The sequence below is a fragment of the Streptomyces sp. NPDC127106 genome, from assembly GCF_042677605.1.
GTDB lineage: Bacteria > Actinomycetota > Actinomycetes > Streptomycetales > Streptomycetaceae > Streptomyces.
The window spans coordinates 1478-57794 of the sequence record NZ_JBHXTC010000013.1 but is presented as its reverse complement, the minus strand read 5'-3'; the positions used below and the strand labels follow the sequence as shown (position 1 = coordinate 57794).

Sequence of the window (56317 nt, the reverse complement as noted above, 5' to 3'; positions counted from 1 at the left end):
GGTGGTCGGCGGAGCCGTCCTAGCCCTCGTAGCCCTGCGCCGCCTACTCGGCCGGCCCCGGCTCACCCTCGGCTCCTCGGGCGTCCTCGGAGCCATCACGATCTTCACCGGTCTGCCCTTCTTCCGCGGCGCCCTACGCACCCTGCGCGGCCGCAGCAGCCCCGGAACGGACACCCTGGTCACCGCCGCCACCGTCATCTCGCTCGTGCTGCGCGAGAACGTGGTCGCCCTGACCGTCCTGTGGCTGCTGAACATCGGCGAATTCCTGCAGACCCTCACCCTGCGCCGCACCCGCCGCGCCATCGAGGACCTGCTCACCATCGGCGAGGAGCGGGTCTGGCTCGTGCGCGAGGGAGTGGAGGTCGAGGTGGCGCTGGAGGACCTGGAGCCCGGCGACGTGGTCGCCGTGTACGAACACCACCGCATCCCCGTCGACGGGCACGTGCTCTCGGGCGAGGCGCTGGTGGACCAGGCGGCCGTCACCGGCGAGGCCCTGCCCGTCTACGCCCGCGAAGGCGCCCACGTCTACGCCGGCACCATCGTCACCTCCGGATCGCTCACCGTCCGCGCGGACTCCGTCGGCGGGGACACCACGGTCGGCCGGATCATCAGCCGGGTCGAGGAGGCCCAGTCGGACCGGGCCCCGATCCAAACCGTGGCCACCCGCTTCACCAGACGCTTCGTCCCGGTCTCCTTCGCGCTGGCCGGTCTGACGTACCTGGTCACGCGGGATGCCCGCCGGGCGATGACCATGCTGCTGATCGCCTGCCCGTGCGCCGCCGGGCTGGCCACACCCACCGCCATCAGCGCCGCCATCGGCAACGGCGCCCGCCGCGGCACCCTCATCAAGGGCGGAACCCACCTGGAGGGCATCGGCCGGGTCACCGCCGTGGTCTTCGACAAGACCGGCACGCTCACCTTCGGCAAGCCCCTGGTCACCAGCGTCGTCACCCTCAGCGAGGACGTCACGGCCGACGAGGTGCTCAGCCTGGCCGCCTCTGGCGAACTCCACGCCCGCCACCCGCTCGCCCAGGCCATCGTGGCCCGCACCGAGGAACAGCACCTGCACATCCCCATCCACCAGGCGTGCGAGGTCGTCCTCGGCATGGGCATGCGCGCGGAACTCGACGGCACCCAGCTGCTCGTCGGCAGCCCCGCCCTGCTGCGCCAGCACGGCGTCGGACTGACCGAGGAGGCCCAGGGCTGGACCGACCGCCTGCGGGCCGGCGGCGAAACCGTCATCTGCCTCGCCCACGACCAGGACCTGATCGGCATGCTCGGCGTGTCCGACGCCGTACGGGCCGGAGCCGAAACCGTCGTCCAACAGCTGCGCGGCCTCGGCGTGTCCCGCCTCATCCTCCTCACGGGCGACGCGCCGGAAACCGCCCAGGTCGTCGCCGACGCCCTGGGCATCACCGAAGTGCACGCGCACGCCCTGCCGGAAGCCAAACTCCAGCTGATCCGCGACCTCCAGACCGAAGGCCACACCGTCGCCATGGTCGGCGACGGCACCAACGACGCACCCGCGCTCGCCCTCGCCGACGTCGGCATCACCATGGGCGAACACTCCTCCCACGTCGCCCTCGAAACCGCCGACATCGCCCTCGCAGGCAACGACCTGCGCCAGGTCGCCGCCGTCGTCGAACTCAGCCGCCACACCCTGCGCGTCGTACGTCAGAACTACGGCCTCGCCATCGGCGTCAACCTGCTCGGCCTGGTAGCCGGCGCCGGCGGCTCCATGAACCCCGTCCTCGCGGCCCTCCTCCACAACACCAGCAGCATCGCGGTCGTCGGCAACTCGGCCCGCCTGGTCAACCACACCCCGCACCTGCCGCGCGTCGGCGACGCGATACTCCGGCGGGCACCAATGGAGGAACACCGGGTCCGTTGACGCCCGGCCCCGCACCAGACTGCCAAGGAGCGGATCGGGGACGGCCGTCCAGCCGTCTCAAGCAACGAGAACTCCTCGTCTGAGCTTCGACAGCCGCAGGCCCTGGCGGAAGCGGCGGTCGTCGCGGACTGCGAGTTCTTCGGACAGGAAGAGGTCGATGAAGTCGAGGTAGCCCGTCGTGGCCTCGTCGGCCCGCTGAGCCTACTGAGTCGGGGCCTCGGCCAGGTGGGGCAGGCCCAGCTTGGCAGCGTGCTGCGGATGCGGGTGGAGACTAGCTCGCTCAAGACGATTCCATGCCGGATTGCCGGTTCCGGCAGACGGTCTTGGCCGCATTCCTGCCGGTGTCGCACTGCGCCTTGCCCGCGCCGTAGTGGTGGCTCTTGCCTTTCGTGGACCCACTCGGTCATGCGCAGGCCGTGCGAGCGTCAGACTGTGTGCGACGCCGCAAGGAGGTGGGAGAGGGCCTCGGGCCATGTACCAGCGTGCACTGGCAGGGCGCCGATCGCAGTTGCCAGCGAACTCACGGCGTCGGCGCGAACAGGGCGACGAATCCAGTTGACGACTTCTGCGAGCAACTGCGGTCGTGTCAGGACTCCTCCGGCCTGCGGCAGGTGCGTCAGGATGCCGCTGACGGGGATGCCCGCGCGCGGGCCGAGGGGGGAGCCGGTCAAGAGCGGCTGCTGCCCGTTCGACGGACGCAATGTGGCATACGGCCGTGGGCAGATGCGCCAACCTGCGCGCTCCAAGCGTGTGGAGTGCGTGACAAGATCCGTCATCCAATTCCGGGGCAGTAAGACCGCGTGTCCTGCCCGGTGTAGAGCCGTGGCGCACAAGAGTGTCATCTCACCGTATCCGGAAGTGCCGTATCCGGTGAGTACATCGGCAAGGGTGTGTTGCAACGCGGCTGAGGTTCGCGTTCGGGCGAGCAGTTCGCCGCCCCGGTAGAGCAGAAACAGCGAGCCCGGCCGCTCCGCGGTGAGAGTGACGGGAGCGTAGACACCGCGCAGCCCCTCGCCCGTCGCCGAGCGAACCGCATCCAACACGTCGGCGCCACGGACGGCTACGCCGACGGTGTGGCCGTTGTCGGCGGTTGCCGCCACCAGGGTGTCCACACCTTCACCAGCAACCTTGAGGGAACAGGTAGTGGGGGCCTCGACCACCGTGGCCGTGGCGTCTCCACCACTCAGCTGGACCAGTTCGGCGCTGACCTCGGGATATCCCACCACAGTCCGGGACGGATGATCGAGTGTAAGGAGTGCGCCGCTGGGGGTGCCGAGCCGTGACAACAGCTGGCCGACCCCGGTGAGCTGCTCCCGGACCCGACGGGTGAGGGGCAAGCCCAAGACGTCGCCTTGCGCGCCGTTCACCAAGAGGACGGAAGCATCCAGACCGGAGATCACGGATGTGTTCGCAGCCAGGTCCGCAGAAAGCTGGGCGCAGAATCCGCATTCCGTAGCCATGGCCACTACCAGGACCGGATGCGGCACCGCGATCCGGTCAGCCCGCGCCCTGATGGCCGCGAGTACAGGGTCGGGAATGGGAGGGGCGCTGCCGTCGGGACTGACGAGCCCGGCAGCGCGCCACTTGTCCACGCACCGGCGGTACGCGAGATCCTCCTCGGCAGTCGGCCGCTGGCCGCGCAGCCAGCCGAGGGCCACTGGATTGACGAAGGCTGCCACGGGCCGGGCCGTGTCCAACAGGACGCCACCACTGCGGAGTTCGGTTAATACGACCCCGGTGGGCACCTTCATTTCTGAGTGCAGCGGAACCATGAACAGATCATGCCCGGGCAGCACTCGGAATCGAGCCAGCAGGCTCCTCCCGCGTCCACGCAGGCCGTCGGGGCGAGGAAGACCTCCGTGAACTGCCGTTCGAAGTCTGCGATCGTCTCAGCCTCGATCTGATGAGTCGTGAGGTCGTCCGTGAACGTCACCATCACCATGCGCCTTCCACTACGAGGAACTACAGACCGTCGCCTTCTGTTGACGAACGCGCAAGCCGCCTGGTCCGCGGAAACCTGCATCTGGGCACAGGCGCAGACGCTGAACGCCAACTCCAGCCTGCAGTTGGCCGGTTGCTCAGCATAGTGGATCGTCTCGCGCTCATGGGATGGAATGGATCTGTTCGCACTGGGCCTTTCCGTGGCCCATGCTGCCCTTCGGTGGCACCTGTGCATCGGACACCTTTGGGCTCGGTCAGATGTTCACGGCTCGCCTACGGTGACGACTTCACAGCACACCGCCCGCAGGACCCAGGTCCCCTCCGAGGCCGTCAGTTCGGCGGCCGCCCCGCCCGTGCCGTCCGGCAGCAACATCACCGGCTTGGCGTCGGCGAGCGGCCCGGGCGGAGGGGAGGGACAGGCAGGCCGGAAGCGTCCGTTCGGTGACCGTCGGCCCGGTCGCGCGGACGGTGAACGGTACATCCGCCACAGCGGGTTCGGGCACCTCGATGCCGACGGCGGTGTCCCCATCGAGCATCTGGCGGGCGGGCCTGCTGCGCGGATCCCTCCGAGCTGATGCCGCAGGGACTCGGCACCGGCCATGCCGGCGTGGCGTTCGCCGCTCCACAGCGCGTCGTCCTCGCGCTCCAGCGCCCAGGAGGCCGTGGCGGATCCACCGGGTGCCGTGCCGTCGCCGCTCCAGTCCCGGGTGGGTCACGTGCTGCGCTGGTCGTGGGTGTCCTGCCGGAGCTGGTTGGTGTGCCGGGTCATGGCGTCGATGTCTTCGGCAAGTGCGGCGTCCTCGGGCCTCAGGTGGGGCCGGGTGTCGCTCAGGGGACGCACGAGGCGGGCGGCGTCGTTGTCGCCGAGGGCTGCGTTCAGGTCCTCGACGGCACTCCGGGCGCTGGCGGGCAGGCCGGTGAGGGCAGTGATCTGGCCGGCGAGGCGACGCAGGTCGGCCGCATTGTCGCGGGCCCAGGCGGTCACGGTGCGGTCGGCGGCGCGCATGTCGCGAGTGGCCTGCACGCGCTGCTCGCCCGTGGTCCCGGCCGCGCCCGGGCGCAGGCGCAGGTAGCGGCGTTCGGCGGCCTGGCGGCTGGCGACTCCGAGGGGACCGGCGAGATCGGCCCAGCTGGCTCCTTGTCCGCGGGCGGTTTCGATCAGGCCGCTCTCCCAGCCGGCGAGTTGCTCGCGGACCTCGCGCAGCATCAGGAGCGCGGCCAGAGCCGGGTGCGGGCCGGCCTGCGGCGCGGCCGCCGGCGTCCCCGCGGCGGGGTGCTGGGCGTCCTGGACGGCCTGGGTGATGGTCTCCAGCGCCGCGGCGGCGGCGAGGAAGGTGACGGGCGGGGTCGGCTGGGGGGCCTCGGTCATGAGGGTCTCCGTGATCTGTCATCCTCCAGATGACGTCTTGCTTGTCATCGCTTCGATGACATGTTACAACGGGAGCACGTTGAAGCGCATTGGCAGTTCCTGCCCGAACCAACTGGAGGTGTTTCGCGATGTTGATGCGCACTGACCCGTTCCGCGAGATGGACCGGATCATTCAGCAGCTGTCCGGCGCGTCGGGCACGTGGTCGAAGCCGTCCGTGATGCCGATGGACGCCTACCGCGACGGCGACGTGTACGTGATCGCCTTCGACCTCCCCGGCGTGAGCACTGAGGCGATCGAGATCGACGTCGAGCGGAACATGCTCACCGTCAAGGCTGAGCGCCGGCCCACGGGCAAGTCCGACGGTGTGCAGATGGAGCTCTCCGAGCGGCCGCTGGGTGTCTTCTCCCGCCAGGTCGTGCTGGCCGACACCCTCGACACCGAGCACATCGAAGCCGACTACGACGCGGGTGTCCTGACCCTGCGCATCCCGATCGCCGAGCGCGCCAAGCCCCGCAAGATCGCCATCGCCAGTGGGTCCGGCCGCAAGCAGATCTCCGGCTGAACAGGCCACACCAGCCGCGGAGGACGGGACCGATTCCCTCCGGCACCCGTCCTCCGTACCCCCGTCGACGCCTCCCCACCGCCTTGGAGGTGACGTGATGCCGATGCGCCAGGAGGCGTTCTTGGACCACATCCAGGAACGCGGCGAGTACCCAACGCGGGAGGAAGCCGCACGGGTGGCCCGCGTCGTCCTGGCCCTGCTGGGCGCACACCTGGTCGGCACCGTGCGCGCCCAGCTCGCTGCCCGCCTCCCCGAGACCTACGCCCTGATCCTCCTCAACCCGTTGCAGGCCGCCGAACCGCTCTCCCCCGAACGCTTCGTCCGCGCGACCGCGGCCTGGATCGAAGGCGCCACCGAGAAGACAGCCCTGTGGGACGTCGGCGCCGTCCTGTCCACGGTCGCCGCCGCAGCAGGAGACGCCCTCCTGAGCGAGGTCCTGCTCCAGCTCCCGCCCGGCTTCGACCTCCTCTTCGGCCACCCCCAGCCCACCTGACCGTCCGCCCGAGCGCCGGGCCCTTCACGAGAAAGCCGCAGCACCATGTACGACCAGCCTCGACCGGACCAGGCCCGTCCCGCCATGACGTTCGAGCAGATGCTGGAACGCGTGCGCTACGAAGGCGCCTACCCCACCCGCGAACGCGCCGAGGCAGCCGTCCGCACCGTTCTCGCCGCCCTCGGCCGGCAGCTCGTCGGAGACGAACGCGTCGACCTCGCCCGCTGCCTGCCCGTCGAGGCCGCCCTCGTCCTGACCGCCCAGATCCCCGACACCGAACACCTCACCGGCTGGGGCTTCATCAAGGACCTGGCCGCCCGCACCGGCGCCACCCCCGCCATCGCCCGCTGGGACACCGGAGCAGTCCTTTCCGTCGTCTCACGCCTGGCAGGCCCCGGCCTCCTCGCCCGGATCCTGCGCCACCTCCCCGGCGGCTACGCCCTCCTCTTCGGCCAGGCAGAGCTGCGCCAGCTCCAGAAGGTCGCCTGACCTGGCCCATGGGCAGGCGGCCCGGGAGCGGCCTGCGTACGGTCCCGTTTCGGCGAGCTGGTCGTGGGTCATGCTGGAGCGTCCTTTGACGCCCGCCTTGGTGGCCTTCTCCAACGGCTCGGCCTTGGTCAGCGACCGCAGCGAAGAAGCGCCCGAGCTCCCCGTGCGCTTCTTCGCGGCTGGCTTCTTCCCGCGCCCCGTGGTGGTGGAGGCGCTGGCCTTCTCACCGGGTCCTTCGGGCTGCGGGCCCGCTCGACGCTCGCGCGCAGGACCTCCACGGGGTCGACGACACCGGTGGGCCGGGCGGGCCGGCTCGGCCTTCTCCACGCTCTCGCCGGCGGCCTTGGCCTCGATCAGGGCCTTGACCTTCTCCTGGAAGGGTCGTGGAAGGTGTCGTGGAAGGCTTGCGGGTCCCAGTCGGTGGTGAGGGCGTCGATGAGCTGGTGGGCCATCTTCACCTCGGCCGCGGTCGGCTCCGCATTGTCCGGCAGGTCGGGGACCTCGGTGTGGAGGTCGCGGATCTCGTCGGCCCAGTGCAGGGTGTGCAGGTTGTGCAGGGTCAGCAGGTCGTCCTCGGGCTTCAGGGCGATGAGGTACTCGCGCCCGCGCATCACGAAGGTCCCGGCGCGATGTCGTCGAGGTCGACTTCGTCGCCGGTGCGCTCGTTGACGCGCCGGTTGCGGATCCGGTCCGCGGTGCCGCGCTGGAGCTGGTGGAAGCGGATCGTGTGGCTGTCGGTCGCGGTGCACAGCGCGACCGGAGGTGAGACCAGGCCGAAGGAGACGGCTCCGGTCCGGTCCTCCAGACCGGGCTGGCCATGTTGATCACACCTTGACCTGCGTCGTCGTGCCGTCTGGCCATCTACGCTGCCCGTCGCCTGATCGCCCCTGCCGGGCAGGCCGCGGCGTGGGGAGCCCCAGCAGGACCGGCCCGTCGGCTGCCGCCGAGTCGATGTGGCCGATCTTGGATCCGGCGCCGGCGAGGCTGACGCGGAGCCCTCCGGTCTCGCCGTGCCAGCCTTCGCGCTCGGCACCGGCGATCCGGTCGAGGAGGTTGTGCGGATCTCCACGAGCCGGCCGCACTGGGCGGGGTCGGGGCGTAGGAGGGAGCAGCGGACGCAGGCGTGCTCGTGGATGCAGGCGGTGCCGTAGGCGCGGGCGCAGGTGCCGCGGGAGACCTTGCGGCGCTCCTTGGCGCGGCGGGTTGGCACCTGGCAGGACCAGCCGTTGCGGACCAAGAGCTTGCGCACGCCCTGGATCGTGTAGGTCCGGTGGAAACGCCGGCCGATCACCGTCTTCACACGGCTCAGAGTCCGGCGTCGCTCCTCCCAGCCGTACGCGGCCGGCCCCTTGGCCAGCTCTGCCTCGAACTGTGCGAACTGCTTCTGACTCGGTCGCGGCAGCGCCGCAGGTCCCTGCGGCCACAGAGCTCTGGGCCTCGATGATCCGCTACTGGATGACCTCGTAGATCTCCTTGTAGCCGGATGTCGCGTAGCTGTTCAACGTGTTGATCAGCGACAACGCGTTCTCGTCCGGATTCTCGAAGAACCCTCGCTCCATGGTGAAGTACTGGTCGAGGCTGTCGAATTCCCATTGGCAGACGACCGTGTCCATGGGGCCGGCGTAGTCGACGTAGATGCGCCGGTTCGTGTATCCGGCTTCTTCAAACACCGCGGTGAGGGTCTTGAACGCCGCCACGATCTCCGGCGCTTTCCCTCGTTCGGCTCTCAACACCTCGCGCATCATGTACACGACGCGATCGCCTTTCGTTGCGGGAGACGAATGAATTCCATGGACGGGGTTGCTACCGCAGCGGAGGAGGGCCGATACGGCTGCCGTCGCCATGGTGGCAGTCACACTGCTGAGTGGCCCGTACGCCACGCGCGTCGCCATCTTCGTGATGCGTGGCCGCGGGTACCTCGTCGCTCTGAAGGCGGAGAAAGGGCTGCTGGCCGTGGACACGCTGCACCGGTCGGACGAGATCCGCGACCCGCACCAGGGAGTCCCCGACCTGCCGGGCAGGACGGAGCCGACCGCGGCCGAGGTGAAGATGGCCCACCAGCTCATCGACGCCCTCAGCACCGACGGGAGCCCGGACGACTTCCACGACACCTTCCAGGAGAAGGTCAAGGCGCTCATCGACGCCGAGGGCGCGGGCGAGACGGTGGAGAAGGCGGAGCCGGCCGCCCAGCCACCGGCGTGGTCGACCTCATGGAGGTCCTGCGCGCGAACGTCGCGCGGGCCCCGCAATCCCAAGGACACCGGCGAGAAGGGCAGCGCCTCCCAGGCCACCGGGCGTGCGCACCGGGACTTCGGCGGCCGTGTCGCTACGGTCGCCGACCAAGGCCGAGTTGTACGAGAAGGCCCCCAAGGCCGGCATCAAAGGGCGTACCCACATGACCCACGAGCAGCTCGCCGATGCCCTCGCACACCCCGGACGGGGCGGGCGCAAGGTCTGACCCGCCCGTGGCCGTACGTTGCTGCGCGGCGCGCGGCGCGCGGTCGCGGTCAGGCCACCGTGACGCGCAGGACGTACGGCTCGCCCGCGCTGATCGCCTCTGCCTGCTCTCGCAGGTCCGCGTCCGTGAAGCCGAGCAGTGCCTCGTCGGCGGCCCGGCGGAGAAGCGGGAGGATCTCGGCGACGGGCCGGCCGCGACGCGCTTCGGCTAGCTCGGCGAAGGCCCGCTGGTAGGGGGCTCCGTACGTGCTCGCGCTGTCGGCCAGCAGCCGGTCAAGGTGCTGCCTGTCGACGCTGATCTCGCCCATGGCCTGCTCCTCACGTCTTCGGCGGTCCCGGTCCGGACCCTCGCCTTCGACGCTACGCGGCGGGTCTGACATCGGCCCCGGCCGGGCGCGGGGGCGCGTTCCGGCTGATGAGGTCCTCCTCAACGCGAGTGCACAAGTCCAGGGCTCCGGCACCGGGAGGCCTTCTGCGAACGGCAGCAGGGCCAGGTCCGTCTCACGGGCGCCGGGCCGGAGGTGCTGCCCTTGCCGCGGCCCAGGCCTCGGCCGGGGGATGTTGCCCGGCAGCAGGCGGTGGCTCCGCCAGACCTCCAGGTTCTTCTCGGTCAGGCGAACCCGTGCCGGTGCGCGTGGCCGAGCAGCTGCTGATCGGCCACGCTCGGGGTGTCGGTGGACATGCAGGGGAAGGTACCGGCGCCGTTCGCGGTCGTGGCCGGGCTGTCACCTCATCCGGTGGCTCCTCCTGGAATGGCAGCCACATGGCAACCCGACGGCGTACCGGCGGCGGCTGGTCGTACCTGCGGTCTGCAATCTTCCTCGTGCGAAGGACCGTTTATGCGAGATCAGACCGTCCATGAACGGCCGGGAACGTTCCCGCCGCGGTGAACGCGTGGGTGATCGGCGCGATGAGCGAGGCGAAGCGGCGGGCACCCGCGGTGCCGATCGGGGCCCATAGCGCGGCGCAGTGCTCGTCCGTTTCCACTTCGATGCGCTCGCGTGCCGCACTGCCAGCGTCGGTTACCCCGCCGTGGGAGTCGAGCCAGCCGCGCGCGACGAGGCGTGCCGTCGCTGCGCTCCACTCCTCGTCGTCCCACTGACGGGTCGCTCGCGCGAGAGGTCTCGGGAGGCGGCCGGTTGCGGTGTGCAGGACGAGGCAGTCGCACGGCCCGAGGCCGTTGTCGGCGAGTACGACGAGATGGGCGTCGCCGCGCCACTCGCGCGCCACCGTGATCTGCTGCCACAGTGCGACAAGAGGATCGGATGGAAGCGCGACCGAGGCGTTCGCGGCTGCCAGCACCTTGCCGGCGTAGTCGGCACCGGCGACGACCGGGTCGATCAGCAAGCGCGCCTCGGCAAGGTGGTCGTCCGTGAGATGTACGTTGACGCGCCGCATCGCCCGACCGGCGGCCAGGAAACGGGCGGCCTGCCACCGCTCAGGCGGCGCGGCGTCCCACACGCCCGCCATGGCCCGCACTGCCCGCGGGCTGAAGTTGTAGAAGGCCGCGAGCGTGACCTGCCACGGAACCGCGCCCATCGCGGCCGACCGGAAGGCCAGATACGCCGGTCCGGGGTCGGTCACGCCGAACCCGGCGGCCTCCTCCGTGCTCTCGGGGGCAAGGTAGACGAACAGGTGGGCGGCGCTGACGGCGCGGCTGACGTCACGGACGGCGTTCAGGTCCATCGGGCCGTCGCCGAGGAGGGCGGAGTCGGGAAGGTCGTCGAGGTGCATGGCGGTGGTGTCTCCGGGGAGTCGATGTCGAGGGCGTGCACCACGATGAAGCAACGGTGCGGGCCGTGTCCGGCCGGCGGGCGGCGCCGATGTAGTGGGCCGCGCGGGCGTCGTTGGCAACCGGTGGGCACCCTCGGGCAGTTGTGAGCCGGTGCCGTCAGGCGGTCTGACGGCACAGCTCTTGGTGCCGTCCGGGGCGCCGCTCCAGGACAGCTGCGGGGATATGCCCTTCCCGCCAGGCAGGCCGGAGGAGTACTGCTCGGGCGGCCACGCGGCGCCGTCGGCGACGGTGGTGCTGGTGACAGTGGACGAGACCGCCTGGGGAGACGGGCCAAGGGGTCGTCGGCAGGCACGGCGGTCGTTCCTTTCTGGACCAGGGCGGCCTCATCAGCTGCCGAATCGACAGTAACACTGATAATCGATTATCTGGTGGATCGTCTAGGGTGGGCTCATGACTCAGACGGCGCACTCGTCCACCCCGCCGGGGAAGCAGATGCTTTCCGAGCAGGTCTACGCACACCTGCGAGACGCGATCATGCGCGGGGACCACGCCCCCGGCGCCCCCCTCAAGCCGCAGGATCTCGCCAAGGAGCAGGGCGTCAGCTTGGCCGTGGTGCGCGAGGCGCTCGTGCGGGTGGTCGGCGAGGGGCTCGCCGACCGGCTGCCCAACCGCGGTTTCGCGGTCCCGTCCTTCTCCGACCGCCGCTGGCAGGAGATCGCGGAAGCCCGCCGGACCGTCGAACCGGTCGTACTGCGCATGTCCATCGAACGCGGCGACGTCGACTGGGAGGCCCGCGTGCGGGCCGCCCACCATCGCCTGGTGCGCACTCCGGCGTACGCGCCGCAGGAGAGCGAGTACTACACGAGCGCTTGGGCCGAGGCGCACAGGGCCTTCCACCGCACCTTGCTGGAGGGGTGTGACAACAGCGCACTGCTGGAGACCTTCGACCGGTTGTGGACCGCGAGTGAGCTGGCCCGCCGTTGGTCGGCGCACCGCAACCCCGACCGGGACGGCGCCGAGGAACATCGCAGGCTGGAGGAGGCGGCGCTGGCCCGCGACGCCGACACCGCAGCCGCGCTCCTGGTCCAGCACCTCACCTTGACCGCGGCTGCTCTGACCGACGATCCAGGCCTCTGAGAAACAGGCCGATCTTGCTTCCGGTTCGGTGACTCCCCCGTCCGTGCTGGTCAGCGGCCCTACGTTCCGGGTCATGCCCGTTGACTTCCGGTCTTCCCGACCGAGGACCTGGCGCTCGTGCCGGCCGCGGTGGTGCGGTGCGCGGCCGAGCAGCTCGGCGTCGAGGCGACCGAGTGGGCTGGGTACGGGGCGCGGAAGCAGAACCACCGAAGGCTGCGGCGGTGCCGGACGGGCTGCGGCAGGCGATGCGCGATCTGCTGAAGGGGCGCCCTCCGGCAGGCGGGTCTCGGAGCCGGAGCAGCTGCGGACCGGGCCGGTGCGGGTGTCGGGGACGGCAATGCGCGAGGCTCTGGACCGGGCCCGGGAGGTGCGGGCGCTCGGGGCCGGTCCGGTAGAGACCGGCGGGGGGCCGGCCTGCGCGGACGGCGGCGCTGGCCCGGTACGGGCTGGGCTCGAAGGCGCCCACCCTGCGGGACCTGGAAGAGATCCGCAGGACCGCGACGATGCTCGCGACGGTCCGGCATGTGAAGACCGCCTCGGTGGACGACGCCCCGGTGGACGACGCCCCGGTGGGTGCCGCCTCCGGCTCACGCATGCTGTTTCGAGTCACCGGCCGGACGGCCTCCACGCCGGCTTCGCCGCCGGGCCCTGGAGCTGTCGGGCCCCAGGAGAGGCCCGGCTCCAGGCTGGTCGGGGCCGGTCGGTCAGGCGGTGCCGGACAACCGTCGGTCAGGCGGTGCCGGACACCAGACCGGCGCGGTGGGCCAGGACGACCGCCTGGACCCGGTCGCGCAGGCCCAGTTTGGCCAGGATCCGTGAGACGTAGGTCTTGACGGTCTCCGGGGCGATGAAGAGGGCTTCGGCGATCTCCGCGTTCGACAGGCCCTCGGCCACCTTCCGGAACACCTCCAGCTCGCGCGGTGTCAGTGCCTTGACGACCTTCTCGCGTTCGGGGTTGGTGGGGCGGATGTGCTCGGCGAAGTGGCCGATGAGGTGGCGGGTGACCGCGGGCGCGAGCAGGGCCTCGCCCCGGGCCACCGTCCGGATCCCGTTGACCAGCTCGGCCGGGGGTGCGTCCTTGAGGAGGAAGCCGCTCGCTCCGGCCCTGAGGGCGTCGTACACGTACGCGTCGACGTTGAAGGTGGTGACGACCAGGACCTTCGGCGGGTCCTCGGCATCGGGTCCGGCCAGTTGCGAGGTGGCCTGGATACCGTCGAGCAGGGGCATCCGGATGTCCATCACGACCACGTCGGGACGCAGCCGCCGCGCGGCCTGGACCGCCTCGTGCCCGTTCTCGGCCTCGCCGACGACCTCCATGTCAGGCTGCGCGGAGAAGATGGTCACATAGCCTGTGCGCACCAGTGCCTGGTCGTCGCAGACGAGTACGCGGATCGGCGGCGGCGCGTCGCTCTGGCTCACGGGGCTACTCCTGCACGGGTTCGGTGGGAATCGTGGCGCGGACCTCGAATCCGCCCTCGGGCCGGGGTCCGGCCTCCAGTTGACCATCGAGCATCCGCACCCGGGCGCGCAGCCCGGCAAGACCTCGCCCGCCCTGCGGTCCCGGCCCGTGCGGTACTGGTGCGACCTGCGGGGAGCCGGCGGATCCGTCGGTGATCACCGTGATCTCGATGCGTTCCCCGCCGTGGCGGACCGAGACCCGTGTCGGCTGCCCGGCCGCGTACTTCATCGCGTTGGTGAGCGCCTCCTGCACCACACGGTAGGAGACCAGTTCCACGTCCACCGGCTGCGGCCGCCGCTCGCCCTGCTCGCTGAACTCGACCGGCTGGCCGGACCTGCGGGCCCCTTCGACGAGGTCCGTCACCCGCCCCAGGGTCGGGGCCCGCTCCGCACGCGCCGCCTCTCCGGCCGCGCTCTCGCCGGTCGCCTCCAGCACGCCGAGCAGGTACCGCAGCTCCCTCAGCGCCCGCCGCCCGGTGTCGCTGACGGCAACCAGCCCCTCTCCGGCCCGCTCCGGCGCGGAAGTGATCAGGAACTGTGCCGCGTCGGCCTGGACCACCATGGCCGTCACGTGGTGGGTGACCACGTCGTGCAGCTCACGGGCGATCCGGGCCCGCTCGGCCGCCGTGGCCACCTCGGCGGCCAGCCGCCGCCGCTCCGCCTCTTGCGCCCTGCGCGCGCGCACGCTGCTCCCCACCAGCCAGATCGCAGCCAGAGTCAGATAGAACGCGGAAAAGTCCGCGACGCCCAGCGGTGAGCCGAGACGGTTCAGGACGAAGGCCAGGGCGACGTAGCCCGCACTCGCTGCGGCCGCCGTGCTCCGGCGGAAGCGGACCTGATGGGCCCCGGCCGAGTACAGCGCGACATACAGGCCCACGCTGCCGAACGTCGTCGCGAAGCCCAGCGCCTGGTGCGCGGCGAACGCAGCGGCGACGACGGCCAGACAGGCTGCGGGCCACCGGCGCCGGGCCGCCAGCGGCAGGGTCTGGGCCAGGGTCAGCGCGATGCTCAGCACGCTCGCCGGTCGCTCGGGCAGATCGCCGATCTGCGCGCCGATGTTCGACAGGGTCGGCGCGAAGGCGAGCAGCGCGAGCACCGGGGCCAGGACGCCGTCCTGGAAGGAAGCGCCCTCTTCCCTCCACCAGTTGAGCGGTGCCCGGAGCCGCGAGAGGCCCCAAGATGCCTGACGGGACGTCACTTCCGTATCCTCCGGTCGGTCTGTGTCAGTGCAGGGCCCGCCGCCGGGGCAGCAGGCTACCGCCCCGGCGGGCGACGACGAACATCGGGACGGTGATCAGCACGCTGAGGAGGATGGGCACGACCGATGCCTCCAGACCGAAGTTGCCGCCGGTCAGCAGCGACGAACCGCGGGCCTCCACCGTGAACAGGCCGTCGGGGGTGTGCCCGGAGAGCGGAACACCGGCCAGCTGCTGAACGGTGTTCCAGGCGAAGTGCAGGCCCGAGACGAACCAGATGCTGCGCCGCCACAGGTACGCGGCGCCGAGCATCACACCCGCCTGCAGAGCGATCGCCAACGCGCTCCACAGGCCGGCCCCCGCCCCGCCCAGATGGGCGGCACCGAAGACCACCGCGGTCACCACGATGGCGATCCGGCTGCCCCACCGCTGCTCCAGGCCCTGCAGGAACAGGCCGCGGAACATCAGCTCCTCGGTGACCGCGGTACCGATCTGCACCATGACCGCGGACCCGACGACCGGAAGCAGGCTCTTCCCGGCCCAGGAGAAGGAATAGCCCCCGAACGACGAGATCAGCAGCAGGGACACGAGGATGAAGCCCAGACCGATCCCACCGCCGAGCAGCGCCTCGCGCAGCGCGCCGGGCCGGGCGATCTCCGGCGTGGCACGCCCCGCGAGCCGGCGCATCACCAGCGCGTACACGGCCACCGCGGCGGCCGCACCCAGCACCGGGACCGGACCGGGCCCCGTCGCGGTCACACTCGCGACCAGCCCGACCCCGACCAGCCCGGTCACCGTCCAGCCGAGCGGGGAGCGCAGGATCCTGCCGAAACGGCCGCCCCGACCAACCGGCTCGCTGTCCGGACCGGGGTCCGCTTCGTCTTCGTTCTTCGCAGCGTGCTTCGTAGCGGATGTCGTGCTCATGATGGCCTCCCCTGTGGCGGTGGTCGCACCGGCGGCGACCTGACAACCACGCTAGGAATCCGGAGGCGTCCGCGAATCACCCGCCGATGGACAGCCCTGGTAGCTCTCACGGGGGATGCGCCGCACCCTTGGCGAGATCGGTTTCGCGGTGGGTGCTCTCGCCTTCGACTTCTGGGGCCGGCCCTCCGCTGTCCGCGAGCTTCTGCGAGACGTTCGGCCGGCGGCTGGGGCACCGCGTGGGGGGCCACCGGCGCAGGGTCTGACGGGCAGGCCCACACCTCGGCGCGGGGATTCCGCCCGGCGCCGGGAGCACGTACAGAAGGTGGAACCAACGGGCGCCGGAGCTCGTCGTTGAACATGTTCAGTGATCATCTTCGGGAGCTCTCTTGTCCACTCGACGCAGAAACACCATGATCGGAATCGCGACCGCCGCGACAGTGGGCGCACTGTCCTTGGCCGGCTGGTTCCTCTTCCAGGTCAAAGCGGCTCTGGACGGCAAAGCACCTGTCTCCTGCAACGAGGCCATCCGGTTCGTGCGTGCCGTCGAACCGCCCGAGGGCACGCAGCACAAGCGGTGCACCATGGGCCAGTGGCAGACGACCTGGTACAACCTGAGCTTCCAGGTCCCGCAAGCCGAGGCAGAAGGGTGGTTGCGCGCCTCCTACCCCGACGCGACCGTCCGCCACTGCGCTGACGCCGATCTCTGCTCGGCCGGCAACATCGGCTCGGGCGAAGACGGTCTTGCCGACCACGTGCGTGTCGAGATCCGCTTCGGCGAGCGGGGGCTGGCGCACGTGCAGGTCTACGGTGGGACGTCGACGTGACCGGGCTCCGGCCCTCGGCCGCGAGGCCCGCACCCCTCAGCCGTGACGCGACGCGACGCGGACCAAGGATGTTGGTTGGTGCCGTCCGTGGTCGCCAGGAAGGCCCTGGCGACCGAACGCCTCATCTACCCACGGTGCCACGGCAGGCGCGAAGCGCTTCGCGTCCTACTGAAGTTGAACTCGTGGTGTCGTAGGGGTCGACGGCTGGTCGTCCACTGCGGCATCACCGGGGCATGCGGTATCCACAAGGGGATGGCTGAGCGCCGACGGCAGCTGTCCGTCGTCGTCGGCGGCGGGGCCCATCTTCAGATGCACAACCGGCGTTTCCGCCGCTGAACAAAGCCGGAGCCGCGCCCATCGCCGGGGTCAAGCCGTCGGGATCACCCGCCTCGCGGCGGATGCTGACGGACTACACAACCGTCGTGCGGGTTCATGGGGTGAATCCTGCCCATGGGCAAGAATGAAGAGGAACGGGGGTAACGGAAGTGGAATACCTGGTGATCGTGGGGATCGGTCTCACCTGGGGGCTCTTCCAGGCATGGCGAGGCGGTGCATTCGGAAGAAGGCCATCGCGGAGGCAACGGCGTGCCGGATCGTGGACGAATGACGGCGTGACCTTCTCCTGCGGGGACGGTGGTTCCTGCGGTGGCGGCTCCTCCTGTGGTGGCGGAGGCGACTGACACCGTGATCCGTGCTGCCAGCCCGCCACACCCTGCCGGGCCGCAGGCGGTAGCTGCTGAGGCAAGGGCCAGCCCGATGGGTCGGCCCTGCCCATGCGTAGAACACTGCGTCACGGCGGGGCCAGAACCCCGCCGTTCACCGTCCCACCATGAACTCCGCCAAGTACCGATCAACCTCTCCTTCACGGCTGGCTGCTAGAGATCTGAGAAGGGTTCGGCGGCCCGCAGGAGGTCCTGCGGAAGGTAGGGGGACTTGACGCGGATGGCCCAGCCGCGGCGGCGGGCGTGGCAGGCCAGGCCGAGGATGTCGAGGTTGACGGAGGCGTCCGGGTCGTCGGCACGGTCGGCGATCTGGTAGTAGTCGCGGTGGGCTTCGAGCGCATCGGCCAGGGCCAGGTTGAAGCTCTCCTCGTCGCCGTCCACGAGCTGCGACAGCAGTACGGCGGGCGGCATGGCGAAGCCCCAGTCCTCGGCCTGTTCGGCCTGCTGCAGCGCCCGCTGCGCGGCCGGTTCGGGATCGGCGCCCTTGAGGTAGGCGTGGAGGGCTTCGCGGTACGCGCTGAAGGCGGAGCCGTCCGGGCGGGCGAAAGCGGGGCCGGTAAGGACCAGGGGAGCTAGGTCCTCGCGTGCGCCGGTGATGAGGGCGAAGGCGGTGGCCGTCTGCCAGGTGCCGGCGCCGACCTCCTCGCCCCGCTCGGCCGGGTAGCGCAGCGTGCGGCCGCCTACGGTCACCTCGGCCTCGGTGCCCGGCTCCGCGAGGGCGATGCGGAAGAGGGCGGCCCCCAGCTGGGAGGCCAGCCGGAGGTTCGCGAGCTGGGCGTCCGTGCCCCCGCCACCGCCGGAGTCCCCTGCGCGCCGCTTGAAGAGGCGCTCCTGATCGCCCATGACGCTGGCGAGCCGCCAGACGACGAGCGGTTCTCCGTTGGCCGCGGTGAAGGCCTTGCGGACGTCCTCGTCGTATCTGGCCTCGATCTGCGGGTTCACCGTCCGCTCGCAGGCGGGCCGCTCCACCCTCAGCGGGCCGGCCGCGAGCGCGGCGACCGCGTCCGGGCGCCGGTTCCGGCCGAACCCTCCGACCCGGGGGCCTCGGGTCTCGAAGCCGGTGATCAGCGCGTGCGGAAGGTAGTCGGTGCGCACGGCCGGCGCCCAGCCCAGCGTCCGGTACGCGAGCGCGGCGAGGGCGATGGGGACGAGCGGGAGCAGGCTGCTCGGGGAGGCCGCAGGGCCGTGCAGGGTGCTGTAGCCGACGAGGAGGTCGGCCAGAGCGGCATCGAAGGCGTCCCGGTCCTCGGCGGCCAGGGCGCGCAGCGTGCGCAGCGCCAGGCTGTCCGGCTGGTCCCCGAGCGGGTCGCCGGTCTCCTGGGCGCGGGTCCGGATGCGGTCCAGGGCCGCGTCGACGGCGGCGAGCTTGGCCTGGGCGCTCGGCGGGTACTCCTCGTCGTTGCCGGTGTCGTCCAGGACCACGGCCGTCAGTCCGGTGGCGAGCTCGCCGGCGGGCGTTCCCCGCACCTGTTCGGCGAACTTGGCCCGGGCGAAGTGGAAGGCCTCGCCGTGCCACTTGGCCTTGTCCCTGAGGAGCGTCAGGCAGAGCGTGTCGATCCACTCCCCGGGCGTGACGCTCTCCTCGGGATCGTCGTCACCCGGGTCGTAGCTCATGCCGAAGTTCACGTACTCCAGGAAGACCTGGAAGCTGCAGTGCGGGTGGTAGGCGGCGTAGGCGACGGCGCCGGCTGCGGCTTCGGAGGCGTCCCTCAGGGCGGCCCTGACCTCCGGGGTGTCGAGGTCGGGTGTCTCTACGGAGAGGGCGCCCAGGTAGTCGAGGAACGCGTCGGCGATCGACTGCCATTCGTAGGTGGTCATCCGGCCGGCCCTCGACATGGACCGCACCTGACCGCCGATGCGGTTCGTGAAGTCCTCTCGTGCTGCCGACACGACGGCCTCGCCCACCTGGTGACGCTCTATTCGCACTGCCCTGCTCCTTGATCGATCTCTGGGAGAGCCTAGGTGTGGGATCTGACAGGCCGGGACTGCTGTGACCGGGCCCTGACCGAGCCGTGCCGCGCGCCGCGGGGTCGGCGGCAGGTGCGTCAGCGGCAGGTGCGTCAGCGGCAGTACGTACCGTGCCGCCCCGGGGAGCTTCGCCGGGTCAGGTGCCGGGTGCTGACCCCTGCGCGGGCCGCCAGCGCGCCTGAGAACGAGTCTTCGGACAGGTGGCCGGCGAGGTCCTGTACGAGGCTGTTCCCGGGCGGTGGTGCGGCCAGGAACATGCTGATCTGGGCCTGGTCCGCGGGGCGGTGGAGGTACGAGACCAGCTCCCGGGCCACCGCTCGGGCCAGTGTCGGCCCGTGGTCGCCCTGCCCGGCCAACCTCCAGCAAGGTCAGGGAATCTATCTGCCGGGTCTGCGCTCGCCGGAGCCCCGAAGCAGCGGAGGCCGCCTTCCGGGAGCGGCTCCCGCTGGCCGGCGCCACGCTCCTGGACTCGGAGTGGTGGGGCGTCCACGTCGCTCATCGCATCCGATGCACAGCAGGCCACGAATCCCTTCGCAGGCCATCAGCGGTCCGACGGCCGGGCTGGGTAGGCAGGGCCTGCCCCCAGACCCAGCTTCTGTGGCAATGGCGGTGCGGTGCAGGCATTCCAGGATGTCCATCTGCCACCGGTCACGCGCTGACGGTCGCCACTCGCACCCCGTCGTACCGGCGGCAAGGAGCAGCAGCGGCGTCCACGACAAGGCCCACCACGGCCATACGTCGGTAAGACCGGGCAGGACACAGACTGCTCCGAAGAGCAAGGCGGGCAGAGTCCATCCCGGCTTCTGCCGTGGTCGCCCCGCCGGACTCCGGGATGACGACCCATACGTTGAAGGCGAGCTGGGCGAACCCCGGGGGAGGCGATCGTCACCTACCGGCGGCTGTACCTGCTGACCCTGGGCAGCGCGAGCTTCGTCAACCACCGCGATCCCAAGGCCGCCCAGGCAGCCACCCGGCGCGCTCCGCCAATTCATTCACGCCGCCGACCCGGCCCGGGCCGCCACCGGGCCCGGACGGGCGGCCGAGGAGATGTAGGCGCCATGGACAGCACCTCGCCGTGTCTACTCACGAGAAATGACGGCAGTGCCGTACCGCTGAGGCAGACGGACGAAGGTGCGATGATTCGTTCGTGGTGGCAGATGCCGAGTGGGCTCGGATTCGGAAGGGCCTGCGCTTCGGGCAGGTCTTCGAGGGCACCGTGGTGAAGGTTCCCAGGCCCGGTGCGATCGGGATCTTCGTGGACATCGGCCTGAGTGTCGGAGGCTTTGTCGACGTCGTGTTGCTGCCAGAGCGGAGCGAGGACTGGCCAGCGGAAGGCACGGTTGCCGATTTCGAGGTCTGGTGGGCTGACAGCCGCCAGCAGATCCGGCTGAAGCCGTCCGATTCTCGGTATCTGCGGAGCGACTTCGCAGCCTACGTTGAACGCTGGCGTCCCAGTTGGTCAGCCGACGTCGGCCAGCCCGTTCGTGACCCGGGGCCGGTGGCTCCCGACGAGTAGCGGGCCGCGATCCGCTCTCTACCCCGGTGCGGCCCTGGTGGCGGGCCGCCCCAGTTCGGCAGGGCAGAAGACGCCCGCAGGCAGCAGAACCCCTGAGGGACCCGGCGGACACCGGCGGCCCGGAAGACCGCCGGAGGGCTCGGGCGCGGCCGTCGGCCGCGGCGGCATGCGGTGCCTCGTGGACCGTCAGCCGGTGCATCCCGGGACCGTGCCGGCCGGGCTGCAGTTGTTCGGGGAGTTGTCGCGGATGTCGTCGCCGCTCAGGGTGAGGATGCCGGATGCCTTGAAGATGCCGCCGCCGTCCCCCGCCCGGTTGTGCGAGATGGTGTTCCGCTCGAGCCTAGTGGTGCCCCGTCCGGTGGATCCCCCGGCGTGGTAGAGGCCGCCGCCGCGCGCGGTGCCGCCCTTCGCGGTGGCGGTGTTGCGGAGGACCTTGTTGTGCCTGGCCGTCAGGGTCCCGCCGTCGGGGTTGTCGAGGCCACCGCCCTGAGCCGTGCCGTTCGGTGCGCTGGCCGCGTTGCCCGTGATGTGGCTGTCGGTCAGGTCGAGCGTGCCGAAGGGGCCCATGCGGAGGCCGCCACCACGGGCCGTGCCGTTCTCGGCGACCGCCCGGTTGCCGCTGATCTTCACCTTGGTGACGGTCATCAGGGCGTTGTTCGCGACGCCGCCGCCCTGGGCGAGGCCCCGGGGAGCGTCCGACGTGTTGTCGCTGATGGCGCCGCCGGTCACGGTCAGTCTGCCGGGCTCCGGGATGCCGTTGGAGACGGCGGCACGCGCGATTCCGCCCGGGGCGAATGAGCGGTTGCTGCTGATGGTCGTGTTCTCGATGGTGGTCCGGGCAAAGCTGATGAGGGCTGCCCCGAAGGCAACGCTCTCGGTGTCCGCCGTCACGGTCGCGGTGTTCCCGGTCAGCCGGGAGCCGGTAATGGTCAGCGGACCGTCGTTCGCGATGGCACCGCCCGCGGCGAGGCCGCCGACGCCGCTCCCGCTGTAGATCACATGGTTTCCGGTCACCTCGGTATCGCTCACGCTGCCGGTGCCGGGGTTGTCGATGGCGCCGCCCTGGGCGAACAGGTCGGACCGGGCCGTGTTCCCGATGAACCTGCTGCGGTTCACCCTCATCGTTCCGGCGTTGGAGATGCCACCGCCGCAGGCGAGGCCGGGCGGGTCGGGAAAGGCAGGGCAGTCGGTGGCGAAGCCGCCGCTGATGGTCGTGCGGGTGAGAGTGAGGTTGCCCGTCGGACCGACGAAGAGGATACGGAACTTCGCAGTCTTGCTCCCGTGCCCGTCCCGCTCGATCGTGGCCCCGCGCCCGTCGATGGCGATCTCACTGGTGATCACCGGCAGCCCGTTGCCGGGGTTCACCGGGTCCGGCGATGTCAGCTTGTACGTGCACCTGCGCGCCAATCGGAGCCTGTCAGGTCCTGGCGAACCGTTCGCCGCGTTGATCGCCGCGACGAGATCCGGAACCGAACAGGGCACCTGTACCGGGGCAGCGTGAGCAACCGGAACGGGGACCGCCGCGAGCGTGCCCGCCACGAGACCGAGGACAGCCTGGACATGCCGACGAGACATCAAGGACTCCTTCCTCCGCGGTGTACGGCCGGCCGTCAGACCGCAACCAGCCGAGCCAAGCCGACCACGCGCCATCGCCGTCGGCTTCCCGGCGTGATCCGTACGGACGGGCGGACAGCCCGGACGGGCGAGCGATGAGCCGGAACGGAGCAGAGGAACGGCCGGCCGCCCTGAAGGCACTCCGCGCCTCGTCGGCCCTTGAGCCGGACTGGGCGTGGCGTCCGCGACCGCCCCTGCACGGGGCGCGTCGGCGGGGCCCGGGCCGGCGGGATCCGCCGCGCCTCCGCGTTCCGCCTGGGTTCCGCCTGGGGCCGCCTCCGCCTGGGGGCCGCCTCCGCCTCGCGGGCTCTGTCCGGCCCTGCCGCTGTCCGGCCCTGCCGCTGCCCGCTGCATGCTCCAGGTGGGGTCTGCCCGGCGGTTCCGCACCCCGTCACGGGACCAGCAGCGCCTTGCCCGGGATCTCGCGGGCCTCGATCGCCCGGTGCGCATCGGCCGCCCGGTCGAGCGGGAACGTCCGGGCGATCACCGGCCTCAGCCGCCCCGCCGCCGCCTCGCCCAGCGCGAACGCGGCCAACCGCCGCACCTGCTCCGGCCCGAACTGCACCTCCCGGATGCCGGTGACGGTGACCCCGCGGCGCTCGGCCTCCTGCGCGTCCGGCTCGGCGAAGCCGCCGCTCGGCGCACCGTGCGCCGAAACCCGGCCGCCCTCACGGACCAGGGGGAACGCAGCCCGGCCCAGCTGCCCGCCGACCCCGTCCAGCAACAGGTCCACCGGCCCGCCGACCCGCCCGGTCCAGCCCTCCTGCGTGTAGTCCACCACCCGGTGCGCGCCCAGCCTCCGCACCAGCTCCAGCTTCTGCGCGCCCCGCGCCGCGCCGATGACCTCGGCCCCCGCCGCGACCGCGAGCTGCACCAGCAGCGTTCCCATCCCGCCCGCCGCGCCCAGGACCAGCACGCGGGTGCCCGCCGTGATCCCGGCTGCCGCGGCGATACCGGCGCCCGTCACCCCGTCGTGCCCGAGGGCGGCCGCCTCTGCCGTCCCGAGCCCGTCCGGTACGGCGACCAGCCGCTCCAGCGGCACGCGGACGAGCTCCGCGTACGTGCCGAGCGTGCCCGCCGCTGCCAGGGCCCGGCGGCCCAGCCAGCCCTCGTCGACGCCCTCGCCGACCGCGACCACCGTTCCCGCCGCCGCACCCCCGGGCACGTACGGCGGGCGGATGCCGAACCGGTCGCCCCAGCCGCCCCGGATCTGGGTCTCCACGAAGATCGTGTCCACGGCCTCGGCCCGAACCACGACCTCGCCCGCCGCGGGGACCGGATCCGGCAGCTCCACCGGGACCAGCACCTCCGGACCGCCGTACGCGTCCACCTGCACAGCCTTCATGGCGTTCCCCTCCCCTGCACGTGCTCCGCGCTCTTCTGCGCGTGCTCCGCGCTCTTCTGCGCGTGCTCCGCGCTCCTGCAGGGCCGTCGGCAGACCCCGATCACGTGATCACTCTCGGACCTCGAGCGCGGTTGAGGTCAAGTCGCAGCGGGGAATCCCGACCCGATCGGACAGCCACTGCGGGGGTTGGCGACCTCGCCGGTGGAGTTGACGGACCGGGTGGAGGGGCGCCGTGCCGGAGCGTGTCACGACGTGGACCTTGCCGCTGCGGGCCGTCGTCCCGACCCCCGAGGTGACGGCGGCGGTGTCGATCCTTGGACGGGCGCGCAGAGGGGACGATCGGGCGGCAACGGGGACGGGCTCGTCGTGTACCTCTGGTCGAGGGCCTGCGGATCGCCAAAGGTCTCGATGACGTACGAAATCACGGCCTGACGCCCCATGCCGCGGGGCTGGTGGAGGTGGCGGGAATCTGGGATCGCCCCCTCGGGGACTGACATCGACGGTCTGATCGAAGTACGCGAGGCCGACGGCCGCTGGGAGACCCGCAACTGGTTGCCGGACTGCGCACTCGTGCGCGACCGCTACGCCCGAGAGTGCGAGCTGACGCCAGGCGACGGCCCCCAACGCCGGGCGCGTCGGGGGCCGGGCGGAAGCAGCCGGGCCAAGGCTTCTGGGCGGTGCGCCGCTACGCCCACGCCCACGCCCACGCCCCCGAACAGCTGCACAGGCAGAGCCCTGGCCACGCGCGCGGCACGGATCGACCTGGGAGCGGACCGGATGATCACGTCCTGGCCCCCCGGCATCCCGGCACAGGGCAGCCGCCTCAGCCAAGCGGGTGAGACGCCCCGTGCGCCCGCGCGCATCCAGGGCCGGCGGGGAACCGATCGGATCGGGCCGGAGCGGCCCCACCCCGCACACGCATGGAGGCGACATGGGACACGGTGGGAATGTGATCGACGAGCTGATGGCCGACCACCGGGAGGTGGAGGAGATGTTCAGCCGTGTCCAGGCCATGACCGGCGCCGGGCAGGAGCTCCGCGATCTCATCGACGAAATCACCATCGAGCTGGTGCGGCACTCGGTCGCTGAGGAGCAGTACCTCTACCCGGCGGTACGCGAGTACGTCGAGGGCGGCGGCCGGATGGCGGACAAGGAGATCGAGGACCACAGCCGCGTCGAGAAGATCCTCAAGCAGCTGGAGAAGATGGGCACCGACGACGCGCAGATCAGCCCGCTCCTGCAGCAGCTCATGGACGAGGTCGCCGCCCACGTCCAGGACGAGGAGAGCAACCTCTTCCCGATGCTGCAGCGAGCCTGCACCTCGCAACAGCTGGACGATCTCGGTGACAAGATCCGCCGCGCCAAGGCCATGGCACCCACTCGCCCGCACCCCGCCGCCCCGAGCAGCCCCACAGCCAGCAAGCTCCTCGCGCCGGGCGCCGGCCTGGTGGACCGGGCACGCGACTTCGTGACCGGCCGCGGCAAGTCCTGAACCTTCTTCCCGCTGGCGGCGGGCCCGCACGTGTCCGTGCCCGCCGCTCCGGAAGCATGGTGACGTGCGTCATGCCGCACGGCCGCCGCTTCCGGCTACCCTGGTCGCCCACGAGCGGAGCGGCGCAGCTTCGCGCCGCAGCTCGCGGACCCGGCACGGGCCAGGGCGAGCACGCCCCCGAGGAAGCCGCCGTGTCCGCCGATCTCGCTCCCGTCATAGCCGCCGGCACCCGCTGGCTGCTGACCGCCTTCCCACCCGCCCCGGGCGCGTTCAGCCAGGCCCTGGCCGAAGCCCAGGCCCGCCAGGCCGTCACCGTCGCTGCCGCCCTGCGCTACCCGACCCCGCTCGACGCACAGCTTCTGCACCTCCTCGGCCCGGGCGGAAGCACCCGGCTGGACTGGCTGACCGGCGCCGATCACGGCGGCGACGCCGACCCCGACGCCGACGCCGACGCCGACTGGCGGACCTGGGTGGACGAAACCGTCGTCAGCTGGGCCGCCTGCCTCCTCGCGGCCCCCGCCCTCGCCATGGACGCCCACCGCCTCGTCGATCGCAGCCAAGCCGGCGATGTCACCCGCCTCACCCGCCCCGGCAACCACGAACACGACGCCGCGCCCTTGCTGCGCCACCCCGACCTGCTCGAACCGGTCGCCGCCCTCCACCGGGAACTGCTGCTGGACCTGGTGGACAACGAGAACGCCGCTCTGGGATAGCAAGCCGTCGAGCTCGGGGTACGAGCTTTCATCACGCCTTCTCCGGTCACGAGTGCGTTTACGGCGCGCCGCCTGCTCTTGCGGGACCATTGCCTTCGCCCCCGCGCAAGGGGTCCGGGGGGGGGCGACACGGAACGAATCGGCATGACAACGCGGCGCCAGGCAGGTGGGTGTCAGCTGGAGAGGGCTTCGAGGAGTTCGCCGACCTGGGCGTCGGGCAGGGCGCGGGCGACGTCGGCCTGGGCGACGACACCGACGAGAGTGTGGCCGTCGATGACGGGCAGGCGGCGGACCTCGTACTCGGCCATGGTCCGCAGGATCTCGTACTCGGCCATGGACCGCAGGATCTCGTCGGCGCCGATGGTGACGACTCGCCCTGGGCGGGTTCGCCTGCCGTACAAGTGGCGGGGTCCATACCGGCACGCCTCCCCCGCCGGACGTCGGTCCCGATCCGCTCCCGGGCCTCTTCCCTTGCGCGCAGCCGTGCCTTCAGGCCGTCGCAGTCCGACACCAGCCAGCCCCCTTCCGGGCGCCGTGCCGCCCGTTGCGGAAGGTGTTCCTTCACCGTTCCACGTTTCGGTGACGAATCCCCGGGACCGGCGCGGTTGAGGCCCCGGCGGTCCTACAGTGACCGCCATGACGGGGGCAGGGGCACGCCTGGTGGGCGGGCGCTACAGGCTGATCGAGCTGGTCGGACAGGGCGGCATGGGGCGGGTGTGGCGCGGTCACGACACCACGCTGGAGCGGCAGGTCGCGGTCAAGCAGGTCCTGCTTCCCGAGGGCGTCGCGCCCGACGAGCGAGAGCAGTTGCTCCGGCGGACCCTGCGCGAGGCCCAGGTGGCCGCCCAGCTCAACCACCCGGGCATCATCACCGTCCACGACGTGGTCGAGGACACGGGTGCCCCCTGGATCGTCATGGAGTTCGTTGCCGGCCGGTCCCTCGGCGCGCTGGTCGAACAGGACGGCAGACTGCCGTGGGAACGGGTCGCGGCCATCGGCGCGGAGATGGCCGACGCACTCGCGCAGGCCCATGCCGCCAGGGTCGTGCACCGGGACCTGAAGCCCGACAACGTCCTTGTCCAGGGCCGCCGTACGATCATCACCGACTTCGGCATCGCCCGGGTCCTGGACGGCTCCGGTGAAACGACGAGGCTGACGCGCACGGGGCTCATCGTCGGCACCCCCCAGTACATGCCGCCCGAGCAGCTCGAAGGCGGGGACGCGGGTGCACCAGGCGACATCTGGTCGCTGGGAGCCACGCTGTACGCCGCCGTCGAGGGCACCGCACCTTTCACCGCGCCCAGCCTGATGTCGTTGTTCCACGCCATCATGACGAAGCCGCTGCCACCGGCCAGGAACGCGGGGCGGCTCGCCCCGCTCCTGGAGGAGCTGCTGGCAAAGGACCCGGAGAAGCGGCCCACCGCCGCCGCGCTCGCCGAGCGGCTGGGTGCGGTCCCGGGCCCGCGCACGCAGCCCGACCAGCGCCCCGCCGAGCCGCGTCAGGTGCACCTCCTCTCCACCGTCACGGCGCCGCCGGCCCCACTGCGGCCAGCGGTCCACCCGCCCACCGTCCCCGCGAGCGAGCCAGTTCGGGTGCCGGCGCCGGTGTCACCCGCACCCGCACCGGCGCCACGCGTGTCGCCCCGGCCGTCGGCCGCCCGCCCGCCCCGCAGGCCCGGCCGCCGGGCCGTCCTGTGTGCGGGGGCCGCCGCTGTCCTCGGTGCCGGCGGCGCCGCGTGGGCGTGGAAGTCCCGCACACCAGGCTCAGACCGGGCCTGTGTCGCCACCCTCACCGGCCATAGGTACCTGATCAACTCCTTGGCGTTCAGCCCGGACGGGAAGGCACTCGCCAGCGCTGGCGACGACAAGACGGTGCGCCTCTGGGACGTGACGGCCCACGCCCACCTGGCCACGCTGACCGGCCATACCGACATGGTGTTGTCGGTGGCGTTCCACCCCGACGGAAAGACCCTGGCCACCGCAAGCGCCGACAAGACGGTGCGCTTGTGGGACGCCGCGGCCCGCAAGGCGGTGGCCACGCTCACCGGCCACAGCGCCCGGGCCCGGGCCGTGGCGTTCGATCCCACCGGGAAGACGCTCGCCAGCGGCGGTCAGGACGGCGCGGTCCTGCTGTGGAACGTGACGGCACGGACCCGCACCAGAAGCCTCGACGTTCCGGGCGGCATCGTGCACACGGTGGCCTTCAGCTCTGACGGGAAGACCCTCGCCGCCACCGCGGGATTCGGCCCCGCCGCCCGCCGGTGGGACATGAGGTCCATGCAGGGCACCAACCTCGCCGCAAACCACGGCCACACAGAGTCGATCTCCCTCAGTCCCGACGGAAAGACCCTGGCGCTCTCAGAACCCTACGCCACCGCTTCCCTTTGGAACCTGGCCTCCGGGACCCTGACCGGCACGCTCCCCAAAGTCCACACCGACATCGTCAACATGGTTTCCTTCAGCCCCGATGGCAAGACCCTGGCCACCGCCAGCGACGACCGGACCATCCGGCTGTGGGACACGGCCTCCCTGGAGCGCATCGCCACGCTCACCGGCCACGGCGACCAGGTGAACTCCGTGGCCTTCAGCCCCGACGGGACCCTGCTCGCCAGCGGCAGCCGGGACAAGACCGTCCGGCTGTGGGCCCTGACCTGAGTCCCTCCCGTCCGGTCGGTGGTGGTCGACGTGCTCGATCGTGTCCGGCCGGGAGCGGACCCGCTCTGCATGCGCTGGTCCGCGCCCGTCGGCAGCATCCGGCCTCCTCCCAGTGCCGGCGCAGCTTGTGCACGTGTCGTGGACGTCCTCGGTGCGGCGGTCGATCTCCAGCGGCAGCACCGGATCGTCGTAGCCGATGTCGAGCAGCTCCCCGGTATCCGGGGCGCACTTCTCCTCGCGCAGCACCGGGATCCGTATGCCCTTCGGCTCCAGCAGCCTCTTCACCTCGCTTGGTGAGCACCCACCCGTGCCGCTGGTCCCAAGGGCGCGCCCGTTGCGGATGCGCTGCCCGGTCGGGATGGTCCGGCCGGCCGCTGGCCGGAGCCGGGCCAGCCGACCAGGCGCGACGAGGCCACCGGCGAGCACGAGAACGGCCTCGGAGACTGCGGGTGAGAAGCGGCCGATGCCCGCCCCTGGTCCGGCTCGCCGAACACCGCCGTGAGAACCCGGGGCGCGCGGCCACGTCCGCTGCTGTCGTTGAAGCTCTGGCGGGGGTGGGAGCCGGGTGGGCCGCCTGCCCGGCCGCGGCTCCGTTCAGTGCCCGCACTCCCGGTCGGCCAGCGGGCCTGCCGGGTCCGCGTTCGGGCGACGCGAGCGGCAGGTCCGGTAGGCGGCCGGTCACGTGGGGGAAGGCATTGTTCCATGAGGGTGATCAGTGCACGCGATGACCGCGCGGCCGTTTCCGGGCGGTGGTGGCGCTACGGCGGGGCGGCGGCCGCAGTTGCGTCGGCAGCGTTGGCGGGGTCGATGGTGGTCGATGCGGACGGCTCCTGGTACCGGACGCTACGCAAGCCCCCGTGGCAGCCTCCGCCGCGAACCTTCGGCCTGGTGTGGACGCCGCTGTACGCCTCGATCGCCTTCGCCTGCGGACACGCGCTCGGCCGTGCGCGGGGCAGGGAGCGGGCTGCGATCGCTGCCCGCTTCGGGGCGAACCTGGCGTTGAACGCCGGGTGGTCCTGGCTGTTCTTCGGCTGCCGCAGCCCGCGGGCCGGACTGGCCGGCACGCTGCTGCTCGACCTCAGCAACGCCGAACTGATCCGGAGCACCGCCCGCAGGGATCCGACGGCCGCCCGCGCCATGCTGCCGTACGCCGCCTGGTGCGCGTTCGCCACTGGTCTGAACGCCTCCATCGCCCGACGCAATCCCTGACACGCCCGGCCGAGCCGGAGGCCACCGCGCTGGGAGGCCGTGTCGTAGCCGGCGGATGAGGTGGTCGGGGTCGGTGAACGCGGTGTTGGCCTGGCTGGTCCGGCGGAAGGGCCGGGGCCCGCAAGCAGGGTGACCTGCTGAAGGAACCACCAGGTGGTGTGTTCCCCGCCAGAAGCTCGGCTCCCGCGGCGGCCGGCCACCGCGCTTCCGCGCAGTCGACTATCGCGAGCGCCATGCAGTCACGTGCGGGATCAACCGACTCAAGAGGCACCGCGCTGTCGCCACCCGCTACGACGAGCTCATCCAGCAGCACGTTCGACGAATCGGCGTCGGTTGGGGCCGGCCTCGGCCAGGTGCCTGCTCGCGGTCCTTCTGCCGATCGGCGTTCCGACTTGGGATTGCTCGAGGGTGATTCTGGCCGCGGACCACTTGTGGGTGCGGCGTGGTTCTTCGGTGAGGTCGAGGATCTCGGACGTGTCGCGGGGGGCTGGAGTGCATTCCTGTGTGTCACGCAGCGGAACCAGGCGCTGAGGCTCGCCGTGACCGGTCCCGCCGGGCGATAGCCACAGCGACCTCTTGGATGGCGCCGCGAAGAAGGTCACCGTAGGGATCGTGAGGGAGGCTGGGGGCGTGCGTCTTGGCCGCGTTGATGTGCTCGGTGGCGGCTTCGAAGGAGCCGAGTCGGCGGTAGTTGTCGGCGAGGTTGAGGTGCAGGGAGGGATAGAAAGCAGCGATGTGGAGGCCCGCGTGGTGCTCCTGGACGCGCTGCTCGGTCACGGCGTCGGCAGCATCGAGGGCCCGGATGTCCCAGACGAGGGACTGGGCGGGATCTTCGTAGAGATCTGCCAGGTGGTGGGCGAGCGAGCAGCGGTGCAGCGGGTCACCGGTGACCCCGATCGCAGACCACAGGCCCAGCAGTTTGTGGCGGGCGGAGGCGCTGTTGCCGGCTCGGCCCTCGGCGACGGCGTGGCCTATTGCTTCCATGGTCGGGTCGGGGCTGGCGGGTGCGGTGGTCATGGATGGTCCTCGGGCGTCTTTCTCAGGTGGAGTGGTGGGACTTGATGGGCATGGCCAGGGTGGTGAGATCGCCGCGGTCGGCGGAGCGGATCGCGACAGGCTGGTCGTGTCCCCGTAGGTCGAGCAGTACGTCGGGGCCGATGGCCGTGCTCACGGCGGGATAGAGCGTGGTCAGCTCGAACCAGATCTGGAGGGCCTGGCCCGCCGCGGTGGCCGGGAGTGGGATGTCGGGGTGCCCGTCGTCCGCTGACATGACGCTCACCCCGTGGTCAGCAACATGCAGCCCGATGCGCTCGCCGGGGTGCTCTTCCAGGGCTCGCAGGAGCAGGTCCTTCGAGACGGTCGCACGAGTCGTGACCTCGCCCAATGACGCGAGCATCAGCCGATAGTCGGGAAACTCCTCGGGCAGCAACCGACAGTGCCGGTCCGCGCGGTCGGCCACGCGGAACCAGATCCCGTTCGAGACCGCTTCCAGTCGCACCAGCGGGCTGCGGCGGCTCGCCGCGACCGCAGCCCGCAGTTCGTCGCCATTGACCGTGCCGGCCCACGTCTGGCTCGGTGGTTCAACCGGCACCAGGGTTCGAGTGGAGAGTCGGTATCGGTCCGTCGCGGTCAGGGTGACCGCCTCATGACCTGCCTCGATGCGCAGACCGGCGAGTGCCGGCATCCCGGGACCATGCGCGGCCGCGGTCAGGACCTGCTCGACCGCATCCGCCAGCACAGGACCCTTCACCACCGCAATGGGAAGACCTGGCGCATTGCCGAGCGCAGACTTGATGACAGCAGCCTTCTGCTGCACGGCCGCCGCATCCCCAACGACCTTGGCGACGTGCTCATCGAGCAGCCGGGAGGCCTCGTCGGTCCCGGAACCAAGTACGGCCTCGACAACAGCCAGGGGCATAGCGAGCTCTCGAAGCTGACGCAGCGCGGTCGCCCGAGCCACCTGGTCAGTGCTGTAGTAGCGGTAGCCCGAGACCGGGTCGACCTCGGCTGGGGGCAGCAGCCCGGAGTCGGCATAGAACCGCAACGCGCTGGAGGTCAGACCACTGCGGTGCGCGAAGGCCCCGATCGGCATCAGCTCATCATTTGGCACCGCGCCATCATGAGGTTTCAACCAACTCGAAGGTCAACAGCGACGAGCAGCGACACCAACCTCATGGCCAGCAACAGCTAAGGGCTGTCCCGTAAATGATCTATGGCATGCCGGTTGACCAGCATGTTTCCGTCACCTGGCGAGGATGAGGTTGTGGAGGCGTGCGATGCCACGCATGGCGTGGTGGACGCCGTCGCCCTTGAGGCGGCAGTCGCGCAGGATCTTCCAGGTCTTCATGCGGGCGAAGGCGTGCTCGACGCGGGCTCGGACTTTGCGGTGGGAGGTGTTGTGTTCCTCTTTCCAGGCCGGGGGTTCGGGGTGCCCCGGTTATCCGCCGTCCGCGATCACCGTGGTGTTGCCGATGGCAGCCTTCGCGTACGCCAAGAGCCGGGCCCCCTGAGAGGGCTCCGGGTCTGCTGGCAGTCTCGCGCGCCAGCGCGATCGTGCGGTTTCCCTGGGAGTGGGCGGTAGGGCCCCGCCCTGCTGCCGCCTCAGCCCGCGCAACCAGATGACGGCACATCAGACATCTCCCCGGAGGGGCACCTCCTCTCAGCCGTTGCCGGACGGCTTCACTCCCTGCCCAGCCCCTCCGCGTACTCGGTGAGCTGACTTTCCTGGTCCCAGGTCAAGTGCCGGATCTCCCAGATCAGTGCGGCTGTGTCGACCACCTCGGGTGAGAGGTCGCGGCTACCCGCCGACGGGCGGAGGCCGGTCAGCTCGGCCAGCACGACGACCGGTACGCCGAGCATCGCGGCGAAGCCGTCGAGCATCTCTGCATCCAGCGGCTTGGCGCCTCGCCCCACCGCGCCAATCGTCGAAGCCGCCTTGCAGACACCGGACATCAGACACATCGCCTTGGCCGTCCCCAACCAGTTCAGGTTACGGAGCGCGAGCATCCGGAGAAGGAGCGAGCCGAAGCCAGGTGGGTACTGCTCGTGCGGGCGGGGCTTCCAAGGAGTGAGCGTGCCCGCTGGTGCGGTCATGCAGCGTGCACGGGTGCGCAGCAGTTGCCGACCGGACACGGGCAGGGCGAGGGAGCACGGCACCAGGGAACTGGAAGCGCCGGCCGTCTCGTCGAAGAGCCACGCGGTCTCAGGTACGGGGAGGTCCGCGACGAGCAGGAGGTCGTGGGTGTGCAGCCCGGTCCGCTCCGCGAGGCCGTCGAGGAACTCCTCGGTCGCAGGCCATGTGGCCGAGAGGCCGACCGCGTCCGCGAGGCGCGCCAGACGTACGTCGGGTTCGGGATATGGCGAGGGTTCCATGGTCACCACGGCTTCGGTCGGGGATGTTCAGTCGTGTCGGTCCCGCGGGTACATCCTCCACGAGGCCTTACCCAGCGGTCAGGTGCCCGGTCAGGGCTTCTTCGGCCCGGGGTGACAGGCCCAGGGCCTTCTCGGGGAACGCCCAGCCGTGCGCCGGGAAGGCCGCGCGGGTGACGTCCTTCAAGGGCGTGAACCCCTCCGTGTCCAGCGGCATATAGTGACCGGAGAAGTTCTCGAGCCGAGTGAACACGCCGCCAGGACCCCAGACGAAGTCGCCGCCGTGAGCGCGGGCTTGCGCTCGGCCAGCGAGGTGTGTCCCGCGCCGCGGTTGACGGCACGCATGTCGTCGACGTGCACGGCGCGCAGTGAACCGTCCAAGCGAACAATGAAGACGTATTCGACGGGGGACGGGAGTGTGGAGGCCGGGCAGGCCTGCGAGAAAGTTCCCGCCGTTATGGGACTGGAACGACTGGGCTGCGCCGGGCGGCACAAGACCAGGCCCGCCGGCGGTCGCAGGAGTCTGGCCCACCGAAAGAACACGCCGATGTCCGACCCGATGATCCCTGAGAGAAGGCACGACATGCGATGGACCGTTCACGGCGAGCGCACGCTCTACGACACCCCGTGGATGCGGCTGCGTTCCCTGGACGTGGAGCAGCCGGACGGCGCCCGCACCGATTACCACGTCGTACGGCTGCGGGACCTCGCCGTCGCGGCGGCCGTCGACGAGCAGCAGCGCGTGCTGATGATGTGGCGCCACCGCTTCGTCACGGACACCTGGGCCTGGGAGCTGCCCATGGGTCTGGTCGAGGACGGTGAGAGCCCTGAGATTGCCGCAGCCCGGGAGTTGGAGGAGGAGACCGGGTGGCGTCCGGAGGCCGTACGTGCGCTGATCTACGCACAGCCGGCGGCCGGGATCACCGACAGCCGGCACTTCGTGTTCCGCGCGGACGGGGTTCGGCGTATCGGCGAGCCCACCGAGCGCAACGAGTCGGACCGGCTGGAATGGATCCCGCTGACCGACATCCCCGGCATGATCGCCCGACGGGAGATCGTCAGCAGCGCGACACTGGTGGGCTTGATGGCGCTGCTGCTGGACCTCAAGGCCTGAGCCGGCCAGCCAACGGCAAGGCGCGGCCCCCGGCTACCGGGGCCGCGCTTCGGCCGCGCTCTCAGTCGTCGGCACCGCCGGGCACCGCGGCCGCGCCCGCTGGCACCCGTGCGTGACGGCGTCAGTCTTGACGCCGGGCGGCCCGTGCAACGCTAGCCCTGTGCGTTTGGTCAGGGACCGGAGCAGTCGCCACCCCGCTGCTTCGTCGAGCTGACCGCCGTACGCCGGGTGCGTCCGTCGAGGTGGCCGGCCTCAGCCCACCGCCCTCCTGACCAGCGCGCTGATGCGCTCTTCGTCGGCCGTGGTCAGCTCCCTCACGGCGTAGGCGGTCGCCCACATGGCGCCGTCGTCGAGTGCCGCCTGGTCGCTGAAGCCGAGCGTGGCGTACCTCGACTTGAACTTCTCCGCGCTCTGGAAGTGGCAGACGACCTTGCCGTCCCTGGCGTACGCGGGCATCCCGTACCAGAGCCTGGGCGCGAGGTCCGGAGCGGCGGTCTTGATGATCTCGTGGATCCGCTCGGCGAGGACGCGGTCCGCGTCCGGCATCTCGGCGATCTTCGCGAGCACGTCCCGCTCCCCCGCCGCCTCCTTTGCCGCCCGGGACGAACCGCGCCGTGCCACCGCCTTCTTCTGCTCGCGCGCGTGCTCCTTCATCGCGGCCCGCTCCTCGGCGGTGAATCCGTTGTACTGCTCGGTGGTCGTGCCGGAGACCTCGGCGGGCGACTTCTTGGACGGCATGACACGTTTCCTCTCGTACAGGGTCGAGCGGGGCGGGAGTGCGGGGCCGGGAGTCAGGACCGCGTGGGGGCGAGCGACGCGGCGGCCTCCCAGGCGAAACCGTCCGGGTCGGTGAAGGCGTCGGCGGTGCTGCCGAGGACGATGCGGTGCGAGCCGGTGCCGTCGGCGGGGACGCCGAGGTCCTTGGCAAGGGCGCGGCGCTTGTACAGCGCCAGCTTGACGGGGCTGGACTGACCGGGGGCGAACTCGGCGTACTTGCCACCGAAGCTCTTGGCCACGGTCAGGCCCCGGCCGGCGTAGAACTGCCTGGTGGCCTTCACGCCCTCGACGCCGAGCAACAGGACGACCTCGTCGATCTCGCGGGTGGCAGGGCCGGTGTCCTTCCTCGCCGAGGTCGCGATCTTCCAGATCGTCCCGTCCGGGGCCTGGACGACGCCGCTGTAGCCCCACAGCGACTTCGCGGCGGGCTTCAGGACCGTGGCGCCGGCGTCCACGGCTGCGCCGACGAAGCCGTCGACGGTGGCCGGCCCGGACACCGTCAGCGCCAGGGTGAAGCCGCGGAATCCGGTGGAGTGCGCCTCGGACGCCCGCAGGCGTATGTACGTGTCCACGCCGAAGGCGCTGTAGAAGCGGCGGGCGGCCTCGGGGTCGGCCACCTCGAGGGTGACGGACGCGAGGGACGTGTGGGCTGCGGTGGAAGTGGTGGTTGCCATGACCATCACGCTAGGGGCCGAGCGGCGGCCGGGGCTTCTCGATTCCTGACCGGTCTCGAGACGTGCTTCGCCACGCACGCCGGCATCCCCTCCGCCTTGATCGCCGGCCCCGCGTCGCGGGACGTACCCGCAGCTTCGGCATGGTCGGCCGCCGCGTCCGCCGCCTGACGCCGGAAGGCCCCGGGCGGCATGCCGATCAGCTCGGTGAAGCGGGTGGTGAACGTGCCCAGCGACGCGCAGCCGACCGCGAAGCAGACCTCGGTGACGCTGAGGTCGCCCCGCCGCAGCAGCGCCGTCGCCCGCTCGATGCGACGCGTCATCAGGTACGCGTACGGCGACTCCCCGTAGGCGGCCCGGAACTGCCGACCCAGGTGCCCGGCGGACATGTTCACATCACGGGCGAGCGCCTCCACGTTCAGCGGCAGCGGGTATTCCCTGTCGATCCGATCGCGGACGCGGCGCAGTCGTGCGAGATCAGTCAGGCGCTGCGCGTGGACGCGTGCACGCCGCCATTCCGGCTTGCACATGAGAACCCTCCTTTGTCCTTCAGCTTCCATTTCCATCGACGCCTTCGAGCGTCTGGGGTGACCGCCTCGGCGGACACCCCAGACGCTCGCGGTGGTGTGGACGGGCCGGCCGGACCTCTTCCTCGTGGGTGGTCGCGATGTCGGCCCGCACAGCCGCATCGATACCCGCACGGCTCAGCGGAGCTCCTGGATGCGGACCAGGTTGCCCGCGGGGTCGCGGAACGCGCAGTCGCGGACGCCGTACGGCTGCTCGGTCGGCTCCTGGACGACCTCGGTATCACCGGCCTGCACCTTCTCGAACGTGGCATCGAGGTCCGGGGTGGCCAGCAGGATCCAGCCGTAGGTGCCCTTGGCCATCATCTCGGTGATCGTGCGGCGCTCGTCCTCGGTGATGCCGGGATCGGCGGCAGGCGGCGCCAGAAGGATCGACGTGCCCGGCTGACCGGCCGGGCCGACCGTGATCCACCGCATCCTGCCCTGCCCGACATCGCTGCGGACCTCGAAGCCGAGGACGTCGCGGTAGAAGGCGAGCGACGCATCCGGGTCGTCGTGCGGGAGAGAAGTCGTGTGAATGGTGATGTCCATGGCGAGCAGGCTAGGGGCGACTCCGTGAACCGCGCTTCTCGATTCCTGATCGATCCGGACACGGTCGCCGGGGCAGGTCGGACCGGGCAGGATGTCCGTCATGAGCTCCGAGCCCGCGCACCCCCACCCCGTCCGCCACCGCGACCACGGCACGTGGCTCGTCCAGTTCACCGACCGGATGCTCGTGGTCTGCCCGAGGTGCGGTGGCCGCGCGTCCGTGGTGCCTACGCCCGGCGTCGCAGCGCCGAAGAACTTCAGCGCCCTGCTCTTCCAGCCCCGCCGACTCGCCTGCGCCCACTGCGGCGCGGTCGCAGTATGGACGGCCGAGGAACGGGGCGCCGGCTTGGTCGGGGCGGTGCCCGGCGGCACCGAGGACCCCTTCTTCCGGCGACCGCTGTGGCTTCAGACCCGCTGTGCGGGACGGATTCTGTGGGCCTACAACGAACAGCACGTCGACGCCCTCGACACCTACGTGGGCGCCCAACTGCGCGAGCGTCACGCCTCTCCTACGATGGCGATGTTCGCCCGGCTGCCGGCCTGGATGAAGTCCGCCAAGCGTCGTGACGAGGTGCTGGCCGGCCTGGCTACCCTCCGGGTCCTTGCCCGGCTCTCGACCCCTGCAGACCGTTCCGACGCAGCCCACGAACGTGGCGACCGCCCGCGCCACCACGGCAGCATGCTCTTCCGCGGCGGCCCGTACTAGTACTCCGGCGGCGTTCGGCCATCTGGCCCGGTCAGGAGCGTCGTCATCCTACGGGCCGCGGGCGCACCGCCTGACGGCGCGCGCGTCACGTGATTGCGCCCACGTGAGCAACCGCGCGCGATCCGAACGGATGCGCCGTCAGGCCGCTCCGCTCCGGGTCGCTCCCCCTCCTCGGCTGCCGGCCGCACCGGTGGAGGAAGGCCGGGGTGGCCGAGGCTACGGGTTCGGTGGGGCGGGTGGGTCCAGACGGACACGAGGGTGTCCCCCCACGCCTGTCAGGAGCGGCCCCGGCGTCGCCCGGGACAGGATGCGAAGGCCTCGCAACCGAGTCCGAGGGGGACATCTTGATTCCGCTCTCCGTGCAGCAGGAGATCGTGTGGCTGCACCAGGAACTGGCTCCGCAGAGTTCCGCCTACCACTTCACCGCGGTCGTCGACCTCGTCGGTGAGCTCGACGTCCGGCGGCTGACGCAGAGCCTGGACGCCGTGGTGGACCACCATCCGGGCCTGCGCCTGGCGCTGGTGGACCGGGCCGGCGGCGAGCCCGGTCAGCGGATCGCCGAGGGCGTCTCGGCACGGGTCGTCGAGCACGACCTGCGGGGGTCCGCGGACCAGGAGGCGGAGTTCGGCAAGCTGGTCACCGAGCACGCCGTCGCCCCGTTCGACCTCGCCGCCGCGCCGCTGCTGCGCTGGCTGCTGGTGCGGACGGCGGACGACCGGGTCCGGCTGGTGCACACCGAGCACCACCTGATCCACGACGGCCGCTCGTTCGCGGTGTTCCTCACCGATCTCTTCGCCGCCTACGAGGCGCTGGGTGCCGGTGCCGCACCGCGTCTGGCCCCCGTCGTCGGTTACGACCGGTACGTCGCGGACTGCGCTTCCGAGGCGCACCGCGCGGAGCGCGAGGAAGCCGTCCGGTGGTGGGGCGCCGAGCTGGCGGACGCCGACTTCGGCGCCACCTTCCGCGGACTGGCCGGCAGCCTCGCCCCCCGCACCGGGTTCACCGGGGCGCAGTACCGCCAGGCGCTGCCCTCCGGCCTCGTCCGGCGGCTGCACGAGGTGGCGCGGGAGCAGGGCCACACGCCGTTCAGCGTCCTGTACGGGCTCTTCAGCGAGCTGCTGCGACGCCACGCGGGCCAGGACGACATCGTCCTCGGCACCGCGGTGGGCAACCGCCCGGGCGGCTACGAGCGCACCATCGGCATGATGGTCAACACCCTAGCGGTGCGCCTGCGCCACGAGGCCGCCTGGAGCGGTGCGGAACTGGTCGACGCGGCCATGGAGCGGCTCTTCGCGGCGCTCGACCACGAGAGCGCGCCCATCCAGCACGTGGTGCGGGAGATCGGCGCGAGCGGTGGTGCGCTGGACAATCCGCTGTTCCGGGTGATGTTCAGCCTGCACGACAGCCGGCTGCCCCGGATCGAGGTGCCGGGGCTGCGCGTCGACCTGGTCGAGGGACTCAATCCGCAGGGCTCCCGGTTCGACGTGGACGTGGTCGTCCTGCCCGGCAGGCGCTCCCTCGACGGCGCAGCGGACGACGAGCTCACCCTGGTGTGGGACTACTCCACCGAGCGCTTCGACGAAGCGGCCCTGCACACCCTGGCCGCGCGGTACGAGCGGCTGCTCGCCTCCTACCTGGATGCTCCCGGCACGCCCGTACGGAGCCTCGCGATGGTGGACGGGACGCCCGTGCCGGCCGCCGCACCGGCTGCGGAAACGATTCCCGAACTGGGCGGGCGCCTCGCGGCCGCCTTCGCCGCCCATGCGGACCGCACCGCGCTGCGCCACGGCACCGAGGAGCTCAGCTACGCCGGCCTTGCGGCGCGCGTCGACGCCCGGGTCCGGGAACTCACCGCCGGAGGCGTCCGCCCCGGCCATGTGGTGGCGTCCTGGCTGCCGCGCGGCCCCGAGGCCGTCGTCCAGCTGCTCGCCTGCCTGCGCGCCGGGTTCGTCCACGCGCCGCTGCCGGAGAACGCACCCGCCGCCCGTGTGGCCGCCATGGTCCGCCGGCTGCGCCCGGCCGTGCTGTACGCGCCGGAGCGTGCGGCCCTGGGCGGGGCCGACGCCGGCGGGATCCGGCCGACCGTGCCCGGCGAAGACCCGGCCGGTGGCGTCCCGGCCGGGGCCCGCCGCCTGGAGGCCGCGTACGTCATCCACACCTCGGGCTCGACGGGCGTGCCCAAGGCCGTGGCCGTGCCCCTCGACTCGCTGTCCGCAGCCGTGGACGCGGCCGTCGGCGCCTACGGGCTGCACGCGCAGGACCGGGTCCTGCAGTTCACCGCCCCGGCCTTCGACGTCTTCCTCGAGGAGGTGCTGCCCGCCCTGGTCGTCGGTGCGGCCCTGGTCCTGCCCAGGACCGAGGTGCCCGCCGGCCCCGACCTGGCGGCGCTGGTCACCGCCCGCGGAGTGACCGTCCTCAACCTTCCCACCGGCTATCTGTCCGGTGTGGCCGCCGAGTTCGCCGATGCCCTCGGCGACCGGGAGCACGAGCTGCGCCTGGTGGTCGTCGGCGGCGAGCGGCTGCCGTCCCGGCTCGTGGAGCGGATCGGGGCGATCGTGCCCGGCGGCCGGATCCTCAACGCGTACGGCGTGACGGAGGCCACGATCACCTCCGCCGTCCACGAGTGCGCCCCCGACGGGGAGGACGGGGAAGTCCCGATCGGCAGGCCGCTGCCCGGCACGGCGCTGTGCGTCGTCGACGAGGAGGGCCGCGCCCTGCCTCCCGGTGTGCCGGGCGAACTGGCCATCGGCGGTCTCGGCGCCGGGTGCTGGTACGTGGACGACCCCGAGCTGACCGGACGGCGCTTCCCGGAGCTGGCCGGACCGCCCGCGGGCCGCTACTACCGGACGGGCGACCTGGCCCACCAGCACCCGGACGGCACCTTCCGGTTCCTGGGCCGCAAGGACAACCAGATCAAGCTCCACGGTCTGCGGATCGAGCCGGAGGAGATCGAGGTCGAGGCCCGCGCCCTGCTCGGCGGTCCGGACTGCGCGGTCGTCCTCGACACCGCCCAGCCGACGGGTCCGCGTCTGGTCGGCTTCGTCGAGGCGGCGGACGAGGCGGCGCTGCAGCCGTTGTCCCGGCTGTCCGGGGCCGTGGCCCGCGGCATGCTGCCGGCGCTGTGGGTGCCGCTGCCCGCCCTGCCGCGGCTCCCCGGCAGCGGCAAGACCGACCGCAGGGCGCTGGCCCTGCGGGCCGCCGAGGCGGTGGGCGGGACGGGCGGGGCAGGCGGCGGGGCGCAGACCGGGTCCGGGTCCGGGTCCGGGTCCGGGTCCGCTGCCGACGCGGGGGTCGCCCTGGTGACCGAGGGCTTCCGGCACGTCCTGGACCGCGCCGAAGTCGGCCCGTACGACGACTTCTTCGCCGTCGGCGGCAACTCGCTGCTGGTGGCACGGCTGGCAGCGTGGCTGGAGCAGCGGACCGGCACCAGGCCGCCGATGCGCACGGTCTTCGAGAACAGCCGGCCGGTGGACCTCGCCCCGCTCCTGCCGGGCGCCGGCGCCCGATGAGCGCCCGCACCGGGGCGGGCGCGCGGTACCTGGAGCGCTTCCGCGCCCGCCACGCCGAGGAGTACCCCGCGGGCGCCACCCGCCGGATCCTGCCGGCGGCCGGCACGCAGCGCCGGTTCGCCGCGATGGCCGCGGTCTCCGGCCGGCGGCTGGCGGTACCGCTGTTCATGGCGGTACCGGCCGGACTGGTCGACGCCCGGCACCTGGACGCCGCGCTGCGCGTCCTCGCCGACCGCCACCCGGCGCTGCGCTGCCGCGTGGTCGTCGACCGCGGTCTGCCGGTCCAGGAGTGGGCCGCGGACCGTACTCCCCGGCTGGCCGTGGCACACGTGGGGTCGGCGGACGCGGCCGGGCGGGCCGCCGCCGCCGCGATCCGCGCCGTCGAGGACGGTAGGACCGCAACGGCGCTGCACACCGTGCTGCTGCGCGGCCCCGAACAGGACCTGCTGGGCTTCGTGTTCGACCATGCCGTCGTCGACGAGACCTCGCTCCGCCTCTTCACCGCCGACCTGTTCCGCGTGCTCGACGGCGGCCGGCCGGACGGGTCGGCGGACCCCGCCGGGCTCCCGGCCGGGGAGCCGGCCGGGGGCGACCCGTGGACGGCGTTCCGCGACGCGGTGTGGACGCACGTGGCGGCCGAGGCCGCCGCCGGCGACCGCGTCGGCCACTGGGTCGGCCGCCTCACGCCGGTCGCCCGGCGTTGGGCAGCGCGGCGCGCATCCGCGCCCGAGCAGCATGCGTCCGCGCCGGGGGGTGCGTCCGCGCCGGATCAGGTCCCGGGGGTCGTACGGCCGCTGGAGCCCGCTCCGCTGCCCGCCCCCGTGGGCCGTGCCCGCGCGGCGCTCTTCCCGCTCGCGCTCGCCTCGCTGCACCTGGCGCTGCGGGACACGGGCGTCGGCGCCCCCACGACCGTGGGCTACGCCTGGGGTGCACGGACGGACGCAGCAGCGCACACCGTGGGTTGCTTCATGAACACCGTGCTGTCGGCGAGTGCGTCCACGGCACCGGCCGGGAGCCCGCACGACGCGGCGCGGTTCGCGGAGCGCTTCGTCGACGCATGGTGGCAGGACGTGGACCACGCCGACGTGCCCTTCGACGAGGTCGTCGGCGCCGTGGGCCGGGCCACCCGCATCGGCTGGCCCGGTGAGGCGGACGCCCTGCTCGTCCTGGAGGACGTACGGGACCGGACGCCGCTGCGGCTGGCGGGCCGGCCGGTCGCCGAGTGGCTCCCGCCGCTGCTCTCGCCCAAGGCCGGACTCAGCGGCGCGCTGCGCCTGGACGCCGACGAGCTGCGGCTGCGGGTCCTGGTCGCCCCCGGAACGCCTGCGGCCCGGTGCGCCGACGGGATCGCCGCGGCCTGGCGGACGCGGCTGGAGGCCCTGCTCGTCGCGCACGCCGGGTCGCGCACGCCGGCGTCCTGAATCCCGCCCCGGCTCCCGACCGGAGTCCCCACCCGAGTCCCGACCACCCCCTGCGAGGAGTCCCCCGCCCATGACCGACACCGCTGACCTTCCCCTCTCCCCTCCGGACACCGGGCCGGGCCCGGTCTCCGGGTCGCCGGCGGGGGTGCCCGTCCCGGCCGGCGACGTACCCGCGCTGGTGCGCGAGAGCTGGCTGGCGTCCCTGGAGCTGACCGACTGCGCACCCGAGGACAACTTCTTCTCGCTGGGCGGGAACTCCCTGCTCGTCGCCGCGCTCATCACCAGGCTCCGAGCCCGGCTCGGCGTGGCACTGCGCATGGGCACCCTGCTGAAGAACCCGACCCTGGACGCGTTCACGGCCGCCGTGGCCGACGAGTACGGCGCGGCGCGGGCCGAGGGCCGCCCCGGCTCCCGTTGAGCCGGGCCGCTGTCCCGGCTCCCGTTGAGCCGGCCGTGCCACCCCAACCGACACCCGCAGTGAGGACCCGCATCCCATGACCGCCCCTGCCCTGCACGACCCCGCACCGAGCGATCTGCTGCCCCGCGGCCTCGCGCTGGCGGACTTCCTCGCCGGCTCCTGGGGCAAGGAGATCGTCCACGGCCGCAGCGACTCGAAGGCCGTGGGACTCCTGGACGTCCCCGCCCTGGAGGAGGTGCTCCGCTACAACGTCCTGCGCTTCCCGTACGTCTTCATGAGCAAGGACCGCGCGCGCCTCCCCGTCGAGAAGTACTGCTCGAACCGCCGCGTCTTCAGCTACCAGCAGGAGGGCTACCTCGACGGGGAGAAGGCCGTGGCCGCCCTCGCCGGCGGCGCCTCGCTCTACCTCAACCATCTGGAGGACTGGCACCCGGCGTTCGGCCGGTACCTCGACTCCTGGCACCCGCTGCCCGTCGCGAAGGTCGTGGCGAACGCGTTCGTCACGCCGGCCGGCACCCAGGCCGTCGGGCGGCACTGGGACGACTCCCACAACTTCATCCTCCAGACCGCGGGCAGCAAGCGGTGGCGCATCTACGCCCCGCCCGCCGCCCCCCACCCGGACATGACGGCCGAGGACCTGAAGACCGAGCTGCTGCTCGACACCGTCCTGGAGCCGGGGGACGTCATCTACTTCCCGCCGGCCTTCCCGCACGAGGCCGAGGGGTCCGACGGGCTGTCGGTCCACCTGACCTTCGCGGCGTACGAGATCATGCCGACCCTCGTGCTCCAGTCGCTGGTCCCGGCACTCGACACCGTGCAGAGCTGGAAGCGCCTCGACCCCCACCTGCTCGACCCGCGTGCCCGCGCCGAGCAGTCGATGTCGCTCATCCGCGAGGCCATGGAGGCCATCGGCCCCGATCCCGTGGTCGAGGCCTGGGGAGGGCGCCGGAAGCAGGTCTCCCTCGCCTCCCTCACCGGTGACTTCTCCGCCACGTCTTCCCAGGGTCCGGCCGGCGGCACGCGCGGCTGACCCGAGGCCCGACAGAAAGGATCTCGCCATGCAGGTGGTCCGAGCCGACTACCGGAGCCCCGAACTCAGCACCGCCCTGACGTACCGCTACGGACGGCAGGAGACCGAGCAGCTCAAGCAGCGGCTCGACGACCACGGCTTCGCGGTCGCCGCGATGCCCGACGACGTGGAACCCCACACCGCCGTCGAGCGGCTGGCCGCGACGCTCGGCCTGGGGCAGCCGTACATCGCCTCCCTCTACCAGCGGGAGGACACCAAGGAGCACGGCGCCGCGTACACGGACGTACGCAGCCAGGCCAGCAGCGACCACCCCGCCTTCGGCACCACGGCCGGCCAGAGCATGCACGTGGACGGGCTGCTGGAACCGATCGGCACCGTCCGCACCACCGTCCTCTACTGCGTCCGCCCCGCGCTGTCGGGCGGCCGCACCGTCCTGTTCAACTCCACCGCCGCGTTCGAGGAGCTGCGCCGCCGGGATCCGCAGGCGGCCGGGCCCCTTCTCGACCCGGGTGTGCTGCGCCGGCGCTCCACCCTGCCGAACGTCGACGCCGACCACGTCGGCCCGGCCTTCGCGTACCGGGAGGACGGCCTGCTGATCACCCGGTACGCCGAGGGGGACACGGTCGAGTGGAGGGCTCCGGACGGCCGGTCCGCCGACCTGGAGCGCGCCCTGGCCTTCCTGCGGGCGGCCGGCGAGGACAAGCGCTACAGCGTCGCACTGCGGCTGGAGGCGCGGCAGGTCCTCGTCTTCCGCAACGACGTGGTCTCGCACGGCCGCGAGGCCTACCGGGACGATCCCGCGGCGCCCCGCCACCTCATCCGCACCCTGTACCTGGAGACGCCTCGATGACCTCCCCGCACGGCACCGCCGCCCACCCCGCGGCGCCCGGCGTCAGCAGGGCGGAACTGACGGCCCTGATCGGCGAGATCGAGAAGGAGCAGCGCGTCAACGAAGCCGTGGTCAACCTGGTGCCCAGCGAGAACCGGGTCTCGCCGCTGGCCAGTACGCCGCTGCGCACCGACTTCTACAACCGGTACTTCTTCAACGACGCCCTCGACCCTGAGTTCTGGCAGTTCCGGGGCGGTGAGGGGGTCGGCCGGCTGGAGGCCGAGCTGGCGCTGCCCGCGCTGCGCAGGCTGGGCCGGGCCGAGTACGTGAACGTGCGCCCGGTGTCCGGGATGAGCGCCATGCTCGTCGTGCTCCTCGGCCTCGGCGGTGACGCGGGGGACGGGGTGGTGTGCGTCGACGCGGCGACCGGCGGCCACTACGCCACCGCGCGGCAGATCCGGATGCTGGGACGCCGGGCGCTGGAGGTGCCGTTCACGGAGGGGCGGGTGGAGGCCGACGCCCTGCGTCGGGCACTGGGGTCCGGTCGTGTGCCGCTGGTCTACCTCGATCTGCAGAACTGTCTGCGCGAGCCGGACGTGGCGCAGGTGGCCGAGGTCATCCGGGAGACCAGCCCGGAGACCGTGCTGCACGTGGACTGCAGCCACACCCTCGGCCTGGTGCTGGGCGGTGTCCACGCCAATCCGCTGGACCTGGGCGCCGACACCATGGGCGGCTCCACCCACAAGACGTTCCCCGGACCGCAGAAGGGCGTGCTGTTCACCCGGGACGAGGCGCTGGCCCGGCGGATGCGGGAGGCCCAGTTCTACACGATCAGCAGCCACCACTTCGCGGAGACCCTCGCCCTGGGCCTCGCCGCGGCCGAGTTCGAGCACTTCGGGGCCGCGTACGCCCGTCAGGTCCTGGTGAACGCACGGACGTTCGCCGCGGCCCTGCGCGACCGCGGGTTCGACGTGGTGCCCGGCGGCCCGCACCTCACCGACACCCACCAGGTGTGGGTGAGGATGGCGCCCGGCGAGTCCGCCGGCACGTTCTCGGCCCGGCTGGCCGCCCTCGGCATCCGGGTGAACGTGCAGACCGAACTGCCCGGCATCGCGGAGCCGGCCCTGCGGCTGGGGGTCAGCGAGGTGACGCTGACGGGCGGCACGGAGCGGACCATGGAGGCGCTCGCCGAGGTCTTCGCCCTGGTGCGGGCGGAGGAGACGACCAAGGCGGCCGAGCTGTTCCAGGGCCTGCCGGGCGGGCTGGCGGAGCCGTACTTCTTCACCTCCCGCTCCGAGGGCGCCGGTTTCCCCGGCTCCGCTGGTGAGGAGGGCGTGTTCCGTGGTTGAGACCGCTCCCCCGGGCCCCGCGGTGAGCGTGATCCTGCCGTGTGCGGGCCACGGCACCCGCTTCGGGGCCGCGTACCCCAAGGAGCTCCACTGCCTGGAGCCCGGTACGGCCGTCATCGACCGGAGTCTGGAGCCGGTGCTCGCCCTCGCCGACCGGGGTACGGCCGTGCGGGTGGTGGTCGTCATCGGCCCGCACAAGACGGCGACGGTGCGCCACCTGCACCGCTACCGGTCCCGGTTGGAGCTGGTCTTCGTCTACCAGCAGGAGGACTCCGGCCGGCTGGCCGACGCCATCCGCGCCGCCCTGCCGTTGTGCGCCGGCCCGACCCTGCTCGTACTGGCGGACCAGGTGCTGCGCGGGCCGACGGCACCGGGCAGCGCGGGCGAGCTGCTCGCCCGGTTGGAGCGCCACGACTGGGCCGTGGTCGCGGCTCCGCTCGACGACCCGGTGCTGCTCCGGGACGAGGGGGCGCTGCGGGTGGAGGAGGGGCCGGACGGGCCCCGGGTCGTCCGCGCCGCCGAGAAGCCGGCCGACCCCGAGGGGTTCAACGCGGCGTGGGCCGCGGTGGCGGTCACCCCGGAGCGGCGCCACCTGCTGCCCGCGCTGCTCGACCGGACCGGCCCGGGGCCGCTGGCCGGGGCGGCGGTCGTGTGGGTCGAGGACTTCGGCAACGGGACCTCGCCGGGGGCCTGGTCATGAGCCGCACCCGCACCGGGCACCGGCCCCGGGTGCTGCTCGACGCCGGGCCGTACCCGCTCGCGGCGGACGCGGTGGGCGGCATCGGGCTGCGCATCGCGGAACTCGCCGAGGCCCTGGCCGCGGAGTGCGACGTACGGGTCCTGGGGCGCGCCGGCGGCACGCCCGTCGCCATGGGCGGCGCGGTGTACGTCGACGACGCGGGGCAGTGGCCGCGGCTGCTGGCGGACACGGACGCCGTGCTGTTCTTCGACATGGCGGACCGGGCGCGGCTGGAGGAGGCCGCAGCCGCCCGGGTGCTCGTGGTCACCGAGAACGTCGCACCGATCGAGCACATGGAGTACCCGTCCCTGCTCGCCCGGGCCGATCCGGCGGCCGCGTACCGGCCGCTGGTCGACGACTACCGGCGCCAGCTCCAGGTCTCGCACCACTTCCTGTGCCGCTCGGAGGTGGAGCGGGCGACCCTGGTGTCGAACCTGTGCCTGGTCGGCAGGCTGTCGCCGGGCGACGTCCGGGCCTCCCGGACCCTGGAGCACCTGGTGTCGCTCGTGCCGATCGGCTACGGCGACGGCAGTGCCCGGGCCGCCGCTGCGACGGTGCCCGCGCCGGTCGCCGACTTCCTGTGGACCGGCGGCATCTGGTCCTTCTACGACCCGGCCGTCCTGGTCGATGCCGTGGCGGTGTGCCGTGACCGGTTCGGCCGCGAAGCCCGGGCCGCCTTCCTCTACGCGCGGCCGGAACCGGACAACGCGGCGCTGATCGCCGCGCTCGCGGACCGGATCCGGGCGCGGGGGGTGGCGGACCTGGTCCGGCTCGTGGACGAGCCCCTGCCGCACGACCGCCGGGACGCCGCGTTGAAGGGGGCGCGCGCGTACGTGTGCGTCGCGAGGCCGGGAGCCGAGAACCAGACGTGCGTACGGCTGCGGATCCGCGACAGCCGGCTGTACGGCGTGCCCATGGTGGTCGACGGCTTCGGCGGCACCGCGAACGAGGTGCGCAGGGACGGGCTCGGGACCGTTCTCGCGGGGACCACGGCCGAGGAGCTGGCCGCCGTCCTGCTGCGCCACCTCGACGATCCGGCCGAGGGGTCCGCACCCCGGGGGCCGCACCCCGCCTTCCGCTACCAGACGACGATTCGAGGATTCCTCTCGTGGTTGAGAACAACATCGGCGTGAGCCCCGTCCACCCCCTCGGAGCCGGCGGCGCGCACCGCGACGCCGCGGCCCGGGACCGCGCGCACCTGTGGCACCCGTGGACCCCGGTGGCCGCCCAGAGCGACCCGGCGGCGGAGCTGCTGCTGGTCACGGAAGGGGACGGGTACCGGGTCCGCGACAGCTCCGGCCGCAGCTACCTGGACGCCATCGCGTCCTCGCTCAACGGCAGTCTGGGGTACGGCGATCCGGCCGTGCTGGCGGCGGCGCACGCCCAGATGTCCCGGCTGCCGCACTTCGACCTGACCGTGGGCAGCCACGAGCCGGCCGGCCGGCTGGCCGAGCGGCTCGCGGGCATCCTGCCGCAGGGGCTCGACCGGACGCTGTTCATGAACAGCGGCTCGGAGTCGGCCGAGGCGTCGCTGAACCTGGCCTTCCAGTACTGGCGCAACGTGGGCACGCCGCGGTCCCGGGTGATCAGCTTCGCCGCCGGCTACCACGGCGCGACCCTGGTCGGCCAGCACCTGTCCGGACTCGGACGCATGGAGCACCACTTCACCGCGCCCTTCCCGGTGACCCGGGTCGAACTCCCCCTCGCCCCGCGCGACGTGCGCGACCCGGCGGCGGCGCCGGTGCTGCTGGCCCGGTTCGAGGAGGCGATGGAGGGCGATGACGTGGCCGCCGTCATCGTCGAGCCGTTCCTCAACGTCGGCGGCGGCGTCGTGCTGCCGCCGGGCTTCCTGTCGGGGTTGCGCAAGCTGTGCGACGCCAGCGGTGCGCTGCTCGTCCTCGACGAGGTCTTCTGCGGCATCGGCCGTACGGGCCTGATGTACGGCTTCGACCACGACGGCATCACCCCGGACGTCGTGATGACCAGCAAGGGCATCAGCGGCGGCTACGTGCCGCTCGCCGCCGTCACCACCACCGACCGGGTGTACCAGACGTTCCGCGACGAGCCGGTGATCGGCGGGCTGCGCTACGCCCACACCACCAGCGGACACGCCGTCGCCTGCGCCGTCGCGCTGGCCGTCCTCGACGAGATCGGGCGGCGGAACCTGGTCGCCAACGCGGCGGAGCGGGGCAGGCAGCTGCTCGACGCGCTGGCCCCCCTCGCCGGCCGGCCGGGTGTGGTCGACGTGCGCGGGCTGGGGCTCGTCGTCACCGTCGAGACGGACGGGCCCGACCGGGCCGGGCGGCTGCTGGACGCGGCCCGTGACCGGGGAGTGCTGCTGCGGGGCCAGGGTGCCTCCGTGATGGCGATACCCCCGCTGGTCATCGACGCGGAGGGCGTCGGGGAACTGGCCGAGGGGCTGCTGCACGCCGCCGAGTCGGTGGCCTGAGCGGGCCCGGAGCGTCGAACCGTGATCGAGAAAGGTGGGGGACTCAGATGAGGCTGCTGGAGGCCGTGGCCGAGTGGGCGCGGCGCACACCCGGTGCACCGGCCCTTGAGGGGCCCGGGGGCGAGCGGCTGGACTACGGCGAACTCGCCCGGCTCAGTGACCGGGCCGCGGCGCGGCTGCGTGGCCTCGGCATCGGCCCGGGCGGCCGGGTCGGGATCGTCCTGCCGCGCTCGACCGGACTGGTGGTGACCCAACTGGCCGTGCTCAAGGCCGGGGCCTGCTTCGTGCCCGTCGACCCGGCCCAGCCCGAGGAGCGGATCCGGCTGCTCCTCAAGGCTGCGGCGCCCGACCTCGTCATCAGCGAGGAGGGCGCCCCGCCGGCCGTGTCCGGCCCGCCGGCCGTGTCCGGCCCGCCGGCCGTGTCCCCCGCCGCCCTGGCGTCCGGGGATCCCGGCCCCGGCGAGCGGCGTGCCGCAGCGGCCGCGGGGCCGCAGGACGTCGCGTACTGCCTGTTCACCTCCGGGTCCACCGGCTTCCCGGCCGGTGTGCTGATCGGCCGCGCGGCGATGGACCGGTACGTCACCGGCTACGCCGAACTGGCCGGCGTCGGCCCGGACGACCGGGCCGGGCAGCTGGGTTCGCCCGGTTTCGACGTGACGATCGAGGAGATCTGGCCGTTCCTGTACGCAGGCGCCACCGTGGTCGTCGCGCCCGAGGAGGAGCGCGGCTCCCCGTCCCGGCTGGCCGCCTGGCTGCGCGGCTCACGGATCACCACGGCCTTCGTCCCGCCCCTGCTGCTGGAGGCGTTCTTCCGGGCCCGGCCGGCCGTCGACCTCGGCGCCGTACGGCTGCTGCGCACCGGCGGTGAGCGGCTGGCCGCCTACCCGCCTGCCGGCGCGCCGTACCGGGTGTTCAACGAGTACGGTCCGACGGAGACCGTCGTGGCCGCCACCCTGAGCGAGGTGTCGGCGGCGGCGGACCGCAGCGGGCTGCCGCCGATCGGGCGGCCGCTGCCGCACGCGCGGACCGCGGTCCGGGATGCCGCGGGCGGGCCGGTGGCCGCGGGGACGCCCGGTGAGCTGTACATCGCCGGGCCGACGCTGGCGATCGGCTACCTCGACGACGAGGAGCGCACCGCCCGGCGGTTCGTCGAGCGTGACGGGCAGCGGTGGTTCCGCACCGGGGACGTCGTGCGGGAACGGCCGGACGGCGAGCTGGAGTACCTGCACCGGCTCGACGACCAGGTGCAGCTCCTGGGCAGGCGGGTGGAGGTCGGCGAGGTCGAACGGGCCGTCGCCGCCCATCCGGCGGTCCGCCGGGCCGCGGTGCTGGCCGTGGCGGACGGCGCCGGCCGCACCGACCGGCTGGTGGCACACGTGCAGTGGACCGACGGGCAGGACTGCGCCGACCCGGCGGGGCTGCGCGCCGCGCTGGCCGCGTCCCTGCCCGCGTACATGGTCCCGGCCGGGATCCACACGGTGGACCGGTTCCCGGTCACCCCCGCCGGCAAGATCGACAAGGTGGCGCTGGCCGCGTCCGCCGCACGGGGCGGGGAGTCGGCGCCCGACGGCTCCCCGGAGGTCTCCGGCGCGGTCCTCGACAGCCTGGTCCGGGTCTGGGAGGACGTACTCGACGCCGACGGACTCGGTCCGGACGCCGACCTGTTCGACCTCGGGGGCACCTCGCTCGACGCCGTGGAGATCGTCGCCTCCGTGCACGAGCGGCTGCACAGGCCCGTGAGCGTCCGCGACGTCTTCGGCCACCCCACCCCCCGCGCACTGGCCCGTTTCCTGGACGGAGAGACCCGATGAACGGCGGCCCCCGGCCCCTGGTTTCCCGCTACACGCGGGAGCACGCCCCGCTCCTGGACAGCTTCCGGACCTTCGTCACCCGCGAACTGGTTCCGCTAGCCGCCGAGACGTGCGGCGACGACCCCGAGCGGATCCCGCAGGACATCCGTTCCCAGGTGAGGCGCCGCTCGGCCCGGCTCGGCTTCTACGCGGGGGACTACCCGCAGGAGGCGGGCGGGCAAGGCATGCCGTTCGCCGCGAAGGTCCTGCTGTACGAGTACGCGGAGGAGTCCGGCTGCGCCCTCGCTCCGGCCGCGCTGTGCGGCCCCGAGGGGCCGAGCGCGCTGCTGCTGGCGGCCACGCCGGAGCAGCGCGAGCGCTACCTGCGGCCGCTGGTGGAGGGCACCGCCGTGCGCTGCCTGGCCATGACCGAGCCGGACAGCGGCTCGGACGCCTTCGACCTGGCCACCCGGGCGGTGCGCGACGGCGACGGCTGGCGGCTCACGGGACGCAAGACGTTCGTCTCGAACGCGGCGAAAGCCGACTTCACGCTGGTGTACGCCCGTACGGAGAGGCCCGACGGCAGCTGGGCGCCCGCGGTGTTCGTCCTCGAACGCGGCACGCCCGGCCTCACCGTCGGCCAGCGGTACGCGGGCCTGGAGGGGGAGCCCGTCCACGAGGTGCTGCTGGACGGCGTGGCCGCCGGCGAGGACGCCCTGCTGGGCGGCCGGGCCGCGCTGGACAAGGGCACCCGGATCGGCCAGGAGGCACTCGCGCGGGGGCGGCTGCTGGTCGCCGCCTGCGCCAACGGCATCGCGGCCCGTGCGCTGGCCCTGGGGCTCGGCTTCGCCCGCGAGCGGATGAGCCTGGGACGCCGGATCGCCCAGCACCAGCACGTCCAGGAGCACCTCGTCGCCTCCCGGGTCGCCCTGGAGTCGGCGCGGCTGCTGACCTACGCCGCTGCCCAGGAGCTGGACGAGGGGCGCGACGCCATGGAGGCGGCAGCGCTCGCCAAGCTCGCCGCCGCGGACGCGGCGTGCACCGTGGTGGACCGGATGTTCCAGGTCCACGGCGGCACGGCCTGGGTCAAGGAGCACCCCCTGGAGTACCTGTACCGGCACGTGCGGGTCCTGCGGATCGTCGAGGGGACCTCCGAGATCCAGAAAGTCATCATCGCGAACGCCATGGGACTGGGATGAGCACGTACACGAACCCCGCGACGACGGACCGCCGGATCGGCACGGAGCTCCCCGCTCCGGCCGCGCGCCTCCGCCGCGCCCTGGGAAGGGTCACCCGCACACCGGCCGTCCTGTACGACACCGACGGCATCGACGCCGAGATCGCCGCGTTCCGCCGGGCCCTGGGGCTGCTGGACGCGCCTCGCACCCGGCTGCTGTTCAGCGTGAAGGCCAACCGCGCCCCCGCACTCCTGGGGCATCTGGCCGGCCGCGGCCTCGGCGCGGCGGTGGCCGGCGTCGGGGAGGACCGGGCGGCCCGGGAGGCCGGCCTGGGGCCGCGCTGGGCCACGGGCCCCGGGCTGGGGCCGGAGGAGCTGGCGCAGCTGCACGCGCACGGCACGCACCTGGACATCGACGGCGTCGAGCAGTTGGCGGCGGTGCCGCGCGGCAGCGAGGTGGGCCTGCGGGTCGCGGTGCCGATCCCCGCGGAGTCGACGGCCCGCGGCATCCCGTGGAGCCGGTTCGGGCTGCGCTGGAACGATCCCGCCGAACGGGGCGCCGTGCTGGAGGTGCTGCGTGAGCGCGCGCTGCGCCCGGTGCGGCTGCACGCCCACGTACGGGACGTCGGGGGCGTCGCCGACGTACGACCGCTCGGGCGGGTCCTGGCGGAAGCGGCCCGGGACCTGCCCGACGTCACGGAGGTCAACATCGGCGGCGGGATGATCCGGCTGTTCCACCACAACCCGGACGAGGTGCCCGCGGTCTTCGCCTGCCTCGCGGAGGGCCTGGCCTCGGCCGGCAGACCGCTGGGCGTCCTCGCAGAGCCGGGCGCGCAGATCGTCACCAGCCACGGCTACCTGGTGACCCGTGTGCGGTCCGTGTACCGCGCGGGGGGACGCCAGAGCGTGACCGTGGACGCGTCCGCGTGGAACCTCGCCGGCTGGTCGCGCTTCTCCCTCGTACCGCTCGGGCCCTCCCGTGCGCAGCGGTGGACGACGGACGTGGCCGGTCCCACCTGCTACGAGAAGGACCTGTGGTTCACCGGGGCCGCCACCGACCGGATCGAGCCCGAGGACCTGGTCGTGCTGCGCGGCGCCGGTGCGTACGTGACGAGCATGCACAGGGTCCTCCACGACCTGCCGGCGCCGGTCGAGGAGCTGCTGCCGCCGGCTGCGGACCCGGGCCCCGCCCCCGGAGCCGGCCGTCCCGCGGCGGACGGGAGGCAGGCGCGGTGACCGTCACCGGATCTGCCGCCGCCCCCAACGCCGCCGGTTTCACCGACGCGCCCTGCGTGCGCTACTACCGCGAGATCCGGGACGGAGCCCGCCCCGACGCACGGCAGATCGGCTACGGGGTCAACAAGTGGCCCGTCTCCCCCGCCGTCCGGGCGGTGCTGGGGCGGCTGTACGAGGCGCTGCTGGCCGAGCGCGTCACCGAGTACGACGGCGAGCAGGACGCGGTCGAACGAGGGCTGATCGCCCGGCTGGTGAGCCGCTACCTCGATGTGCCCGGACTGGACGCCGACGACGTCTGCCTGTTCAACGGCACGACGGAGGTCATCAGCGTGGTCACGGGATTCGCCGCCCGCCAGGGCGCCCGCCCGCTCCTGCCCCTGCCCGTCTACTACGCCTTCGAACAGTCCGCCGCACGGCACGGCGCACCCGCGGCGGCGCACTACAACCACCGCGGACAGGTCCATCCGGCCGTGCCCGACGCACGATCGTCCCTGCTCGTCGACATCGCGCCCAACGGCGTCAGCGGCAGCTGGGCCGCCGTCCCGGAGGGCCTGGGGGTGCCCGCGCTGCGCCTGGTGGACCACGTCTTCGCCCTGCCGACCTTCCAGGACCCCGACCGGTTCCGCGCCGAACTGCGCCACCGCTGCGGGGATCTGACGGGGACTGCGCTGGCGATGACACCGTCCAAGGACCTCTCCCTGCCGGGCATCCGCTGCGGCGTGCTGATCAGCAAGAACGCCGGGCTGCAGGCGTACGCGCGCGCCGACCGCTTCGAGCGCGGCTACGCCGTGCACGCGGCGCTCGGCTCGGTCGCCGCCCTCCACCTGGCGCTGCTGCTGATCAGCCTGAGCGCCCCGGCCGACGTACTGGCGCTCAGCTGCGAACTGGCGGCGGAGTTCACGGCGGCCGGGGTGCCCTTCCCGGACGATCTGGCGGTGTTGGACTTCCGGCGCCGGATGAAGTCGATGCGCGACGGCTTCCTGCGCAACCTCGAACTCGTCGACCGGTCCCCGGTGCTCTTCGCCGACGGCTCCGTGGAGCAGGTCGCCGCGGGCTACTCCGCCTTCCGCTGGCTGTCGGCGCCCTTCGACTCCGCGGCGGACTTCACCTCCTGGGTCCGCAGCGCCGGCAGGGCCGGGCTCAAGCTCAACCCCAACCGCCTGTTCGGCGGCGACGGCGCCGCCTGGCAGGCCCTGTACCCGGACCTCCACGGGCTGCGGATGAACCTGTCCGTGCCCACCGCACAGCTGCGGACCAATCTGCGGCTGCTGGCCTCCCTGCTGCCCTGACCACCGCCCGTGAGCCATCTCCCCGAGGGAACCGACGTGTCCGAGTCCACCGTGCCCACCTCGCTCCAGCAGGAGTCCCGGCTGCGCTCGCTGAGCCGCTACGGCCCCACCGGTCCGACGGCCGCGTGCTGGCGGCTGGACGGGGTGCACCCGGAGGCACTCGTCGAGGCGCTGCGGATGGTGGTCGGCCGGCACGACGCGCTGCGCATGTCCTTCCCGCGGGCCGGCGCCGATCCGCTGACCGCCCGGGTCGCGCCGCCGGCGCAGGCCCCGGTCGTCATAGAGGAGTCCGAGGTGGACCGGGACACCGACGAGGGGACCGTGCGGGCGCGGCTCCGCGCCCGGCTGCAGGATCCGTTCGCCCCCGATGCCGAGGCGCTGCACCGTTTCGTGCTGCTGCACCGGGGCCGGGACACGGTGTTCCTCGGCATGGCCGTGGACCACATGGTCTGGGACGGGCTGTCGCTGCGGCGGTTCGTCGCGGACCTGCGCCGCGGCTACAGCCGGGGACCGGCCGCGCTGGCCGCGCCGGCCCCCTCGTACGGGGAGTTCAGCCGGCTCCAGCGGCGCCTGGCCGACTCCGCGGAGGGCAGGTCCCGTACCGCCTTCTGGGAGGAGCGCTTCGCCGGCTGGGGCGGCTATCCGCCGGACAGCGGCCTGTCCACCGCCGGGCAGGAGGCGGTCCTGGGCCAGGGGCAGGAACCCGTGGCCGTGGAGCGGCAGCTCGACGCGGCCGCCTGGCGGGCGCTGCGGGAGCATGCGGCCCGGGAGCGGGCCACGGTGTTCGCCGTGACGGCCGCGGCCCTGCTGGAGGCCCAGGGCGAGCTCTCCGGGCGCTCCCGCGTCGGGCTGGTCACCGAGACCCACGGCCGGGTGCTGCCCGGCACGGCCGCGACGCTGGGCCTGTTCTCGCACGGGATCCCGCTGTTCGTCGACCTGGACGCCGCCCCGCCCGCGCGGCGCATCGCCCAGGTCGGCGAGGTGACCATGGACGCCGTGGAGCGGGGGGTGCCGCTGCGGCCCCTGCACGCCCGGTGGCTCGGCGGTCGGGGCCTGGCGGAGCGCGCCACCGCGTTCCTCTACTTCGGCGTCGAGGACGCGGGCCTGTTCGCCGGGCTCGACCTGCCGCGCACCGCGGTGACGCCGTTCCCGCTGTACCCCGAGGGCGCGACCAGGCCCGGCCGGGCGTCGGACATGCTCGCCGTGCACCTGGTCGTCGAGCGCGGCGAACCGGGCCCCGAGCCGGTGCTGCACGCGCAGTTCGACCCGGCGGTCTTCGACGCCGGGACCGTGCGCCGGCTCCTCGACCGCACCGTCGAGCTGCTGCCCTCTGCGCCCCGCCCCTCCACCCCCCGCCGCTGAACCACCCGCCCCTTTTCGACCCCGGAAGACGGAGACACCGTGACGACAGTCCAGACACCAGCCCCCACAGCCGGATCCGCCCACCCGGGCGGCCCCGCCGCCCGCCCCGCCGTGACCGCCGGCGAGGTCCTGGCCGCCATCGCGGCCAAACGGGACGGGGGGGGGGGGGGCGCGCCCCCCCCCCCGCGCGCGGCGGGGCGGGGGGGGCGCGGTGGCGGGTGCCCCCAACCCACTTACCGCGGGGGTGTGGGCGCGTTCC

The 56317-nt window shown here is 72.5% G+C and carries 51 protein-coding genes and 3 pseudogenes (1 of these 54 only partly in view); 28 read left to right on the top strand and 26 right to left on the bottom strand.

The annotated features are described in order from the left end of the window. Nucleotides 1-1891, top strand: the 3' portion of a protein-coding gene (locus ACFVGY_RS14445) for a heavy metal translocating P-type ATPase (RefSeq protein ID WP_385676111.1). The gene continues 299 nt to the left of window position 1, outside the view; the window shows 1891 of its 2190 coding nt (coding positions 300-2190); its start codon lies off the left edge, out of view; it ends in the stop codon at nucleotides 1889-1891. A gap of 81 nt (nucleotides 1892-1972) precedes the next feature. Here ACFVGY_RS14445 and ACFVGY_RS14440 read toward each other — a convergent pair. From ACFVGY_RS14440 to ACFVGY_RS14425, 4 genes and pseudogenes are all read right to left on the bottom strand, one after another. Continuing rightward, a pseudogene (locus tag ACFVGY_RS14440) lies at nucleotides 1973-2175 on the bottom strand (ATP-binding protein); the annotation flags it as partial. 141 nt (nucleotides 2176-2316) lie between these two features. Next, nucleotides 2317-3663: a hypothetical protein gene (locus ACFVGY_RS14435; RefSeq protein WP_385676108.1), complete on the bottom strand. Its 1347-nt coding sequence runs from the start codon at nucleotides 3661-3663 to the stop codon at nucleotides 2317-2319. Next, nucleotides 3639-3833, bottom strand: coding sequence for a Dickkopf N-terminal cysteine-rich domain-containing protein (locus ACFVGY_RS14430; protein WP_385676105.1), 195 nt, complete (start codon nucleotides 3831-3833; stop codon nucleotides 3639-3641). Before ACFVGY_RS14430 ends, ACFVGY_RS14435 begins: the two co-directional genes overlap by 25 nt. 711 nt (nucleotides 3834-4544) lie before the next feature. Beyond that, nucleotides 4545-5201: an HSP18 transcriptional regulator gene (locus tag ACFVGY_RS14425; RefSeq protein WP_385676102.1), complete on the bottom strand. Its 657-nt coding sequence runs from the start codon at nucleotides 5199-5201 to the stop codon at nucleotides 4545-4547. Nucleotides 5202-5329: 128 nt separating this feature from the next. Between ACFVGY_RS14425 and ACFVGY_RS14420 the strand changes: the two genes are divergently transcribed. From ACFVGY_RS14420 to ACFVGY_RS14410, 3 genes are all read left to right on the top strand, one after another. Further along, nucleotides 5330-5764 carry an Hsp20/alpha crystallin family protein gene (locus ACFVGY_RS14420; protein ID WP_385676099.1) on the top strand — a complete coding sequence of 145 codons (435 nt, stop codon included), beginning with the start codon at nucleotides 5330-5332 and terminating at the stop codon, nucleotides 5762-5764. 97 nt (nucleotides 5765-5861) lie between these two features. Continuing rightward, complete coding sequence (locus ACFVGY_RS14415) at nucleotides 5862-6257, top strand: DUF2267 domain-containing protein (protein WP_385676096.1); 396 nt, start codon at nucleotides 5862-5864, stop codon at nucleotides 6255-6257. 45 nt (nucleotides 6258-6302) lie between these two features. Beyond that, nucleotides 6303-6746, top strand: a complete 444-nt coding sequence (locus tag ACFVGY_RS14410; RefSeq protein ID WP_385676094.1) for a DUF2267 domain-containing protein — start codon at nucleotides 6303-6305, stop codon at nucleotides 6744-6746. A gap of 353 nt (nucleotides 6747-7099) precedes the next feature. Here ACFVGY_RS14410 and ACFVGY_RS14405 read toward each other — a convergent pair whose 3' ends face one another. The 3 genes from ACFVGY_RS14405 to ACFVGY_RS14395 form a co-directional block, all read right to left on the bottom strand. Beyond that, entirely contained in the window at nucleotides 7100-7357 is a 258-nt protein-coding gene (locus tag ACFVGY_RS14405; protein WP_385676091.1) for a hypothetical protein, read from the bottom strand. Then, nucleotides 7357-8046, bottom strand: coding sequence for a winged helix-turn-helix domain-containing protein (locus ACFVGY_RS14400; protein ID WP_385676088.1), 690 nt, complete (start codon nucleotides 8044-8046; stop codon nucleotides 7357-7359). The genes ACFVGY_RS14405 and ACFVGY_RS14400 overlap by 1 nt, the downstream gene beginning before the upstream one ends. 148 nt (nucleotides 8047-8194) lie before the next feature. Beyond that, the gene (locus ACFVGY_RS14395) at nucleotides 8195-9037 is read right to left on the bottom strand and encodes a hypothetical protein (RefSeq protein WP_385676086.1); all 843 of its coding nucleotides are present in this window, start codon (nucleotides 9035-9037) and stop codon (nucleotides 8195-8197) included. Between the two features lie 5 nt (nucleotides 9038-9042). Here ACFVGY_RS14395 and ACFVGY_RS14390 point away from each other — a divergent pair, with 5 nt between their 5' ends. Further along, on the top strand, nucleotides 9043-9204 hold the full coding sequence (locus ACFVGY_RS14390; RefSeq protein ID WP_385676084.1) for a hypothetical protein: 162 nt from the start codon (nucleotides 9043-9045) through the stop codon (nucleotides 9202-9204). 49 nt (nucleotides 9205-9253) lie between these two features. On the opposite strand, the gene ACFVGY_RS14385 is transcribed toward ACFVGY_RS14390, so the two are convergent. Further along, nucleotides 9254-9511, bottom strand: a complete 258-nt coding sequence (locus ACFVGY_RS14385; protein WP_385676082.1) for a hypothetical protein — start codon at nucleotides 9509-9511, stop codon at nucleotides 9254-9256. A 529-nt stretch (nucleotides 9512-10040) separates the two neighbouring features. Then, nucleotides 10041-10937 (bottom strand): hypothetical protein, encoded by an 897-nt coding sequence (locus ACFVGY_RS14380; protein ID WP_385676079.1) that lies wholly within the window; start codon nucleotides 10935-10937, stop codon nucleotides 10041-10043. 451 nt (nucleotides 10938-11388) lie between these two features. Here ACFVGY_RS14380 and ACFVGY_RS14375 point away from each other — a divergent pair, with 451 nt between their 5' ends. Next, nucleotides 11389-12075 (top strand): GntR family transcriptional regulator, encoded by a 687-nt coding sequence (locus ACFVGY_RS14375; protein ID WP_385676076.1) that lies wholly within the window; start codon nucleotides 11389-11391, stop codon nucleotides 12073-12075. A gap of 729 nt (nucleotides 12076-12804) precedes the next feature. Here the strand turns inward: ACFVGY_RS14375 and ACFVGY_RS14370 are convergent. The 3 genes from ACFVGY_RS14370 to ACFVGY_RS14360 are packed head-to-tail and all read right to left on the bottom strand — an operon-like array spanning nucleotide 12805 to nucleotide 15653. Then, on the bottom strand, nucleotides 12805-13494 hold the full coding sequence (locus ACFVGY_RS14370) for a response regulator (protein WP_385676074.1): 690 nt from the start codon (nucleotides 13492-13494) through the stop codon (nucleotides 12805-12807). 4 nt (nucleotides 13495-13498) lie between these two features. Continuing rightward, nucleotides 13499-14731 carry a sensor histidine kinase gene (locus tag ACFVGY_RS14365; protein ID WP_385676071.1) on the bottom strand — a complete coding sequence of 411 codons (1233 nt, stop codon included), beginning with the start codon at nucleotides 14729-14731 and terminating at the stop codon, nucleotides 13499-13501. A gap of 25 nt (nucleotides 14732-14756) precedes the next feature. Beyond that, complete coding sequence (locus ACFVGY_RS14360; protein ID WP_385676068.1) at nucleotides 14757-15653, bottom strand: CPBP family intramembrane glutamic endopeptidase; 897 nt, start codon at nucleotides 15651-15653, stop codon at nucleotides 14757-14759. A gap of 410 nt (nucleotides 15654-16063) precedes the next feature. On the opposite strand from ACFVGY_RS14360, the gene ACFVGY_RS14355 reads away from it, so the two are divergent. Further along, nucleotides 16064-16477 (top strand): hypothetical protein, encoded by a 414-nt coding sequence (locus ACFVGY_RS14355; RefSeq protein ID WP_385676065.1) that lies wholly within the window; start codon nucleotides 16064-16066, stop codon nucleotides 16475-16477. A gap of 875 nt (nucleotides 16478-17352) precedes the next feature. On the opposite strand, the gene ACFVGY_RS14350 is transcribed toward ACFVGY_RS14355, so the two are convergent. Both ACFVGY_RS14350 and ACFVGY_RS14345 read right to left on the bottom strand, forming a co-directional pair. Beyond that, nucleotides 17353-19104, bottom strand: coding sequence for an immunity 49 family protein (locus tag ACFVGY_RS14350; RefSeq protein WP_385676334.1), 1752 nt, complete (start codon nucleotides 19102-19104; stop codon nucleotides 17353-17355). Nucleotides 19105-19259: 155 nt separating this feature from the next. Continuing rightward, a complete protein-coding gene (locus ACFVGY_RS14345; protein WP_385676062.1) occupies nucleotides 19260-19523 on the bottom strand; it encodes a hypothetical protein in 264 nt (87 codons plus the stop codon). 791 nt (nucleotides 19524-20314) lie between these two features. On the opposite strand from ACFVGY_RS14345, the gene ACFVGY_RS14340 reads away from it, so the two are divergent. Further along, a complete protein-coding gene (locus ACFVGY_RS14340; RefSeq protein WP_385676059.1) occupies nucleotides 20315-20683 on the top strand; it encodes a hypothetical protein in 369 nt (122 codons plus the stop codon). Nucleotides 20684-20869: 186 nt separating this feature from the next. Here ACFVGY_RS14340 and ACFVGY_RS14335 read toward each other — a convergent pair whose 3' ends face one another. After that, nucleotides 20870-22048 (bottom strand): hypothetical protein, encoded by a 1179-nt coding sequence (locus ACFVGY_RS14335; protein ID WP_385676056.1) that lies wholly within the window; start codon nucleotides 22046-22048, stop codon nucleotides 20870-20872. 640 nt (nucleotides 22049-22688) lie between these two features. Next, the gene (locus tag ACFVGY_RS14330) at nucleotides 22689-23642 is read right to left on the bottom strand and encodes a zinc-binding dehydrogenase (RefSeq protein WP_385676053.1); all 954 of its coding nucleotides are present in this window, start codon (nucleotides 23640-23642) and stop codon (nucleotides 22689-22691) included. A gap of 931 nt (nucleotides 23643-24573) precedes the next feature. Between ACFVGY_RS14330 and ACFVGY_RS14325 the strand changes: the two genes are divergently transcribed. Continuing rightward, a complete protein-coding gene (locus tag ACFVGY_RS14325; RefSeq protein WP_385676050.1) occupies nucleotides 24574-25134 on the top strand; it encodes a hemerythrin domain-containing protein in 561 nt (186 codons plus the stop codon). A gap of 191 nt (nucleotides 25135-25325) precedes the next feature. Beyond that, nucleotides 25326-25847 carry a hypothetical protein gene (locus tag ACFVGY_RS14320; protein WP_385676047.1) on the top strand — a complete coding sequence of 174 codons (522 nt, stop codon included), beginning with the start codon at nucleotides 25326-25328 and terminating at the stop codon, nucleotides 25845-25847. A gap of 173 nt (nucleotides 25848-26020) precedes the next feature. On the opposite strand, the pseudogene ACFVGY_RS14315 reads toward ACFVGY_RS14320, so the two are convergent. Continuing rightward, nucleotides 26021-26265: pseudogene (locus ACFVGY_RS14315) on the bottom strand (CBS domain-containing protein); the annotation flags it as partial. Between the two features lie 218 nt (nucleotides 26266-26483). Here ACFVGY_RS14315 and ACFVGY_RS14310 point away from each other — a divergent pair. Further along, on the top strand, nucleotides 26484-28502 hold the full coding sequence (locus ACFVGY_RS14310) for a WD40 repeat domain-containing serine/threonine protein kinase (protein WP_385676044.1): 2019 nt from the start codon (nucleotides 26484-26486) through the stop codon (nucleotides 28500-28502). Nucleotides 28503-29204: 702 nt separating this feature from the next. Beyond that, nucleotides 29205-29711 (top strand): TspO/MBR family protein, encoded by a 507-nt coding sequence (locus ACFVGY_RS14305; RefSeq protein WP_385676041.1) that lies wholly within the window; start codon nucleotides 29205-29207, stop codon nucleotides 29709-29711. 507 nt (nucleotides 29712-30218) lie between these two features. On the opposite strand, the gene ACFVGY_RS14300 is transcribed toward ACFVGY_RS14305, so the two are convergent. The 5 genes and pseudogenes from ACFVGY_RS14300 to ACFVGY_RS14280 form a co-directional block, all read right to left on the bottom strand. Beyond that, on the bottom strand, nucleotides 30219-30728 hold the full coding sequence (locus ACFVGY_RS14300; RefSeq protein ID WP_385676039.1) for a hypothetical protein: 510 nt from the start codon (nucleotides 30726-30728) through the stop codon (nucleotides 30219-30221). A 22-nt stretch (nucleotides 30729-30750) separates the two neighbouring features. Next, on the bottom strand, nucleotides 30751-31821 hold the full coding sequence (locus tag ACFVGY_RS14295; RefSeq protein ID WP_385676036.1) for a MerR family transcriptional regulator: 1071 nt from the start codon (nucleotides 31819-31821) through the stop codon (nucleotides 30751-30753). A gap of 132 nt (nucleotides 31822-31953) precedes the next feature. Next, nucleotides 31954-32196, bottom strand: a pseudogene (locus tag ACFVGY_RS14290) (transposase); the annotation flags it as partial. A gap of 194 nt (nucleotides 32197-32390) precedes the next feature. Continuing rightward, a complete protein-coding gene (locus tag ACFVGY_RS14285) occupies nucleotides 32391-33083 on the bottom strand; it encodes a hypothetical protein (protein ID WP_385676033.1) in 693 nt (230 codons plus the stop codon). A gap of 67 nt (nucleotides 33084-33150) precedes the next feature. Continuing rightward, a complete protein-coding gene (locus tag ACFVGY_RS14280) occupies nucleotides 33151-33297 on the bottom strand; it encodes a hypothetical protein (protein ID WP_385676031.1) in 147 nt (48 codons plus the stop codon). Nucleotides 33298-33663: 366 nt separating this feature from the next. On the opposite strand from ACFVGY_RS14280, the gene ACFVGY_RS14275 reads away from it, so the two are divergent. After that, nucleotides 33664-34194: an NUDIX hydrolase gene (locus ACFVGY_RS14275; RefSeq protein ID WP_385676028.1), complete on the top strand. Its 531-nt coding sequence runs from the start codon at nucleotides 33664-33666 to the stop codon at nucleotides 34192-34194. A 252-nt stretch (nucleotides 34195-34446) separates the two neighbouring features. On the opposite strand, the gene ACFVGY_RS14270 is transcribed toward ACFVGY_RS14275, so the two are convergent. The 4 genes from ACFVGY_RS14270 to ACFVGY_RS14255 all read right to left on the bottom strand — a co-directional run bounded on the left by ACFVGY_RS14270 (nucleotide 34447) and on the right by ACFVGY_RS14255 (nucleotide 36757). Beyond that, nucleotides 34447-34932 carry an iron chaperone gene (locus tag ACFVGY_RS14270; protein WP_385676025.1) on the bottom strand — a complete coding sequence of 162 codons (486 nt, stop codon included), beginning with the start codon at nucleotides 34930-34932 and terminating at the stop codon, nucleotides 34447-34449. A 53-nt stretch (nucleotides 34933-34985) separates the two neighbouring features. Next, nucleotides 34986-35651, bottom strand: coding sequence for a glyoxalase (locus tag ACFVGY_RS14265; RefSeq protein ID WP_385676022.1), 666 nt, complete (start codon nucleotides 35649-35651; stop codon nucleotides 34986-34988). Next, the gene (locus ACFVGY_RS14260) at nucleotides 35651-36172 is read right to left on the bottom strand and encodes a helix-turn-helix transcriptional regulator (protein WP_385676020.1); all 522 of its coding nucleotides are present in this window, start codon (nucleotides 36170-36172) and stop codon (nucleotides 35651-35653) included. The genes ACFVGY_RS14265 and ACFVGY_RS14260 overlap by 1 nt, the downstream gene beginning before the upstream one ends. A 174-nt stretch (nucleotides 36173-36346) precedes the next feature. Further along, nucleotides 36347-36757, bottom strand: coding sequence for a VOC family protein (locus ACFVGY_RS14255; protein ID WP_327277661.1), 411 nt, complete (start codon nucleotides 36755-36757; stop codon nucleotides 36347-36349). Nucleotides 36758-36857: 100 nt separating this feature from the next. Between ACFVGY_RS14255 and ACFVGY_RS14250 the strand changes: the two genes are divergently transcribed. From ACFVGY_RS14250 to ACFVGY_RS14180, 15 genes are all read left to right on the top strand, one after another. Further along, on the top strand, nucleotides 36858-37460 hold the full coding sequence (locus ACFVGY_RS14250) for a hypothetical protein (protein ID WP_385676017.1): 603 nt from the start codon (nucleotides 36858-36860) through the stop codon (nucleotides 37458-37460). 344 nt (nucleotides 37461-37804) lie between these two features. After that, nucleotides 37805-40969 carry a condensation domain-containing protein gene (locus tag ACFVGY_RS14245; protein ID WP_385676014.1) on the top strand — a complete coding sequence of 1055 codons (3165 nt, stop codon included), beginning with the start codon at nucleotides 37805-37807 and terminating at the stop codon, nucleotides 40967-40969. Beyond that, nucleotides 40966-42390 carry a hypothetical protein gene (locus tag ACFVGY_RS14240; RefSeq protein WP_385676011.1) on the top strand — a complete coding sequence of 475 codons (1425 nt, stop codon included), beginning with the start codon at nucleotides 40966-40968 and terminating at the stop codon, nucleotides 42388-42390. The genes ACFVGY_RS14245 and ACFVGY_RS14240 overlap by 4 nt, the downstream gene beginning before the upstream one ends. A 70-nt stretch (nucleotides 42391-42460) precedes the next feature. Then, complete coding sequence (locus tag ACFVGY_RS14235) at nucleotides 42461-42808, top strand: phosphopantetheine-binding protein (protein ID WP_385676008.1); 348 nt, start codon at nucleotides 42461-42463, stop codon at nucleotides 42806-42808. Nucleotides 42809-42884: 76 nt separating this feature from the next. Next, on the top strand, nucleotides 42885-43838 hold the full coding sequence (locus tag ACFVGY_RS14230; protein WP_385676006.1) for a JmjC domain-containing protein: 954 nt from the start codon (nucleotides 42885-42887) through the stop codon (nucleotides 43836-43838). Nucleotides 43839-43866: 28 nt separating this feature from the next. Further along, nucleotides 43867-44688, top strand: coding sequence for a TauD/TfdA family dioxygenase (locus ACFVGY_RS14225; protein WP_385676003.1), 822 nt, complete (start codon nucleotides 43867-43869; stop codon nucleotides 44686-44688). Beyond that, nucleotides 44685-46016, top strand: a complete 1332-nt coding sequence (locus tag ACFVGY_RS14220; RefSeq protein WP_385676000.1) for a hypothetical protein — start codon at nucleotides 44685-44687, stop codon at nucleotides 46014-46016. The genes ACFVGY_RS14225 and ACFVGY_RS14220 overlap by 4 nt, the downstream gene beginning before the upstream one ends. After that, entirely contained in the window at nucleotides 46009-46716 is a 708-nt protein-coding gene (locus ACFVGY_RS14215) for a 2-C-methyl-D-erythritol 4-phosphate cytidylyltransferase (protein WP_385675997.1), read from the top strand. The genes ACFVGY_RS14220 and ACFVGY_RS14215 overlap by 8 nt, the downstream gene beginning before the upstream one ends. Beyond that, nucleotides 46713-47888, top strand: a complete 1176-nt coding sequence (locus ACFVGY_RS14210; RefSeq protein ID WP_385675994.1) for a hypothetical protein — start codon at nucleotides 46713-46715, stop codon at nucleotides 47886-47888. The genes ACFVGY_RS14215 and ACFVGY_RS14210 overlap by 4 nt, the downstream gene beginning before the upstream one ends. Further along, nucleotides 47864-49204, top strand: a complete 1341-nt coding sequence (locus ACFVGY_RS14205) for an aspartate aminotransferase family protein (RefSeq protein WP_385675991.1) — start codon at nucleotides 47864-47866, stop codon at nucleotides 49202-49204. The genes ACFVGY_RS14210 and ACFVGY_RS14205 overlap by 25 nt, the downstream gene beginning before the upstream one ends. A 47-nt stretch (nucleotides 49205-49251) precedes the next feature. Next, a complete protein-coding gene (locus tag ACFVGY_RS14200) occupies nucleotides 49252-51015 on the top strand; it encodes an amino acid adenylation domain-containing protein (RefSeq protein ID WP_385675988.1) in 1764 nt (587 codons plus the stop codon). After that, a complete protein-coding gene (locus ACFVGY_RS14195; RefSeq protein WP_385675985.1) occupies nucleotides 51012-52193 on the top strand; it encodes an acyl-CoA dehydrogenase family protein in 1182 nt (393 codons plus the stop codon). The genes ACFVGY_RS14200 and ACFVGY_RS14195 overlap by 4 nt, the downstream gene beginning before the upstream one ends. Continuing rightward, nucleotides 52190-53407 (top strand): hypothetical protein, encoded by a 1218-nt coding sequence (locus ACFVGY_RS14190; RefSeq protein ID WP_385675982.1) that lies wholly within the window; start codon nucleotides 52190-52192, stop codon nucleotides 53405-53407. The genes ACFVGY_RS14195 and ACFVGY_RS14190 overlap by 4 nt, the downstream gene beginning before the upstream one ends. Further along, on the top strand, nucleotides 53404-54696 hold the full coding sequence (locus ACFVGY_RS14185) for a hypothetical protein (RefSeq protein WP_385675979.1): 1293 nt from the start codon (nucleotides 53404-53406) through the stop codon (nucleotides 54694-54696). Before ACFVGY_RS14190 ends, ACFVGY_RS14185 begins: the two co-directional genes overlap by 4 nt. 36 nt (nucleotides 54697-54732) lie before the next feature. Beyond that, entirely contained in the window at nucleotides 54733-56058 is a 1326-nt protein-coding gene (locus tag ACFVGY_RS14180; RefSeq protein WP_385675976.1) for a condensation domain-containing protein, read from the top strand. Nucleotides 56059-56317 lie beyond the last annotated feature (259 nt).

Bases quoted from the DNA above. Each gene is read 5' to 3' on its own strand.
- ACFVGY_RS14435 (WP_385676108.1), bottom strand. From the start codon at position 3,663: ATGGTTCCGCTGCACTCAGAAATGAAGGTGCCCACCGGGGTCGTATTA.
- ACFVGY_RS14430 (WP_385676105.1), bottom strand. From the start codon at position 3,833: ATGGTGATGGTGACGTTCACGGACGACCTCACGACTCATCAGATCGAG.
- ACFVGY_RS14425 (WP_385676102.1), bottom strand. From the start codon at position 5,201: ATGACCGAGGCCCCCCAGCCGACCCCGCCCGTCACCTTCCTCGCCGCC.
- ACFVGY_RS14420 (WP_385676099.1), top strand. From the start codon at position 5,330: ATGTTGATGCGCACTGACCCGTTCCGCGAGATGGACCGGATCATTCAG.
- ACFVGY_RS14415 (WP_385676096.1), top strand. From the start codon at position 5,862: ATGCCGATGCGCCAGGAGGCGTTCTTGGACCACATCCAGGAACGCGGC.
- ACFVGY_RS14410 (WP_385676094.1), top strand. From the start codon at position 6,303: ATGTACGACCAGCCTCGACCGGACCAGGCCCGTCCCGCCATGACGTTC.
- ACFVGY_RS14405 (WP_385676091.1), bottom strand. From the start codon at position 7,357: ATGCGCGGGCGCGAGTACCTCATCGCCCTGAAGCCCGAGGACGACCTG.
- ACFVGY_RS14385 (WP_385676082.1), bottom strand. From the start codon at position 9,511: ATGGGCGAGATCAGCGTCGACAGGCAGCACCTTGACCGGCTGCTGGCC.
- ACFVGY_RS14380 (WP_385676079.1), bottom strand. From the start codon at position 10,937: ATGCACCTCGACGACCTTCCCGACTCCGCCCTCCTCGGCGACGGCCCG.
- ACFVGY_RS14375 (WP_385676076.1), top strand. From the start codon at position 11,389: ATGACTCAGACGGCGCACTCGTCCACCCCGCCGGGGAAGCAGATGCTT.
- ACFVGY_RS14360 (WP_385676068.1), bottom strand. From the start codon at position 15,653: ATGAGCACGACATCCGCTACGAAGCACGCTGCGAAGAACGAAGACGAA.
- ACFVGY_RS14355 (WP_385676065.1), top strand. From the start codon at position 16,064: ATGATCGGAATCGCGACCGCCGCGACAGTGGGCGCACTGTCCTTGGCC.
- ACFVGY_RS14330 (WP_385676053.1), bottom strand. From the start codon at position 23,642: ATGAAGGCTGTGCAGGTGGACGCGTACGGCGGTCCGGAGGTGCTGGTC.
- ACFVGY_RS14325 (WP_385676050.1), top strand. From the start codon at position 24,574: ATGGGACACGGTGGGAATGTGATCGACGAGCTGATGGCCGACCACCGG.
- ACFVGY_RS14310 (WP_385676044.1), top strand. From the start codon at position 26,484: ATGACGGGGGCAGGGGCACGCCTGGTGGGCGGGCGCTACAGGCTGATC.
- ACFVGY_RS14305 (WP_385676041.1), top strand. From the start codon at position 29,205: ATGAGGGTGATCAGTGCACGCGATGACCGCGCGGCCGTTTCCGGGCGG.
- ACFVGY_RS14300 (WP_385676039.1), bottom strand. From the start codon at position 30,728: ATGACCACCGCACCCGCCAGCCCCGACCCGACCATGGAAGCAATAGGC.
- ACFVGY_RS14285 (WP_385676033.1), bottom strand. From the start codon at position 33,083: ATGGAACCCTCGCCATATCCCGAACCCGACGTACGTCTGGCGCGCCTC.
- ACFVGY_RS14280 (WP_385676031.1), bottom strand. From the start codon at position 33,297: ATGCCGCTGGACACGGAGGGGTTCACGCCCTTGAAGGACGTCACCCGC.
- ACFVGY_RS14275 (WP_385676028.1), top strand. From the start codon at position 33,664: ATGCGATGGACCGTTCACGGCGAGCGCACGCTCTACGACACCCCGTGG.
- ACFVGY_RS14270 (WP_385676025.1), bottom strand. From the start codon at position 34,932: ATGCCGTCCAAGAAGTCGCCCGCCGAGGTCTCCGGCACGACCACCGAG.
- ACFVGY_RS14265 (WP_385676022.1), bottom strand. From the start codon at position 35,651: ATGGTCATGGCAACCACCACTTCCACCGCAGCCCACACGTCCCTCGCG.
- ACFVGY_RS14260 (WP_385676020.1), bottom strand. From the start codon at position 36,172: ATGTGCAAGCCGGAATGGCGGCGTGCACGCGTCCACGCGCAGCGCCTG.
- ACFVGY_RS14255 (WP_327277661.1), bottom strand. From the start codon at position 36,757: ATGGACATCACCATTCACACGACTTCTCTCCCGCACGACGACCCGGAT.
- ACFVGY_RS14250 (WP_385676017.1), top strand. From the start codon at position 36,858: ATGAGCTCCGAGCCCGCGCACCCCCACCCCGTCCGCCACCGCGACCAC.
- ACFVGY_RS14240 (WP_385676011.1), top strand. From the start codon at position 40,966: ATGAGCGCCCGCACCGGGGCGGGCGCGCGGTACCTGGAGCGCTTCCGC.
- ACFVGY_RS14235 (WP_385676008.1), top strand. From the start codon at position 42,461: ATGACCGACACCGCTGACCTTCCCCTCTCCCCTCCGGACACCGGGCCG.
- ACFVGY_RS14230 (WP_385676006.1), top strand. From the start codon at position 42,885: ATGACCGCCCCTGCCCTGCACGACCCCGCACCGAGCGATCTGCTGCCC.
- ACFVGY_RS14225 (WP_385676003.1), top strand. From the start codon at position 43,867: ATGCAGGTGGTCCGAGCCGACTACCGGAGCCCCGAACTCAGCACCGCC.
- ACFVGY_RS14220 (WP_385676000.1), top strand. From the start codon at position 44,685: ATGACCTCCCCGCACGGCACCGCCGCCCACCCCGCGGCGCCCGGCGTC.
- ACFVGY_RS14210 (WP_385675994.1), top strand. From the start codon at position 46,713: ATGAGCCGCACCCGCACCGGGCACCGGCCCCGGGTGCTGCTCGACGCC.
- ACFVGY_RS14200 (WP_385675988.1), top strand. From the start codon at position 49,252: ATGAGGCTGCTGGAGGCCGTGGCCGAGTGGGCGCGGCGCACACCCGGT.
- ACFVGY_RS14195 (WP_385675985.1), top strand. From the start codon at position 51,012: ATGAACGGCGGCCCCCGGCCCCTGGTTTCCCGCTACACGCGGGAGCAC.
- ACFVGY_RS14190 (WP_385675982.1), top strand. From the start codon at position 52,190: ATGAGCACGTACACGAACCCCGCGACGACGGACCGCCGGATCGGCACG.